Origin of the sequence: Mesorhizobium sp. M8A.F.Ca.ET.181.01.1.1 (assembly GCF_004792025.1) — a bacterium.
In the GTDB taxonomy this organism is placed as follows: Bacteria; Pseudomonadota; Alphaproteobacteria; order Rhizobiales; family Rhizobiaceae; genus Mesorhizobium.
Genome location: NZ_SRTV01000004.1, coordinates 1 through 57,671 on the forward strand (window position 1 = coordinate 1; position 57,671 = coordinate 57,671).

Below are 57,671 nucleotides of genomic sequence, written 5' to 3' on the forward strand. Positions count from 1 at the left end.
CTTCACCTCATTGGCCTGGAACTGGATATAGGCGCTGGTGATGATCGCGCCCTTCGGGAGGTCGATGCTGGTGAAGCGGAGGCCGACCGTCTGGCGGGTGCTGCCGTCATAGCCCAGTTCCAGATCGTCGACATTGCCCGATATCGTACCGGAGCCCTTCTCCTCGACATCGTCGCCGGCGGTCGCCACCCTTGTCTCGAAGATCGGGTCGATCGCGCTAGAGCTGGCGGCGAGAAGGCTGCTGGTTGTGACCGCTGCGCGTGTCGAGACCGTGCCGATGTCGGCGACTGCCTCAGGGGTGGTGGCGATGTAGGTGACATGGCTGTCGGCAGGGCCCATTTCCGCATCGTGCCACAAGTCGAGAAAGCTGCTGTCGGGATGAATGCCAAGTCCGGCTGCCGTCTCGGTGAGGCCGGTCAGTTTCAATCCGCCATCGCCCCCCAAAGTCGGCGTGACCCCATCTGCGGTGCTAAGATCCAGCTTGTTCGCGGCTGGATCCAAGCTGGTAGTGCGACTACCACTGCCGGTTTCGGCAGCCAGCCCGTCGCCGATATCGGAGAGCACCCGAGCCGTTTCGTTGCCGATCGCTCTTCCGCTCGGCTGGGTCCAATTGTCGTCGGTCAGCCAGTCGTCATTGATGCCGGAGTCAGTGCCGGATTCCGTCATCAAGAGCTTCGCGTCATTCCAGGGAAGCCCAGCGAGTTTTACCACGTCGAATCTCCTCTGCACATTTCTCGATTAAATCGGAATCTCGACGTGCCCGACCCGGGGGCTGTTGCGACCCCAGATCGAGCATGGCGATGGGTAACGTTGGACATGAAAGCCGTCGCCCGAAATCCATGGCCGTGCGGTCAAGCGTTGAATTCTACGGGATCAGTCAGTTACCTTCCTCATCCTTGGCCAGGCGGGCGCAACGGCCGCGAGCAAGCGCAGCAGTGATAGCCCGTCCCGCCCAAGGAACAGCGACGGCAGGATCCAGCACAGCAGCAAGCCCCCGGCAGATGCCAGCAATGCCGTATCGATAAGCAGGGGAAGGGGAGATAGACGGAACTCGCGTAGCCATTCCACGAGCCCCCATACGCCGGTTCCGACCACGCCCGCGAGTGCCAGACCGGGTACGTGGGCCATAAGGAAGTCTCCCCAGGTCATGCCGGTCACGCGAAGGCTCAACTGTGCCATCAGGAAGAAGTTGATCCCGAAAGCCGCGCCGACGCCGAACGCCACGCCTTCTATGCCCCAGAGTTGCCCTATGAGGGAGCCGGCGAAGACGCCGACGGTGAAAACCGCCTGGCGCCAGGCGCGCGCGTAGACAGTCCCTGTTGCGCGCGAGACGGAATCGCTCAGCTTGTAGCTCGTGCGGAACAGCATGCTGAACGCCAGGATCTGGAGCGGGGCGACGACCGCTACCCATCCCCGCCCGAGAATGACGGCAACCAACTCCGGCGCGACGATGGCCACGACCACACTGGCCGGCAGGACAAGCAGGGCGCACCCCGCGACTGCGCTGCGATAGGCACGAGCAAGCCGCGCGGGCTGCTCCTGGACCAGCGCCATGGTTGGGAACAGCACCCGATCAAGAACCTGACCGACGATGACCGCGGGCGTCGTCATCAACTGTGACGACAGGCCGTACAGGCCAAGCGCATCAGCGCCGAGCCAGCGGCCCACGACAAGCCTGTCCGCCTGGGTGGCGAGGTAATTGAAGACCCGGGCGATGGTAAAACCGCTTCCGAAATAGAGCAGTTCGACGATGGCGCGCCGCTCCAGCAAAGGCCGCATCGGATGCGGCTGGCCGGCGAGCAGCACGACCATGCGGATGAATTGCTGGATCAGGAGCGCGCCGACAAGCGCCCAGATGCCCAAGCCGAGCCATGCCAGAATCGGACCGGCAACGACGTAACCCAAGGCAAAGGCGCTGGCGTCGACCAACGCCAGCCAGCGGAACCGCAGCGCGCGCTGGGCCGCGGCCAATGCCACCATGGAAGCGCCTTGGAAAAGGAACACGAAGCAGATAGCACGAACGACCGGAGCCAGATCGGCGAGGCGAAGCAGCCCGGCAATTGCCGGTGCCATCGCCCAGACCAACGCGGACACAGCGAGGCCGAGGAGGCATGACAAAGTGAAGCCGACCCGAAGATGTCGCTCGTCCAGCACCGGCCGCTGGACGATCGCGGGGGTAATGCCAAGTCCCTGGAAGATCGCCGAAAACTTGATGACGATCAGCGCTGCGGAGTAGAGGCCGAACTCATTGGGCGAGAGCAGCCGAGCCAGGATGAGAAGGGCGACAAGCTCCGCAACCGCAAGGGCACCCATGGACAGGGACGTCCAGAACATGCCCACGACACTTTGTTTTGCTAGCCCGCGCTGGTTGTTGCTCACGCCTCTCTCCAATCGCCTCGGCCGACCCAAACAGGCGGCCACTGCGTCCTTGCCGGATCCGCCGAGTGACACGATTACGTTGGATGATGCGCAGCCACGCGCCCGCGCCTGCGCGAAGTTATGATCGCATGGGTCATGAAGGGTCCTCCGCTGCGGTGCCGTCCGCCCGCGCCCAGCGCGCCTTACCTATCGAAGGAGCGAGGGGATCTCGTAGCGATAGAACTCCATCTCGTCCCGGACCTCCGGTATGATCGCCGTTAGATCCTTCCTTTCGAGACGGAGCCACTTCTGCTGGCGGCCGGGATCGATCATCTCCTTGGCCGTTCGGACGATATCGTCGGTGCAGTTCAGCCCGCAATGTTCAAAGATGCGGCGCAAAACCAACTCGGGATCCTGTATCAAATCCTCGTAGCGAAAAGACAGCACGCGGCCGTCGCCCAGCTTGGCGAGATCTTCTCGGGCCTTTCGATTGCCGCGCGCCCACTGGCGCGCGATAACCGTCAATTTCTCATTCTCCTTCAAATCTCGCTCTATCCCGTTGTAACGCGGTCCATAGATCGATGTGTATTTCCTTCCCAATACCCTTTTCGTGACCACCTGTTTTATAATATCTTTTGCGTAATAGTGAATTTGCGTTACCGGAGTGATCTTCAAAAGGCGTATTAAACCTTTGAGAGACTTTGCTCTCTGCCACTTAAGCTCCATCGAGCTTATGTACGAAAATGGATTTCTCGTAATATAGAGAAATATAGCCTCCGGAAAAATCTCGTGGACAAACGGCACGCGCAAGACATTGGCAGGGGTATTTTCCATGATCTGTCGGCCTCCGTGCCGCGACTGATATTCGAGGAACCTGCCGCGAATGTAACGTGCGACCCTTTTGGTCGCATCGGTTTCGCCAAATTCATCATGACGCCGCGCAGGATCGGCATATAGCCACAATGTTTTTGGCTCGTACCAGGTAACGATGTCGGGATGCAGCCCAATCAATTTTTGTGCAATTGTGGTCCCCGACCGATAGTTGCCGATCAGAAAAATCGGAGGTTTCAGCTCTGTTGCTGCCATGACAAGTCTCCGTCGCTAAAAGGTTAGCCGGGGTCGCGCCGATCCGCGCGACAAGCGTCGCCGCGCGGCTATTGGTCTCTGAACGCACGCATCATCTGGTCCGTCAAAGGCTTCATCAGGTAGGAGAGCATCTTGCGGTCACCAGTCCGTATGAACGCTTCCACCGGCATGCCGGGAATGAGCGAGGCAGGGCCAAGTTTCGTCAAATCCTTCGGGTCCGGGGTGATGCGGACTACGTAGTAGACTTCATTGGTGTGCTGATCGCGCGTTACGTCGGCCGCAATCATGGACACCACGCCTTCCGTTTCGGGCGTAGTGCGGACGTTGAAGGCGGTGAAGCGAAGAAGTGCGCGTTGGCCGACCAAGATCTGATCGATGTCCTGCGGAGCGGCCTTCACCTCGACCGTGAGAGTGTCGGTGTCGGGAACGATCAGCATTATCGGCTCGCCCGCACTGATCACGCCGCCCACGGTATGGATTGAAGATTGATGGACCGTGCCGCTGGAGGGAGCGCGAATATCGATGCGTGACAGCTGGTCCTCGGCGGTGACTTTTCGTTCCTCGAATTCGGCGATCTTGGCGTCGACATCGCGCAGTTCGCTGCCAGTCTCGCTGGAGAACTCCTTGTCCAGCTGAAGGATCTGGAGCTCAACTTCGGCGATGGCGCCTTTTGCCTGCGCCATGCTTGACACAAGCTGAGACCTTTCACCCTCGATGCGTGTTGCCTCGCGTTCATATTCCGTCAGCTTCGACTTGAGTGTGAGCTTCTTGTCGACAAGGCTGCGGATATCGACGAGTTCATCGTTGATCAACTCGATCTCCTTGCTCTTTGCCGATTCCTGAGCCGAGTAACCTTCGATCTGCTTTCCGAACTGCTCGATGCGTTCGCGCAAGCGCGCCTTGTTGCCAAAAACCTCGGTTCGACGAAGTTCGAAAAGTCGTTGTTCGCTAGCCACGGTGCTGGCAATCTCCGGGTTGTTCATTCGCGTGGCAAGCATCGGAGCAAGTGTCATCCGCCCGCTGCCGTCACGCTCCGCCTCGAGCCGGGACTTTCGCGCGTAGAGCTCATCCAGATTCTTTGTCACGTAAGCCAGGCTGGCACGCGGGATAGTGTCGCTAAGCTGGACCAAGATATCCCCGGCCCGGACACGGTCGCCATCGCGCACGAGAATCTTGCCGACCACGCCACCCGTCGGGTGTTGCACCTTCTTTTCGCTGTTCTCGACGACCACCCAGCCATGCGAAATGATGGCTCCCGAAATGTCCGCTGTCCCGGCCCAGACTCCCATTCCGCCGAGGAGCAGTGCGACGACAGTCATCCCACCGAGCAGATTGCGGCGAATGGATCGCCGGTTTGAAAGCGATCGGTTCAAGACAGGAGCCATGATTGCCTGTTTCCCATGTGCCGCAAGTCGTCAATTCGGCAGTCGAGGCGAGGTTGAAACCGGCTGCAGGTCCGCTGTATTGGCCTGTGACATCGGAAAGAGCTTGGACAGAACGGACTGCTTCGTTCCAAACATGTGCATCCGCCCTTCCTTCATCATCAGCACGAAATCCACAGTGGTGAGAATGTTCGGACGGTGCGCGACGATCGCCACGATGCCGCGGCGCGCCTTGATTGCGAGGATCGCCTCGGCGAGCGCCCTTTCGCCTTCCATGTCGAGATTGGAGTTGGGCTCGTCGAGGACGACCATGAACGGATTTCCATAGAGTGCCCGTGCCAAGGCAACGCGCTGGCGCTGTCCGGCTGACAGCGCGGTCCCGCCCTCTCCGATCTGCGTCTCGTAGCCATTCGGAAAACCGATGATTAGCTGATGGACGCCCGCCGCGCGGGCGGCGGCGACGATGGCCTGCGGGTCCGATCCAGGATCGAAGCGGGCGATGTTGGCGGCAACCGTTCCCGCGAACAGTTCGACGTCCTGCGGAAGGTAACCTATGTGGCGGCCAAGACGCTCCGACGACCACTGATCGAGCGCGGCACCATCAAGCTTGATACGCCCCGCCAGCGGTCGCCATGCGCCTACCAGCCCACGAGCCAGGCTGGATTTGCCGGAGCCACTTGGTCCGATGATGCCAAGCACCGAGCCGGCGTCCAGGCTGAAGTCCACACCTCGCACGATGATCCGTTGCACGCCTGGTGCACCGATCGTGATGTTCTCTATCGTCAAGTTCGAACCGGGCACCGGAAGTGCCATCGGCTGCGCGTCTTGCGGCAATCGGGCGAGCAACTGGCTCAGCCTGCTCCAGCTCTGGCGTGCGGCCACGAAGCTGCGCCAATGGGCGATGGCAAGATCGACAGGCGCAAGCGCACGGCCCGCGAGGATGGAGCCGGCGATGATGATCCCGGACGTCGCCTCGCCCTGGATCACCAGCCAGGCCCCTATACCAAGCATTGCCGACTGGAGCATCAGCCGCAAGGCGCGGGCGAAGCTGCCGAAGCCGCCTACGATATCGCTGACATGCTGCTGTTGCGTGAGATATTCGCGGCTCGCCTCCCGCCAATGGTCGTGTAGGCGGCTGCCCATTCCCATTGCCGCGAGGACCTCCGCGTTGCGGCGACTGGCTTCGGCTAAGCCGTTGCGCTTCACGCCCGTCGAAACCGCGGCGCCCATTGGTTTGCGCGTGAAGACCTCGGTCGCCGCCGTCAGCGCCACCAACACGATTGCACCGCAAATTGCCGCAATTCCGAGGGTCGGATGAAGGCTCCATATGATTGCCAGATAAAAGGGCATCCACGGAAAGTCGAAGAGTGTGCTTGGCCCCGGGCTCGACAGAAACACGCGGATGTTGTCGAGATCGCGTTGCGGCTGCAGCCCATCGCCCTGGTGGCCGATGTACAAGGGCAGCCTTGACACGGCTGTGAATACGCGTCCCCCGACCGTTTCGTCCAGTTCTCCACCGATCCTGGTCATAATGCGGCTGCGCACGAGATCGATGACCGCCTGCCCGACAAACAGAACGCCGGCCAATATCGCCATGGCTACCAGAGTCGGAACGCTGCGGCTTGGCAGTACGCGATCGTAGACCTGCAACATGAACATCGCTCCGGTCAGCATGAGGATGTTGCTCACGCCGCTAAAAACCGCGACTCCCGCGAATGCTGCCTTGCAGGAACGCAACGCACAGGCCAGTTCCGAACCAGGCGCCGGCTGGATGTCTCTTGCCGAGGGGCTGGCGCCGGCGTTCGTGGACGCGCTTGGCAAGCCGCCCCTTCGCCTTGCCTTGCGGGCGGCTGCGAGCAGCAGCAAGCCCACCGCCGCGAACGCCAGCCAAACCGGAAGAGCGTCTGGACCAGCCAGCAAGACCAGTGGATCGGAGAAGTATCCCCGGTCCACCACGAAATCGGTCCACGGTCGCGGCAGCCAGTTCCGGCCGAGATCAACGTGGCGCTGCAGAAATGCAACTCCCGCAAGCGCAAGAGCGAGGAGGAGCAGGATTGCACCTGGAATGCGCGATCGGATGATGGCGCGGCGGCGCGGGGCGTAACGCACCGTCGTCTTGCGGCGCGCCGTTGCACGGAGGAGATTGAGCCGCCTCTGCTCCGCTTTGGCGTGGGAATTCGCCCGGCGGAAGCGATTTCCCACCACTGTCAGTGCTGGCCCAAGGCTCATGTCAAACCTCTGAGGTGCCAAGGTCGGACTATCTCAGGCCGTTCAAGGCACAACGAACCCAAGAGCGTTGCGAAGCAACGATCGCGGCCCTGAAGCAAAGCTTTGCTCGAGGAAGTGGGCATATTCGTGCTATTGGCCGACAATGCTCGGCTGGAGGCCCTCCGCATTTGGGCTCCCCATTGTTCCGGAAGTGTCCGGCGCGTAGAACCCTTTGTTGGCCACGATCGAAACCTCGATGACATCGCCAGCTAGAACTTCCGTATTTTCATTGGCGATGATGTCGTGGGCGACTTTCCGGTCGCGCCTGAAGATCGAGATCTTCACGGAGCCTTGCAAGTCGTCGAAGGTCCGCTGTTCGCCATATGTAAATATAAAGAGAAGCTTGTCGGCGACATACCTAATTTGGCTTTGAATTTTCCCCAGCTCGACCTGCGTGTCTTGGGTCTGCGAGATCAAGTCCATTTCATAACTCTGCTTCTTTTTTCGAAGCTCGCTTTCAGCGGTCAGCATCGCCTGTTGCGCCTGCTCCTGCTGCAGCTCGGTCTGCGAAAGTTCGGCGCGATAGCTGGTATGTGCTCGTTCGGCCGTCAGGACATTCGAATTGGTGACCAGGCCTTTTTCCCGCAATGACCGGGCAGACTGCAGTTCCTCGAGTTGAATGTCCGCGGTCTTTTCTCGTTCCTTTCGAGTGGCAGCGACCATATCCGCTTCCTTCCTGGCCCGCTCCAACGAGACATCAAGGTAGGAAATGTCGTCCCGATATGCGGCGAGGCGGGCGTCCAACTGCGCCTGTTCGGACGCTACGATGTCGTCAATCAAGTGTCCGCCAAACTCGACAGGCGGATCGGGCGGAGCAACGAAAGATTTGTCCTGGCGGCTTTCCGCCTGGAGCCGGGCGAGCCGAACCTTTAGGCGATATTCCTCGATCGCCAGACCTGCCCGCGCGCTGCGCAGATCAGCTATTTGCAAGGCCGGCTCCGTGTTTCCCACGGCGGTAGCCCGAAAGCCACCTGCTATAGCCAGTGCATGACGAACCGTTATTCCGGGTTGAAACGGGTACGATCCGGGATGAGCCACCGTTCCGGAAATAAAGAATGGCCGGTACTGACCGATCTCCACTTTCACGAAAGGATCGAGGATGAGCTTCTGCTCCTGAAATGCACGCTGAATGGCCTTCGAAAGGACAACGGTGGTGAGGCCGCGCGCCTGAACATCGCCCAACATGGGGAGCGATATCGAACCGCGATCATCGACCACGACTTCCAGCGGATAGGATGGCTCGCCAATCACGGATACACGCAGGACGTCACCGGTGTCGAACGTATAGCCGTCCGCACGGGATGCATCTGCGGTGAGCAGAACAAAGGCAATGGCCAGACCGCCAATCATTGCGAGCGTGCGGCTGGCCGGAAAAAGCCGTCGGACCCAATCCTCCATTAGCGAAGGCCCGGAAGGAAAGTGCTGGTCTGCACGCAAACGCATCGTCGTACTCCGTTGTCTTGCCTGCGGTCAGGACCAATCGACATTCGTCGGACGGAGCGTGACAGCAAGGTAGGGTTCGAGCAGTAAGCCTTGAAAATCCGGACTCCGTCGAAGGAGAAAAGGGATCAAAATCCGGGCAGTCCTAAAGGTTGCTTGGCGAGGCCGTCGCGAATTCGCGGGTCGTTTGGCCTTCCTGCTGAAAGGGTTGACTCGAGAGCGGATTGATAGATCAGCTCGACCCTATCGCACATTGTATCCAACCCCCAGGATGCCAGGTCGGTGAGTTTCGCGCTCTCAGCCAATCGAGCGCGGTAGTGTTCATTTTGGAGAAGGTCGGCGATCGCCGCCGCCGCGGCGCCAACGTCTTCTGCCGGCGTCACAATTCCATTCACGCCATGCTTTACAACCTCTTCCACTCCCGGCAGATGCGAGACCACACTGGCTCGACCGCCCGCCAGATACTGCATCATGACGCGAGGCAGTCCTTCTCGCATCGAGGTCAGCACACACACGTCCGCCAGACTGATCAGTCGCTCGGGCTCGCTATGGTAGCCGATCATGCGAACGTTGTTTGCGTACGGGGATCGTGCAATCGCCGACTCAATAGCGGATCGCGCCGGCCCCTCGCCGGCCAAGAGCAGCCGCACGTTCGGAACTCGCTCGACGACCTGCCCAAATGCTTCAATGAACTCTATATGGCGTTTTCGCGGTTCCAGCGCGGCCAGCATCAGGATCACCGGTGGCTTAGGCTCTCCGACAGCCGTCCCCAGGAGCAGATGCGATTGCTGTGGCCATTGCGCGTTCGCGAAGCGCTTCAGATCGAAGCCGGAGTGGACGACGTGGTGCTGATCGGCGCTACCCAAATGATTGGCGATGCAAATGTCACGCATAGCCTGGCTGACATCGATGAAAGCCTGTGTACACTTCGCGGCCAGGCGTTCGGCAGCCAGGTACATCAGCCTCTGCGCATTGCCCACATGCACGAAGGGCAAAATGTGCACGCCATGTATGATGCAGGGGATATTGGCTTCCCTTGCAGCGAGGCGGCCGACGATGCCGGCCTTGCTTTGATGGGTGTGCACGATGTCAGGCCGCCAGTCGCGCATAAGGCGCGTGAGTTGGCCAAATGCAGAAATGTCACGGGATGGCGAAATCGAGTTGATGAGCCGCTCAAGAGTCTCAACCCGAACGGCTTCGGCAACTGACATCCGCAAATTCGGATCGTACTCCTCGCCGTGAACCAAACGCACTTCGTGGCCGTGCCGCGCCTGAGCGAGACAGCAGGCCAATGTGTTCTCTTCGGAACCTCCCCGAAGAAGTCGGGTGAGCACATGGAGGATTTTCATTTGCCAATACCTTAGGGGACATGAAATCCAGGGCGGCGCATTCGAGCGCAAAATCGAATTTCACGCGGCCGCATCGACGTCCGACAGCGACCGCGGCGCCGGCACTTCTGCGCTGTTCGCCGCTGGCCGGTCATGCTTGAACTGTTCGGCGCCGGGCAAGGCATGGAGCCAGGTCTCGCGTCTTGAGGTCCACAATTCATATTCGGGCACGAGATCGGTCGGCACGACGTCGAGGCTGCCGATCATCACCTCAGCCTCATTGTCGTCGACCCGGGCGACGCGGCCGCCGCAGGTCTGGCAGAAGCTGCGCGTGCCGTAGGAGCTGACGAGGCCCGTCTTTTCGAAGGCCTCGCGCGGCCAGATGGCAAAGGCCGAATAGGTCGAGCCGCCGGCCTTGCGGCAATCCTTGCAATGGCAAAGACCAATGCGGAGCGGCGGACCGCGGACCGAGAACTGCACGCCGCCGCACAGGCAACTGCCGGTCCTGCGTATGGTTTCGGACATGGCAACCTCCGTCATTGCGTGCTGTTGTGGGCCGGATGGGACAGGTGCTCGCCCCGAAACGGAGCCATATTCACTCGTTCAAGTCAGAGCCCCGTGCCGATCGTGGGATGAAACAGGCTCTATCGGCGCGCCGCTATCGAGCGCGAGCGTTCGGCGGCTTTCCCACGCCTCGCAGGGAACACCTGTCGTTTCGCGATGGCGGAAGGCCGCGCATCGGGGTCTGTTTGGATACTGGCCGATGAGCTGCCCGCCCTGCCTCTCACAAAGACAGCCAGATATGCCTGAACAGTTCCCGTCCGACCGCCTCGATGCCAGCGCTTGCGTCAACGGTTCGGATGTTCTTATCCTTGGCTCGCAACTCCGCCATCAGCGATAGCCGCGCGTCGAAGGCTTCTTTCCTGATTTCTCCCGGCTTTCGCTGCTCGGAGACGGCAAAATCTGAAACCAGGTGCAAAGTGAGGTGTGGCCGGCATTGTGCCATCTTTTGATAGAGCCTTTGCTCGAGGCGAGCGAGAACTGACAGGCCTGGGACGGAGAAGAGGTGCGGTGGGATGGTCGGCCCGTCCAGATATCCGGTACACAGCGCCTGCGGCCACCTGTCACAAATGACGATCAGGCCGCGCGTAGCCCATCGATGCGCACGTTTCACGACAGCGTATCGCTCAAACGCGATCAAAACTGCCCAGAATGCCAGCGCGGTAGCGGCGAGTCCTCCCTTCGACCAATTTCGGCTGACGGAGCTGTTGCCACCATCGTGCTGGGCCAACGACTTTAGGCGGCGTCTGTAGGGAAAAACCAGAGTCTGCAACGCCTTGCGGAGCCACCACCCATTGCCGTCTCCGATTCCGACATAGGCTTGCGCACACCCGAATTTCCATCGAAATATCCGTGTCAGCCGATCAGCTTGAGTGCTCTTTCCCATGCCATCAGGACCGACGAGCGCCACTACAAAGCCACCAGCCGCAGGCCGTCTCTTTGGTGGGAATGTGCCGGGCATCAGGCGCTGAAGGACCCTCAACGCCAGATATGAGGTCTTGCGGGCCAGGTGAACAACGGCATCGGCGATCCCGTAACCTCCTGCAAAACCGCAGGCTTCACGGATTGAACGCCGGAGCCTGGCAAGATCCCTGCGGTTTGCCATCAAACCGTCGACGCTTTGCAGAAACCTGCAGCTCGCCAGTCTGCTGCCGCCAAGCGTGTATTCCGCGACATCCAGGCCTTGCTGGCCTGACGGCAGTGGCGGGCGCGCAAACTGGTCCCTCCAATCACCACCAACGGTGATCCACTGTCGCCAAGGCAATGCCCAGGTCCGGAAGGCGAAGCGGGCAATGGCTATTCGAATCTCGTCCTCGGGGGAGACGACCGGAATAGACACCCCATCCACACAAATTGACTCCCATCGTGTAATCGCCGCATAGTCGAATACCGGATATCGCTTGCGGAATTCCCAGCCGACACGGATCCCGATATGCATGTCGAGATGGAGATAGCGGCCATTTGGAAAGTCAGGCAGGAACCAGTCCTCCCGGCCGGCACAGACATTGTCGTAGCAAGACAGGCTGACGCCGCGACAACCGTGCAGCTTGCTCACGATCGAACAGAAGACCGGGTAGTCGTGCTTGTCCAAAAGGAGATCCAGATCGTCGCGGCCCGCAAGTCCGCTTTGCAGGGACGCGAGATCCTGAATTATTCCGTACTTCAGGCCGCTCTCATTGAATGCTCGAAACAGTTCGGTGGCGGTCGGAAGGGCCGGGACTGTTTCGAGGGGCAGCAAGGCGGCGCTTGCGTCGGTTTGAGAAACACCGACATCTGCTTTGTTGATCGACGGGCTCGCCCCAACCGGCCTGGCTGGCGCTGGAACGTTCACCCCCGGCGTCAACGCTTCGACCACCATGCTTGCCTTGGCTTTTGGAACCCAGCGCCGATATTGTTGCGGCTGCAGGCCGTCCCTAGGCTCTCCAGGATCCGCCGGACAGTAGCTTCCGGGTTTGGATTTACGTGAAGGTTGCAAGGGGTTCCCCTGGTTGATCGCGTCGAGCGTCATTCGCTCATCGTCGCCGGTCATCGTATCGGCAGCCTATTGGCGCTGATTTCGTTGAGACGCAGCCCCCGATGTTTTCGATGCCGGGCTGCAGCCTCGGACGTCGCCTTGCAAGCTGCCGCATCGAGGGTGAATTGGGTGGCCAACTCATCCTTCCTTCGCCGGATAGTTTCGGCATCGTCCGAGCAAAATATATTATACGAGAAATAACGGATAGAATTCAGGATATAATCGAAAGTTTATCTCGGTCGATCGTGATTTGAATAGAACGGTTCATTATATCAAGAAGAATTTTTACCGCTCCAGCACTTCCGACGTGATCAAGAACGCCAAGCTGCTCCGAAAACGGCCCGTCTATGACTCTAACTCTTTGACCTGGCCTCAATAAGATATCGGGGTGCAAAATTCCGTCCTCGTCGGTTGCGGCTATCAAGGACTCGATCACACCGTATGGTGCCGGGACCGGCATTCCTTTGCTCATGACAAGTTTTCGCACGCCGACGGTCGAGTTGATCGGGTACCAACTCTGCTGAGCAGCCAGCGAGACGAACAGATAGCAGTCGAAATACGCACTTGCGACGTTTCTGACAATGCGAGCGTGGCGAACGGTTCGCCTTCGCTTGGGCAGGTATGTTCGGAAGTTCTGCGATAGCAGGTGCCGCTCCGCCAAGCTCTCGGAATGTTGGTGCGTCTGGATCACGTACCAACGCGTAGGGTCCCCCCCGTAAGTTTTTCCTACCGGGAAGCGATCCTGGTATAATTCAGCGTGCTGCATGGCGAAATATTTCTCTAGTTGAGATAGTAACTGTCAGAAACACTACTTTCGATGGACGTGTAGCGGCCATATTTTGGCAACTTTGGTTCGTCCACCATTGTCAAGGCGATGCCGGCAATCTTCGACCGACCGCCAAGGTGGCGAATCCCTTCTGCAACGGCCTCGCGCGAAGTTTCGCGCCACTTCACGACAAAGAGGACCTTGTCGACATACCGCGCCAGGATCGTGGCGTCGGCCGCGGCTCCAACAGGTGGTGCGTCAATGATCACCGTGTCGAACTTTCCGCGAAGCTCTTCGAAAACCGAGCGCATCCGCGCCGAAGCAAGAAGGGCAGGCGGGTTCCGGGTCCTTGCGCCGGCAGGGAGTAGGGATATCCCCGAGCGTTCGTCCCGATGAATTGCGTTTGCTGCCTTGACCGGCAATGTCAGAAGGTCGACCAGCCCGACCTTGTCTACCATGCCGAAGAAGGCCGTGGTGGCCGAAAGCCGCAAGTCCGCATCGACGACCAGAACCCGTTCGCCGTCGGCCGCTGCGGAGCAGGCCAAGCTCAATACCAAGGTTGTCTTTCCTTCGCCGGGCATCGCCGATGTCACCAGCATAAGGCGCGGCAAGCGGGCCTGTTCGGGCGTCGCATCGATGCCCAGGCGGAGCCGCCGCACGGCTTCGCTAAACCTGGATAGTGGTCTGCGCTCGAGATAGGCCACAGGTTGGGCTTGGGAATGGGCGTCTCTCGACCAGCCCGCCATCCGTGGGATGGATGCAAGAACCGGAACGGACAGCTCTTCCTCTATCTGCTTCTTTGCCATGAAGCCGGAAGCGAAAAGTTCACGAAGAACTGCCCCTGCCCCCCCGACGAAGAAGCCGAGCACAAGTCCCAACGCCGCGAATAGAGGCCTGTTTGGAAAGCTTGGCGAACCCGGAACAACCGCATCGGTTATCACGCGTACGCCGCTGTTCAGCAGGGTAGACTTCTCCTCGGTGAGCTTGGCGCGTGAAAGGAATGTCTCAAACAGCTCCTTGTTCGCGGCGGCAATCCTTTCTAGGTCGCGCAACTGCACGCCAACCTGACCTTCGACTTCGGATCGGTTGGATACCGAATTCAAGGCTCGGCTGAGAGAAGCTTCCCGGGCCTCGGCAGCGTCCACTTCATTCTTCAGATTGCCGATGAGACGCTGGACTTCGGCGGTAATCTGCCCCTCGATGTCGCGGCGCTCGGCTTGCGCCGCCAGGACATCCGGATGCCGATCGCCGTATTTCAATTTGAGGTCGGCTTCCCGCCGTGTCACTCCAGCGATCTGGGCCCGAAGCGCGCTGATAACTACGGACTGCAAGACGTCCGGCATCGACTGGATGTCGCCTCCGCTGGTCAGCAATTTGTCAACTTGTTGATATTGCGCCCGTTTCTCCGACAATTCGGCGCGTGCAGTAATTAATGCGACATTCAATTCAGACAGCTGCTGGTCAGTCAAACTGCCTGCTGGCGTCGCCAATAGATTGTGATCGATCCGAAACTTCTGGACGGCTTGTTCCGAAAGGCTCAATTCCGCTCGCAGAGATGTGGCCCGCTCGCTGAGCCATGTGGACGCTTTCTTGGCCCCTTCGTAGCGGGACCTTACTCGATCAGCGAGGTAGGCCTGGGAGATTGCGTTCGCCAGCGATGCTGCTTTCCCCGGGTCATAGGCGGTCACCGAGATCTCGATAACATCCGCCAATCCAACGCGCGAAACTCCAAGGGCGTTCTGTAGCCATATTAATGCCCCCGGTCCGATCTTTGGGTCTTCCGTCAGCTTTTCACTGTCGACCACCTTCTGAAGGAGCGAGGTGGATCTCAGGACCGCAATCTGACTTTCGATAAATGTTGAATTGTCGGCAAAATCAGAATTCGAATAATCCTGCGGAGTCATATAGTCTATCGGGGCGTCAAGTAACACTTGTGCGACGCCCGTGTAGGATGGTGGAAGGAGATAGGCGGCGGCGACAAATGCGGCGAAGGTGAGCGCAGCAATGCTGCACACCAGCTTCCAGCGGCGGAGAAAGAAATCAAGAATCTCCCGCACGTCGAGCGGCAGTAATTCTCTGGTCATGGTCGGACTGTCAATTGAACTTGCCATTTCCGAATCCTTGCAATCAACAGCACAACTCCCGCCCCTCCAGCGTCGGCTGAATTTGCTTCACTTCAAAGTAGTTCGGGCAGTTGCGTGTAAGCGCTCAGAGCGCGTGAAATGTAAGGGTTCGCGTCCCGCCATCCGGCATGTGCAGTCGCTCTTTTCCCGCCCACCGAGCGATCGCGTCGCCGGTCAGTTGGAAACATAACAGCTTCGCGGATATCCCCGCCATTACCATTATTGAGTAGTAAATCGGCTAAAGGTTGATCTGGTCTACCCGACAAGCCTTCCAGACCTTTAGGATGTCGCCGGGACCATAGATCGCGCTTCCGCAAGGTCTAAGGCGCCGCAGCGTCCAGGGCGCGCAGGAGAGCCTGCACTTCCTGACGACAACAAAGCAGCCGGCCGTGTCTTGCTTGAGGTTGATATGGATATTCTCAGCGAAATCGTTCCGGGGTTTTTAGATTGGGTGATCAACAGACCGGCAGCCATTCTTATGCTGTCCGCAACCTGGCCGTTGATGCTTCCTATGAAGAAAGACAGGTTGCTGGGCTATGGAGCTCCTGCCGTTTTTATTGGGGCTGGTACTTTAATTGTGTTCGGCATCGAAACTCCCGTAGGAGCAGTCATTGTCGTACTTGCCTACAGTTTGCTGGTTTCAGTCGCCCTGTTTTCCACCCGCAGGCGTCTTAGCCAAATCGAGGATCGTCTTGCATCGGTCATATCCGCAATCGATGACCTGGAAGTTGCCGAGGAAAGACGGCAGACTTACAATGCCAGGCGTCCCTCGCGGCTTTACCCGCGCCGAAAACCGGCAGCCAGCACAATGGAGCAAGTCGTTACAGCAGGTGCAACGGAGAGTCCCGGAAGCACGGCGCAGGCGATCCCCAGTCCGCCTTGGCAAGAGTTGCAACCGCCCGATCCGCCAGTGGGATCCGCGCTTCCGGCATCAACGCGACCAGCAGGACCCGACGTGCTTTCTGAAGGGCATCGAACGCGGCTGCTTTCAAGTTGAGCAGCTCTGCTTGACGAGGGTTTTCAACCAAAGAAGGGACGTGAAAGTAGCCGTGATGGTCCGCCGGCGCGCAGCAGCCAAAGGACAAGTTCGACTGCCGGCGTTGAATGCCGGCAGGCCACGGGAACTTGCTGAAGCCCATGCAGTAAAGTGGGCTGAGAACCTTCTGCATGGTGCAAGTACCCCCAAGGTGGTAGGGTAGCATCCCATGGCGGTAGGCCGCGACGCCGTTTGGATGAAAAGATAGGCGGAACGTTTGTGTAATTAATGGGTTGAAGCTGCAGATTGATCGGAGGGACGATCGCGGAGTGGGGTAATCAAGACAAATGGGCTTATCAAAGCAGGCTCTTGAATTGGAGAGGCGACCCGCGCTTGCCGACGCGAGTTGGGAAAGGACAATCTCAGTATTGCCGGGGGCTTTGCGCCGCCTCTATCCGGCGAACACCACGATTGCACGCGAGCATCAGGCCAAATCCTCCATCCTGGTTATGACTGCGGGTTGGGCGGCATTCGGCAAAACGTTGCGGAATGGCTCGCGTCTCATCGTTGATTTCGCGCTTCCTCACGAAATTGCCTTGATCGAGTTCTCCGGCGAAGGGGGCGAGACGGCAACTGCGCTCTCCGATGTAACCGCGATCGAGCTGACCGGTCCTGTCCATACTTGTTTTTCGCGCTACCCGCAGTCCATTTGCGAGGCTATCCTGCTGGCTGAGGTAAGGCGGTACGCAAGGGTTGCGGAACATCTGGCAGGAGTCAGCAGACGGGGACCTGTCGAACGCACGGCGCATCTTCTTCTCGAACTGGGCTGCCGGGCACATCGATCGCCAACGAGTTATCCGGACCGCTTTGAATGCCCGCTGACCCAAGCCGAGATGGCCGACGCGTTGGGGCTTTCGGCTGTGCATGTAAGTCGCGTGTTGAAGGATTTGCGGGAAAGTGGACTGGCTTCATTCCGCAATGGTGTGGTCGAGTTGCATGACCACGCGGAACTTATAAAAACGGCCGGATTTGATCGGTCTTACATTTCGAGCTGACATCAAGCTTAGTTCTGGTCTCAACCGCAACTGGCGCTTCCTCGCGGGTATGTGCTTCGGTGCCCCGGACTCTCTTGCTAGAGCGGGATGGAGTCGTGAGATTCGCAAATCACCTTTGCTCTGATTCAACATTCATACTGGAGGAGGCCAGTCGGGATGGCAGGATATTCGATGGATTTTCGCGGGCGGGTTGTTGCCGCGGTCAAGATGGAAGGGCTGTCGCGGCGCCGCCACGGCGCGCTTTGGCGTCAGCTACAGCGGGGCCATAGCGTGGCTAATAGCGTGTCGAAGAGACTGGCAGTGCGGCGCCTCGCCAGGTCCGCGGCTACAAACCGAAGAAACTCTCGGGAGTGTGGCCCAACAGCTTGATCGAGCGCTTTCACGACCGGGCTTCACCTTGCGCGGCCTTGTGGCCGAGCCGGTCTGAAGGTCGACTACCGATTGGTATGGGAGTTCGTGCATGCCGAGAAGCTCACTCACAAAAAAGACGCTGATCGCCAACGGACAGGATCGCCCCGATGTCGCACGACGGCGGCTGCAGTGGATGAAATATCGGGGCCGGATCGATCCACGCGACGGGTCTTCATTGATGAGACCTGGACCAAGACCAACAGTCGCCGCTCAGGGGCTGGGCGCTGGCGGCCCAGCGCATCGAGGCCAAAGCGAACGTCGCCGCTAACCAAAGCGTAGGCAAAATGGCCGGTGCGGCGGGCAGCCCTCCGGGGACGTGAGGACCGCACCGGCCACTGCGGCGGGCTTAAGTACGCACCCGCACCGGTCAATTTACAGGGGACATTAGGTAATGCGCAATTAATCCTATCGGTGGTGCCAGTGTAGCGCCGATGTCAGGATTGTCCGGTCGTTGGCCGGTAAGGGAAAAATGCGCTCTTAAGCAACGGCTGTTACTTGAAGTTGGTTTTCGTCTTCCGCTTCGCCGATACCTTCTTGATTTAACCGGCCTTGCTGGCGAGACCACTTTGTCTTTGCTATCGCCGGTTCGTGGCGGCTTTTGGCGAGCCGGAGCTTTTCGAGAACCAGATCGTCCTGATGTTACTCGCTATCTAGTTCTTTTGCCTTCTAATTTCATCCAAGTAGTGGAATGGACCGAACGTCATAGGAGGTTGTAGCGTTCTTTTTTTGGACACGATGGCTCGGGGATGTCGTATGACGATATTATTAGAAATCAAAGATTTATTGGAGGTCACGGCGTACCGGCTAACCATCAGGACGCTCGACCACGCCTATAACATCGACCTGACAAATGCTTGCACGCCTGCGGAGCGGGAAAAGGCCGAGTACCGACATTATTGGGAAACGTTATTATATTATGAACAGATTGCGGAGATAAAAACCCGGCGACTGATCCGGAAGGCGGAGCGTCTTAATCTCCCGGTTGGCTACGCGGACGACAACAGTCCAATGTGGAGAAAATCGTCTCAGCTTGACAGCTGGATACTGACGCCACTTGGTTGCTCTGAAGTCCAAAATATGATCCGTCAAGAATGCAAAGACCGCCGAGAGCGCGCCACGACCTGGACAAGCGTGATCATCGGCCCACTCGGCCGGCTAGTATCTGGTTGGCTGGTTGCGCGCGAGCACTAGTCGCGCACGCTTCTTAGCCGACGTCCACCCTCGGTCCGGATAATCGCCTTCGGTTGCGAATTGGAACTCGCCAGGTCTCCCCTTTGCCAAAGGAGAGCAAGGGTGGTTGTGGCTCGGGGTGCCTCGATCGTCGCATCGACAGCTAGGATCTCCTCGTCGCAGACAGGGCTGCATGGGAGCGCCTGGTCGAAGCCTATCCCAAGCCGATTTCCAAAGAGTCGTAACCTCTGTGCAGAGCTACTAGATCGGCGCTATCCGTCGCTATTTTTGATCGCTGTTAGTGGCAACTGGAACACCAGCGGTGACGCGCTCGCGCTTCGTAGTGCCATGTGCGATCGCATGGGCGATCAAATGATGTACACGTCATGATAGGTCAGGGCCGCCCCGGCCTGTAGGTGGGCGATTTCCACCTGAGGGGCCGATCTCGAGCCATCGGGGTCATAGTACAGGATGCCCGTGGTCCGGTCGTAGAGCAGGTAGTCGTTATGGCTGGTGGCGTGTTCGCGCAACTCGAAATACGACGAGTTCACCTGCGTCGGGCTGGACAAGGAACCGGGGCCGAGGCTGGTGAAGACGGCATTGTCGAGATAGAGCGCGTCGTCCGCTGCGTGGAAGTCCGGGAGCCTATCGACATTGCCAGGGCCATAGGCCGTGTCAAACACGAAGGTGTCCTTGCCGGCGCCTCCGTGGAGCACGTCGTTGCCACCTCGGCCCCACAGTATGTCGTTACCAGCCAGGGCATCATAGTTATCGGCCGCGCCAGTGCCGACAAAAGTGTCGTTCCCGGTAGTTCCCTTGGTCGGGTCGGTCGGCGGTGTCGGTGGCTGGTCGATCCCGTCATGGGCCGCATGCCAGACCGCCTTGGCATTGGCCCAGTAATCGCGGGCCGCCTGGCCTTGAAGGACCGTCCAGCCGGCGGGCGGCATTGGATAATCGGACGGCAGCGGCGTGTCAGAGAGGTTGAGGTAGTAATTGCCGTGCGACTCGACCGTCTTGTCCCAGGCGTGCTGCAGCCGCCCCATGCCGTTGTGGTGCACGTCGGTGATCGCCACCACGCAGTCGATGAAGTGCAGGCTTGGCGAGATATCGTTAGCGCCTGTGCCGTTGTCGAGTTTGAACGGCGAGCCGTGGGTCATCTCGCCTTTGCGAAGGTATTCTTTCATGCCCAGAAGCATGCCATCCATGATGACCGTGTTGTTATGCCCATTCACTTCACCGTCACCAAGGCTCACTCCGGAAAACACGTTGTCAAACAGGGAATCCTTGATCGTGCCACTGATGACGTCATCGTCCTCGACCGCGTCGTCTCGGGAGTAGCCGACATAGCTGTCCTCGATGACGAAGTGGCCAGTGCCGCCGACACGAATGCCATCCCAGGGCTGGGTAACCGTCCAATCGTCGATGACAAAGTTGTGGGCTGAATTTATACGGACTGCGGCGGAGTTGACGTAAATGTTCTCCCAGTCGCCGGTTTGGGAGACGGTGCCGTTGATCGTGCCGCCAAAAACCAGGAGGTTGTCGCCGGGGTCGACGATCGAGAAGGGATAGCGGTTGATGGGGCTTCCCTGATTGGCGACGATCCACGAGGCGTCGGTGGCATCGATAGTGGTGTCGGCGGGCAGGCCGGATGCCTTATACTGGGTGTAGCCATAATCGCCGCTTAAGACAATGGTACTTGCCTGGGCCATGGTTGGCCACCTTTCACACCCCCGCCCTTTCCGCCAAGTGCCTGAAGCCGGAAAGGCCTCCATTCATCAGAACGCCCGTCAGCGGTATCGTGCAAATCACAAAATGTAACAGGTCCCGCACGGTGGCTCGTGCCGGAGAGGCGTCTGAAACCCGCCCCGGTCACGTTGCTCGAATGGTTGCGTTACAACGTCGAGTAGGCGACGGCTTGCGCCAGCGAAAGGCTAACACTGGTGACATCCCAGTTGTCACGCGATCGCGGAAGCCAACCGGCCATGCCAGCAGACTGTTAGGCCCGCGGCACCTGCATCAGGATGACGGTCCCGACGAAAGCAGAGTAGAGGGCTAGGTTCAATCAACCAGCGGGTGGTTCTGCTCGTCGTCGCCCGGCTCGGGCTGGCGTGATTGAGGATCGATCGCCCGAGCGCATCTCGATCACGCGATACCGCCTGCAGTCCGGCATGTCAGCGATCAATGACCTAATAAGGACAAAGACAATCAAGTGGGAGTGAACAGTTGAGGACATCAGCTAGCCATTAAAGCTGCGCCCATCCGCTTGGAATTCGACACGATCCACGCGCGCAGTTCCGGGCCGAAGGGCTTTTCCAGAGCTGCACGGTCCCAGGCAAGGAAATAGGCCTGAGACAATTTGAGCCGTTGATTGAAAGGTACGATGAGGCGGCCGGATGCGATATCCTCGGCAGCCATTGATAGCTGCGCCAGCACAACGCCTCTTCCGTTCGTCGCGGCATCGATAGCGGCGCTCGACAAGGAGAAGGCGACTTCACCTGAAGCCTTTTGGTACATCGCTCCGATGCTTGCTGCCCATTCCGTCCAACTGGGCGGTGAGCGGTGGTCGCGAGCCCATTCGATGCTGAGGAGTGGCAGGTCGAGAATGTCGGCGGGTTTGCGCACCGGGTGCCTTGCCAGCAGCGCCGGTGAGCATGCCGGCACCACCCAATCCGTGAACAGTTCGATATAGTGGTTGAAATCGCGATACTTCTCGCCGTACGAAATGCGGAAGTCGACCCCTTCAGTATCCAATCGGGGTTCCGTCTCCGCGCCGACCAGACGTACCGTCGCGCCCGGGTGTGCAATCTGCCAATCCAGCAATTGCGGGCCGATCCATTTGCTGGCCAGCGATGGCAGGCAGGAGATTGTCAGCGTGTTCGCGGACTGGGCGCGATCGATGATGTCTTGAGCCGCACGAATCTGGTCGAATCCGCGGGAAACCGCCGCGTGATACACGCGTCCCAGCGCTGTGAGGGCGACGCTTCTGCCGCGCCGTTCCAGCAGCCTGACCTCGAGGGCCTCTTCCGCTTTGCGTATCTGCTGACTGACCGCGCCAACGGAGACGCCAAGCTCGGTCGCGGCCGCCGTCATACTGCCGCGTCTGCCGAAGGCCTCGAAGGCCTGTATCGCACGCAGCGGCGGCGTCTTGTTCACCTGGGCAAGGATCCTGGGGTCATCTTGATTTAGTTTTTCTAAAATAGAACGCAGATGCAAGCCCTATGTCGTCCAGGATCCGCAAGATATTCGTTTGGGGGTTCACAAGCTGGGAGGACGCCATGTTTCTTCGAAACTGCTGGTACGTTGCCGCGTGGGACCATGAGGTCGCCGACCGGCTGGTGCCGACCCGGATTCTTGGCGAGGATATCGTCCTCTACCGCCGGACCGATGGCGTGGTAGCGGCGCTCGAAGACGCCTGTCCGCATCGCAAGCTGCCGCTGTCCATGGGTCGCATAAAGGGCGACACGGTCGAGTGCGGCTATCACGGCCTGACCTTCGACAGCACGGGGACCTGCACGCGGGTGCCGGGCGCGGAAAAGATACCCCATGTCGCCTGCGTCCGTTCCTATCCGATTGCCGAGCGCTACGGCTTGCTCTGGATCTGGATGGGCGAGGCGGCAAAGGCCGATCCCGACCTGATTTTCGCTGTCGATCACTGGGGCGACCCGGCATGGGGCGTCAACCGCGGCGAATCGATGGCGCTCGATTGCAACTATCTCTACATGACCGACAACCTGCTCGACCCCTCGCATGTGTCCTGGGTCCATCAGTCCTCCTTCGGTGGTGTCCAGGCCATGGAGGATGCGCCGCTCGAAACCACCGTGGGCGAAGACGGCGTAACGGTATGGCGCTGGGTGGTCGATGCCGCACCGGCGCCCTTCTATGCACCCTTCCTCAAATTCTCCGGCAATTGCGACCGCAAGCAGCACTACGAGGTGCGCTACCCGTCCAACGCGATCATCAAGGCGATCTTCGTACCGGCACGCACCGGCGGCGAAGGCAAGCCGCTGCACGAGGACGTGTTCCTCATGGACAGTTACAATTTCATGACGCCTGTCGATGAGAACCAGACGAAATATTACTGGTTCCAGATGCGCAATTTCGCTCCCGACGATCTGGAGGTGTCGCGCCGGTTCGCCACCTCCGTGCGCGGCGCTTTCGACGAGGACCGCACCGTGCTCAACGCGGTGCACAAGGGCATGGCCAACAAGCGCACGCCCAATCTCGATCTCAAGATCGATGTCGGGCCGCTGCGTTTTCGCCGCAACCTGGCCAAGCTGATCGCCAGCGAGAGCCAGCAATTGGCGGCCGCCGAATGAACGCATTCACCGCTCGCGACACCATCGCAAGAAGCGGGTTTCGCGACCTGAGGGTGGTTGCGAAGGTGCGCGAAAGCGCCATCATCACGTCGTTCCACATGGAGCCGGTCAATCCACTGGACTGGCGCGATTTCGAGCCGGGCCAGTTCCTGGTGTTCAAGATACCCGTACCGCACGCGGCAGGCGAAAAGGGATATGTGCTGCGCAACTATAGCGTCTCCTGTTCTCCGGCCAGCAAGGGTCGCTACCGGATCAGCGTGAAGCGGGAAGCAGCATCCGCGCCTGGCCTGCCTGATGGGATAAGCTCATGCTTCCTGCATGACCGGATCGACGTCGGTGACGTCCTTCAGGCCGAAGGGCCGCGCGGCGAGTTCGTGCTCGACAAGGCGAGCAGCCGTCCAGTGGTGCTGCTCAGCGGCGGCGTTGGGCTGACGCCGATGGTGTCGATGCTGCATGCGCTGGCTTCGATGCCGGACCGCCGCATCGTCTTCGTTCACGCTTGCGAGAATGGCGACGTGCATGCCTTGCGCGACGAGGTGAGCGGCCTTGTCGCGACACGGCCCGGCCTGTCCGCCCACTACTGCTATCGGTCTCCTTCCGAACGCGACAAAGCCAAGCAGCACTTCCACAGCGAAGGCATGATTTCGCGGGACGTGCTGCAACGCCTGCTGCCGATCGACGACTATGATTTCTATCTCTGTGGTCCGCCGCCGTTCATGCAGGCGATTTACGCCATGTTGCGAGCGCTTGGCGTGCCGAAGCACCGCATTGCCTACGAATTTTTCGGCCCGTCGACGGTGCTTGAGCCTGATGCATTTCGGACCTCGGCGGTTGTTGCGCAGCCGGCAAGGATCGTGCCGACAGACGAGGCGACGACCGTGGAGTTCCGAAAATCGGGACTCAAGGCCATCTGGGACGGCTCCGCCGCATCGCTGCTCGACTTTGCCGAGGATCACGGTCTGAAACCGGAATTCAGCTGCCGGTCGGGCATCTGTGGCACATGCAAGTCGCGGCTGGTCTCGGGTGACGTCGCCTATTTCGAAGAACCGCTGGACGAGCTTGGGGCAGGCGAAGTGCTGCTGTGCTGCTCCAGGCCGAGCGGATCAATCGTCCTGGATATTTGACAAGATCGCGATGCCGCGTATGGGCGCGGGGAAACGGAAGTCGGAATTTGGAACAGTCGGTCAAACCAGTGTCGAGCCTGCCGCTCAATCCGCATATCGCCGCCTTGCCGCCCTACAATGCCGGCATGAACATAGCGATGGCGCGGGCGCTGAGTGGCCGCCAAGACATCGCCCGGCTGGCCAGCAATGAGAACCCGGACGGCTGTTCTCCCGCCGTCATGGCCGCATTGGCTTCGTCATCGTTCGAACCATGGCGCTATGCCGACCCGGCTTGCACGGCGCTGCGGGCAGTGCTTGGCGAAAGACTGGCGGTCGATCCCGGCCTGATCGTTGCCGGCAACGGCTCCGAGGAGATGATCGCCGCCATCTCGCGCGCCGTCCTGGTGCCGGGCGCCTCCGTCGTCACCACGGTGCCGAGCTTCGGCCTGCATGAGATAGAGCCGCTGGCAGTGGGGGCTGATGTCGTCAAGGTTGCGATGACGCCTGGAATGGAGTTCGACCTTGCCGCGCTGGAAACGGCGATTGCCGCCAGGCCACGGATCGTTTTCATATCCTCGCCATGGAACCCGGTCGGGCCGGGTCTCGACCATTCCGGCTTGCAACGGCTGATCGGCGCCGTGCGGCCAGGCACGCTTCTTGTCCTCGACGAAGCCTATTTCGAATTTGCCGATCCCGGTGCGCCGGACGGCATCGAGGTTCTGCGCGGTCACGGCATCGACCATGTGGTGCTGCGGACGTTTTCGAAGGCGTATGGGCTGGCGGGGCTGCGCGTCGGCTATGCCGTCTGTTCGAGCCTCGAACTGGCACGGGTGATCGCCGCTGCCAAGACGCCATTCAACGTCAACGCAGCGGCACAGACCGCCGCGATCGCGGCACTCGCCGACGAAAGCTGGATGAAGGCGTCGGCGAGCCGGGTCAGGGCCGAGCGCGTGCGCACAGCCACCGCTCTTGTTGGCCTTGGTTTCCGGGTTGCGCCGTCGCAGACAAACTTCCTGTTCTTCGACTGCAAGGGTGATAGTTCGAGCCTCGCCGCCGATCTTCTGAAGCAGGGGATTATCGTCAAGGCGTGGCGAGAAGCCGGCTACGAACGCTATCTGCGTGCCACCATCGGCTTGCCGGCGGACAATGACCGGCTGATTGCGGCACTTCAGGAATTGGTGGGACGATGACCGGCCTCGCGCCCCAAGGGCAAACGAACTGGATCGACCAGGCGGTGCCGTTGTCGTTTGTCGACGCGCTCCGCGATGTCGTCGGCGCTTCGAATGTGCGCACCGGAGAGGATACCGAGGCGATCGACCTTGGCTCGAATGGCGCGAATTGTGGCGCCGGCATCGTCGTTGCGCCTTTATCGACCGGTGAAGTCGCGGCGGTGGCGCGCATCTGTCACCAGAACGGGATTGCGATCGTGCCGCAAGGTGGAAAGACCGGCCTGGTCGGCGGCAGTGTTTCGCGGCCAGGCGAGATCGTCCTTTCGATGACGCGCATGAACCGCATCGAGCGGCTTGATCCTGTCGAGCGGGTGGCCGTCGTCGACGCCGGCGTTACTCTTGAAGCGCTGCAAGAGGCCGCGCGCGAACACCGGCTGGAACCGGGCATCGATCTTGCCGCGCGCGGCTCGGCAACGATCGGCGGCATGGTGTCCACCAATGCGGGCGGCGTGATGGCCTTTCGCAACGGCGTGATGCGCCACCGCGTGCTTGGCCTCGAGGCCGTTCTGGCCGACGGATCGGTCTATTCCGATCTCACCCGGGTGGTGAAGAATTCGGCCGGCTATGATCTGAAACATCTCTTCATCGGCGCCGAGGGCACGCTCGGCATCGTCACCCGCGTGGTCGTCAAGCTCGACCCTTCGCCGCTAGCCAGCGCCACCGCGCTTTTCGGGCTGCCATCGGTCGAGGCTGCTCTGCGGACCATTCGCCTGGCTCTTGAATCGGAGGCCGGGCATCTGCGCGCGGCCGAGGCGATGTGGACCTCGTATTTCAGTCTGGCCGCCGCCGCGCATGGATGGTCCGAACCAGGCGTGCCGCTCGACCAGCCGCTGTTCTTGCTGCTGTCGCTTGGCGGCGCGCGCGAAGAGGCGCTGCGCGAGGATTTCGAGCGGATTTATTCGGAAGTAATGGAGCGCTATCCCGAAGCGACCGGCATCATCGCCGGCTCGCGGCGGCAAGAGGACGACCTGTGGCGGCTGCGCGAGGACACCAGCGTGCTCTATCGCGCCCATCCCGATGCGCCTTCTTTCGACGTGTCGGTGCCATTGTCGGAAATTCCAGCATATCTCGACAGAATCCTGCCTAAGCTCGCTGCGATCGAACCCGGTCTGGCTCCCTATATCTTCGGACATCTGGCCGATGGGAACCTGCATATCATCCTCAACCGCCGGGGTCCGCTGGCGCCCGAAATTGCCGAGCGTGTCGAGCGTGTCCTGTATCAACAGCTCCGGGAGATTGGCGGTTCCTTTTCCGCCGAGCACGGTGTTGGGTCGAAGCGCATCCATTCCCTGCTGGCGACAGCCGACCCGACGAAGCTCGCCGTGATGGAGCAGGTGAAACGAGTGCTGGACGATCAGTCGATCATGAACCCCGACAAGGTGCTTCCCCGCGATGCCTGGTTCGTTCGGTCTTCCAGGCCATCTCATTCCGGCAGCTTTAAGAACGTGAGCAACCTCACCGATGAGTAACCCCATGCCGGAATCACAGGGAATGAACGGATTGACCGCCAGCCGTCCATTGGGATCGACGAAGCGCCATGACGAGCCGGCCCCGGCCTATGCCTCTGATTTCGGCGCCTTGCGCCAGGAATTTCGCCAAGCGGCCGAGCGGGCGGGCGCGGAGCTGTCTGAATATGTTCATCCGCTGAACGGGCCCGATGGCGGGCCGCTGGCGACGGATGTGGCACTGCTTGGCCGTCGCGACGCGCGCAAGCTGATCGTGCTCATTTCCGGCACGCATGGTGTCGAGGGGCCGTTCGGCTCGACCTGCCAGACCGCCTGGCTCGGCCAGAAGAACCTGCGGCGCTTGCCTGACGACATGGCGATCCTTGCCATCCACCTCATCAATCCCTGGGGCACGGCGTGGTCGCGGCGCGTCAACGAAGACAATGTCGACCTCAACCGCAATTTCATCGACTGGTCGGCGGGCGCTCCGGTCAACAATGGCTATGCCGGCCTCCACGACGCCGTGGCATACCGCGAATGGGCAGGGCCGGACCGCACAGCGGCCGACGAGAAACTCGCCGCAGCGCGCAAGAGGCTTGGGCATGCCGGGCTGGCGGCGATCGTCGAGGCCGGCCAGTATGAATTCGCCGACGGGATGTTCTACGGCGGTGGCGGCCCGGTCTGGTCGAACAGGACGCTGAACGAGATCCTGAAGGCTTTTGCCGGCGCGGCGCGCCAGGTCATCGTTTTCGACCTGCATACGGGGGCGGGGCCTTACGGCTATCCGGCTCTGCTTTCGGTGGCGAGTTCCGAGCATGCTGGCCTTGCCTGGGGCAAATCCATCTTCGGGCCGGCGCTCTCGACCGTGCTGACCGGCCCGGGCGCCAAGACCGGCACCGGCATCGCTGCGACTGCGACCGGCTATGTCTCCGACGCCGTCCGCAAGGCAATGCCGGACGCGCGCGTGCTGCCGCTTGTCGTCGAATGCGGCACGCTGGACGGCCCCTCGGTCATGGAAGCGGTGCAAGCCGACAACTGGCTGCATCTGTTCGGGAAGCTCGATTCGCCGCTGGGCAAGCGAATCCGGGAGACGCTGCGCTCGGCCTTCATTCCCGATGATCCGGATTGGCAGCGCACTTGCCTGTCCAGCAGCCTGCGCTATTTCGACCGTGCTTTGGCCGAGCTACAGACTGTCGAGGTAGCCCAGGACGAGGCCAGGCGCGAACAGACGCAGCCAACCGCTCCGGCCGCTGTGGCCGATCCGACGCCTGCTGACGAAGCGAAGATCACGACGCCGGCAGTGCAGATCGACGAGCTTCACAAGAGCTTCGGCTCGCTTCTGGTGTTGAAGGGCGTCAATCTCACCGCCCATGCCGGCGAAGTCATTTCCATGATTGGCTCGTCGGGTTCGGGCAAGAGCACGTTCCTGCGTTGCATCAATCTTCTGGAACAGCCGGATGGCGGCAAGGTCGCCATCGACGGCGAACTCATCAAGATGAAGCCGCTGTCGAACGGCCGTCTCGGGCCGGCCGACATGGCGCAGGTCGAACGCATCCGCGCCCGGGTCGGGATGGTGTTCCAGAACTTCAATCTGTGGCCGCACATGACGGTGGTGGAGAACATCATCGAAGCGCCCCGGCATGTGCTGAAGGAGCCTCGCGAGAAGGCCCTCGAACACGCGCATGCCCTGCTCAAGAAGGTCGGGCTCGCCGACAAGCATGCCCACTATCCCGGCCAGTTGTCCGGCGGCCAGCAGCAGCGGGCGGCGATTGCCCGCACGCTGGCGATGCGGCCCAAGGTCATCCTCTTCGACGAGCCGACATCGGCGCTCGACCCCGAGCTGGTCGGCGAGGTGCTGCGGGTGATCCGCCAACTGGCGGAGGAAGGCAACACCATGATCCTCGTGACGCATGAGATGCAGTTCGCGCGCGAGGTCTCCCACAAGGTTCTGTTTCTCCACCAGGGAAAGGTGGAGGAAGAGGGTGCGCCGGCGGAGCTGTTCGGCAGCCCGCGCTCGGAGCGTCTGCGCCAATTCCTGGCACGGACACTGTGAGGCAAGCCCTCGAAGCGTTCGGCTCGCACCGGACAACGGCAATGAAGATCAACAACAAGGGGAACTGATATGAAACTGAAAGTCTTGACGCTGCTCGCCTGTCTGGCGGGAAGCATGGGCAGCGCATGGGCGGCCGAAGGCGAGCTGTCCATTGGTACGGAAGGCGCCTACCCGCCATGGAGCATGTCCGACGCCAACGGCAACGTCACCGGCTTCGACGCCGATGTCGGCGCATTGCTATGCACCAAACTTGGCGTGACCTGCCATTTCGTGGTGCAGGCCTTCGACGGGTTGATCCCGGCGCTGAAGGCCAAGCGCTTCGACGTCATCATCTCGGGCATGTCGATCACCGCCGATCGCAAGAAGGAGATCAACTTCAGCGTCGGCTATGCCGAACTGGCCAACATGTTCGTCGCGGCCAAGGGTTCTGATCTCGCCGCCATCACCGACGTCGACACGCTGCTGAAATCGCTCGATGGCAAGAAGGTCGGCGTGCAGGCTGGCACCACGCACGCGCATTTCCTCGAGAAGCGTGCGCCGAATGCCGACCTGAAAACCTACGACACGCTCGATCAGATGCAGATCGACCTGGCGAGCGGCCGTATCGACACGGCTTTCGCCGATCAATCCGCCTTGCAGGATTTTCTGGACAAGCCGGATGGCAAGAACTTCCAGCTGATAGGTGTTGAGATAAAGAGCACGTTCGACCCGACGCTTGGCGAAGGCATCGGCGTCGGCATCGCGCAGGACAACACCGAGCTCAAGGCCAAGATCGACAAGGCGCTTTGCGAGTTGATCGCCGACGGCTCGGTCGGCAAGGCCAGCCAGAAATGGTTCAAGACGGACATTTCCCGGCCCTGCAAATAACGCCTTGGAATTCTGGCATGCGCCCGGACAGCCGGGCGCATGCGTCTCATTGGCACGACAGACTAGGGCAACTCGGATGGAATTCGGTCTCTGGCAGGTTTGGGAAGCGGGTTGGGTGACCGTCATCCTGCGTGGCGCGGCGATCACAATCCTTGTGGGTTTCGTCAGCATGGCGGCCGGTCTGGTGATCGGCATTGTCTGCGGGCTGATCAAATGGGCCCGGATATTTCCACTTTCGCTGGTGGTCGATGCTTATACGTCGCTTGTGCGTGGCGTGCCCGAACTGCTTATCATCTACCTGCTGTTTTTCAGTTCGGTTGAATTCGTGACCAAGGTCGTGACTGCCTTCGGCTATGCCGGAGTTGCGGAAAGCGGTTATGCGTTCGTCATCGCGGTCATCGCCATCGGCGCGATCTCCGGGGCCTATTCGACCGAGGTCGTGCGCGGGGCGCTCGGCGCCATTCCCAATGGGCATATCGAGGCAGCTCGAGCGCTCGGGCTGCCGGGCGCACGCATCTTCCGCCGCATCATCGCCCCGCAGATGCTGCGCATCGCCGTTCCCGGCATCAACAATGTCTGGCAGACGACGATCAAGGACACCGCTTTGGTTTCCGTGGTCGGCCTTCAGGAGTTGATGCGCATTTCCTTCATCGGCGCCAACTCCACCCGCCACCCGTTCATCTTCTACCTGATTGCGGCGGTGGTTTATCTCGCCATCACGCTTGTAAGCCAGGCCGGCTTCGACGGGATCGAACGCCTGCTCAGGCTACGGACGAGAAAAGCAGTATGATAGACCTCATCCAGCTTGCGGTTCCCGTTCTGCTTAAGGGCCTGTGGGTCACAGCCGCGCTGACCTTCGTTTCGGTGCTGATCGGCTTCAATCTGGGCCTCGGACTGGCGCTTATGCGGCTGTCGTCGAACTGGCTCCTGTCGGGCTTCGCCAAATATTACAGCAACGTCTTTCGCGGGACCCCGCTGCTGGTGCAGATCTTCCTGTTTTACTACGGGCTCGGCCAGCTTTCGCTGATCAAGGACAACGCGGTTTTGTGGTGGGTGATCAGCGACGGATCGCGTTGCGCCGTCCTGGCACTCGCGCTGAATACGGCCGCTTACACATCCGAGATACTGCGCGGCGGATTGATGTCGGTTCCGGTCGGTCTCGTCGAGGCGGCCCAGGCATGCGGCATGTCGCGCATGCTGCGGTTCCGCCGCATCGAGTTCCCGCTCGCCATCCGCCAGGCGCTGCCAGCATATGGCAATGAGCTTATCCTTGTGGTGAAGGGCACCAGCCTTGCCTCGACGATCACGGTGCTCGAAATCACCGGCTACGCCAAGCGGCTGATGAGCCAGACCTTCGCGATCTTCGAGATTTTCGCCATTGCTGGCGTGCTGTACCTCGTGATCAATCTGCTGCTGATCGCGATCATCCGATCCATCGAGCGTTCTCTGACCAGGCATGAGTCGTCCTCCAGCCAGAAATCGACCGCACTCAAATCGATCTGACGTCTCATGACGCTGTCTAAAGCTCATTCCTCGCGATCTGGCCGCCTTCATTAGCCTTGGCGGGCAAGCATGACGGATCGCCCACCATAGCTGTGGCGCTGACGGCTATGTCAGTCGCTTTTTCTTTCGCAGTGCCCACGATTGGGCCGGGCGTGGGTTATCTCTCTCGGAGGCGTCAGGCAGGCTCCGCGAGCCGTCACCTGTGCACCAGGCCGTGAACTCATGCCGCATCTGACTTCGAATATTAACTGTTCCCCAAAGTTGGGCGTTGACGCCTCCTCTCCAGTAGAGTTAATAATCTCCTAATATAAGCATCTTCTAAATATCATGATCGGAAACCCGACGATTTAGAGGATGTAATTGGGGTAGGGAGACGTAGCGCAGCGACCAACGTCGTCGCCGCCGCCATCATGTGATCATCATCCGCTAGCTCCAGCCGGCAGTTCTTGCCCGGCAGGCGCGCTGATGGCGCACTGCACTTCCAACCCAGTTGTGTGCCGATTTTTGGGATCGACGCCTGGACAGGGCGTGGTCGTGCAGGGCTGTCAACAAACAGGCGTAGGGGCGTCTGTCATAGGGAAAAGGGGTTGAAAAATGGCTACTCAGGTCACCGGTGCCGGCGGCACCACGACGTCGTTCTCCAATACACCGCAGGCAAACAATGACGTTTTCAATCTCACCGAGGATACGGTCGTCCTCGCTTCAGGTTCGCAAACCATCATAGTTCTCGATGTGATGGCGAACGATCAGGGTGGAAACGCGAAGTCCCTCTTTTCGGTGGACGATGGGATTTCCGCATCGACGGCCACGAAGCAATACGCCCCCATCGACCTGACGACTCAGGACGTTCAGGCGACCGGCATTTCAGCCTGGGAAAGCATCGGCGGCGGGGTTTCCATCCGCATCAACAACGGCAAGGTCGAGATGGACCTTAGTGGATATCTGGCGGCGCATGGCTTCGCCAGCCTGCAAGCCATGGGTGCGGGCGACCAGATCAACGAGACCTTCACCTATGCGATCAAACTCGGCAACGGAACGCTGAGCTGGGCCAGCGTCTCCGTCAATATCCAGGGCACCAATGACGGCGCGATAATCACCGCCGTCCCGGGCGCGGACACGACCGTGGTGGAGGCCGGCGGCGTTGCCAATGGCACGCTGAATGATCCCAACGCGCATGGACAGTTGATCATCACCGACCCCGATGTCGGCCAGGACCATTTCCAGGCTCCCCCAAGCCTTCAGGGCACTTATGGCACCTTCACCTTCAATACGACAACCGGCGTATGGGCCTATACGCTCAACCAGACTCTCGCCGACCCGCTGACCCAAGGCCAGCATGTCACCGACACTCTGACGGTGAAGTCGGCCGACGGAAGCGCCAGCTACAATATCGTCGTCAATATTGCCGGCACCAATGATGCGGCCGTTCTGTCGACCGATGTCCGGAACCTCACGGAAGGCAATACGCCGGCCGCGATCAGCACTTCGGGCACGCTGACCATCTCGGATGTCGACAGCCCGGCGACCTTCGTCGCCCAGGCCGCGACCGTTGGAACCTATGGCTCGTTCTCCATCGACAGCGCCGGTGCCTGGACCTACACGGCAAGCTCGGCCCACAACGAGTTCGCCGCCGGCACCACCTACACCGACACCTTCGATGTCGTCAGCGCCGACGGCACCCACACCTCGGTGACCATCAACATCGACGGCACCAACGATGCCGCCATCCTGTCGGCCGATGTGCGCAACCTGACCGAGACCAACTCGGCCACCGACATCTCGAGCTCCGGCACGCTGACCATCTCGGATGTCGACAGCCCGGCGACCTTCGTCGCCCAGGCCGGGACCGCAGGGACCTATGGCACCTTTGCCATCAATGCAGCCGGTGCCTGGACCTACACCGCCTCTTCTGCTCACAATGAATTCGTTGGTGGCCAGCATTACATCGAGAATTTCGACGTGGTCAGCGCCGACGGCACCCATACATCGGTGCATATCGATATACTGGGCACCAATGACGCGGCCGTGCTTTCGTCTGCTTCGGTCAATCTGACCGAAGGCAACACGGCAGCGGCGATCAGCACTTCCGGTACGCTGACCATCTCGGATGTCGACAGCCCGGCGACCTTCGTCGCCCAGGCCGCGACCGTTGGAACCTATGGCTCGTTCTCCATCGACAGCGCCGGCGCCTGGACCTACACGGCAAGCTCGGCCCACAACGAGTTCGCCGCCGGCCAGCATTACACCGAGAACTTCAACGTGGTCAGCGCCGACGGCACTCCGACCTCGGTGCATATCGACATCCTCGGCACCAACGATGCGCCAACGGTTGATCTCAATGGCGCGCTGGCCGGCACATCTACAAGCCTCAGCTACACTGCCGGATCGGCTGCGACCGCAATCGCTCCTACCGGAACAGTCGCCGATGTGGACTCCGCTGATTTCAACGGAGGCTCGCTGACTGTCTCGTTTACAGCAAATGGCACGTCCGCCGATCAACTGGCGATCCAGAACCAGGGCACGGGCGCCGGCCAGATCGGCGTCAGCGGCAGCAATGTCACCTATGGCGGAACGATCATCGGTACTTTCACCGGCGGCACGAGCGGGTCGAGCCTAGTCATAACATTCAACACCAATGCTACCGCCGTGGCCGCGCAGGCCCTTGCCGATCACATCCTCTATGCGAACGCAACCAGTGGAACTATCGCCAAGACCGTCACCTTTACATTAGTGGATGGTGACGGCACGGCCAACGGCGGGACGGATACTGGCTCGGCCACGGCGACGATCAATGTAACAGGTAGCGACGCCACCCCTCCGAGTGTTTCGATAAGTCATGCGCTAAGCTCAAGCCAGCAACAGTCTACCTTCACTGTGCATGCAACGGATGCCAGCGGTATCCAGAGCGTCCAGTTGTATGACAGCATAAATGGAGGTGCACCCGTTCTCATCTATACCATGACCGCCGCAGAACTGGCCGCTGGATCGGTTAGCGGTAACTATGTTCATACCTTTGATGATGGATCGGCTCCATTCCCGGTAAGCAACTCTGTCCATCAGATAAGTGCAGTTGTCACCGACAACAGCACAGCGCACAATTCCGCCACGGCCGTGGATAGCGTCACGTTCAAAACCAACGGTGGGGGCGGCGGCAGCACAAAATTCACGGCTCCCGCCGGAACCGCCGGTGAGCCCATCAACCTTGCTCTCACCGACCCCTCACATGAAGGCGCACTCATCACCGTTACGGTGAAGGACGTTCCCTCAGGCTGGACCATCGACGGCGCGACGCACAACGCCGATGGATCTTGGACGGTGCAGACCAACGACCTGCACGGGCTGACCGTCACCACACCGGCCAGTTTTACCGGGGCAGCCGTGCTCGACGTCCAGATGAGCTGGATCAACGCAGACGGTACCTTGGGCAGCGCGTCGATCGCCGATAATGTCGAGGCCTACGCTCCGGGATCGCCGATCTTTGCCTGGTCCGGCGACGACGTGCTGACCGGCTCGCACGGCAACGACCTCTTCGTCTTCTCGCAGCCGATCGGCGCCGACACGGTGCACAATTTCGACGCCGCGGCCGACCAGATCGACCTCATCGGCTACAGTGGATTGGCAGACTTTGCCGACCTCCAGACGCACATCGCCGACGATGCCAACGGCAATGCGGTGATCGCGCTCGGCGACGGACAGTCGATCACGCTGGACGGCGTGCATTCGGGCGCACTCACGGCAAGCAATTTCGTCTTCGATCAGACGCCGGTGGTCAACAATTCAGGCACCATGACGATCGGCGACGGCGCGTTGCTGCCGCTGAGCGGCATTATCAACAACAGCGGCCTGATCTCGCTCGACTCGACCGGCAGCGATACGCTGCTGCAGGTTATCCAGCACGGCGTGACCTTGCAGGGAGGCGGGCAGATCCTGTTGTCCGACAGCGCCGCCAACATGATTTCCGGCACAGGGCCGGATGTCACTCTCGTCAACGTCGACAACACGATCTCGGGCGCCGGCCAACTGGGCGGCGGCATGCTCAGCCTCGACAATAGGGGGACCATCATCGCCTCCGGCTCGAATGCGCTGGTCATCGATACCGGAGGCAGTGTCGTCACCAACTCCGGAACGCTGGAAGCAACGGGTTCGGGCGGGCTGACGATCACCGGCGGCCTGGCGAATTCGGGCATGCTCTGGGCCAATGGCGGTGACATCGTAATCCATGGCCAAGTCACCGGCGACGGCGATGCCACCATCGGCAACTTGTCGAAGTTGGAGTTCGGCGGCGCCTCGTCGACGGACGTCACCTTCGGACACGACGCTGCCGGCACGCTGCAACTCGACGATTCCTTCGACTACAGCGGACGCATCGGCGGCATCACCAATGATGACCGACTGGACCTCGGCGATATCCTGTTCGGTGCGGGAACGACGGCCGTCTATCAGGCAAACCAGGATGGCAGCGGCGGAACGCTGACCGTTTCGGACGGCACCCATGGCGCCGCATTGCATCTGGTCGGCAGCTATGATGCGAACGCCTTCAAGCTTGCCGACGATGGCCAGGGCCATACCGTCGTTTCGTACAGTCCGGCGGAATTTACGCTGACCGGCATCGGCAGTGGGGCGATTTCGAGCGACTTGGTGGTGTGAGCGAACAGGGCCGCCGGCTGCGGCGTCTCCCTTGACCTGACGAGTATCGAGTGGGGTTCTGGAAGTGGATAGCAAGTCTCGAATTGTGAAGGATGCGCTTCGGGCATGCCGCCGCTATTTCCTGGTTGCGGCGGCATTCAGCCTGGCGATCAACTTGCTTTACCTCGCCTCCCCACTCTACATGCTGCAGATCTACGACCGGGTTGTCACCAGCGGCAGCGAAACCACGCTGGTGATGCTGACCCTGGTGTTGCTGGCGGCGTTCCTTTCGCTGGCCGGTCTCGACCTTGTCCGCGCCTGGATCCTGACGCGTGCCAGCGCCCGGCTCGACCGGTTGCTCTCGGCAAGGATCCTCGCCGCGTCCGTGGAAACCCCATCGCCCGGCTCCTCGCCGAGCCAGCCGATCCGCGACTTCGATACGTTCAGGCAGGTCATCACCGGCAGCGGCATCCACGCCCTGTTCGATCTGCCATGGTCGCCCATCTACATCGGCATCATCTTCCTGCTGCATCCTTGGCTCGGCTTCTTCGCGCTCGGCTGCTCGCTGCTCTTGATCGGCATGGCCGTGCTCAACGAGTATCTCGTGCGCTCGCCGCTGAAGCAGGCCAACGAGCTGGCGACGAACAACTATAACTTCACCGAGATGAGTCTCAGGAACTCGGAAGTCGTTCGCGCCATGGGGATGATCGACGGTCTCATCCGCCGCTGGGGGCGCGACCGCAACTTGGCGCTGCGGCGCCAGGCGGAGGCAAGCGACCGCGCCGCCCTGATGTCGGGCCTTATCCGGTTCCTGCGGCTCACCATGCAATCGCTGATCCTCGGCCTCGGCGCCTATCTGGTCATCGAACGGCAAATTACCGGCGGCACCATGTTCGCGGCGAGTCTCCTGCTGGGCAGGGGGCTGCAGCCTGTCGAGCAGATCGTCGGCCTCTGGCGCAGCCTGATCCTGGCGCGGGCTGCCTTGGCAAGGGTCGAGAAGCTGGTCGACGGCGGCGCGCGCAACGAAAGAGCGTTCAACCTGCCCAAGCCCAGTGGCACGATCTCCGTCGAACAGGTCAGCTTTGCAATTCTCAGCCAGCAGAAGGTGCTTCTGCGCGAGGTGTCGTTTCGGCTGGAGGCTGGCGAGGCGCTCGGGATCGTTGGCCCCTCCGGCGCCGGCAAGTCGACCCTGGCGCGCCACCTTGCCGGCGTCATGCAACCCAGCCGAGGCACGGTCAGGCTGGATGGCGCCGACCTGTCGCAATGGGGGCACGACGCGCTCGGCGATCACATCGGCTACCTGCCGCAGGATATCGAACTCTTCTCCGATACAGTCGCCGCCAACATTGGGCGCTTCAAGACCAATGTCGACCAGGAGGTGATCGAGGCCGCGCGGCTCGCCGGCGTACACGAGATGATCATCCGCCTGCCGCAGGGCTACGAGACGCAGATCGGCGAGGGCGGCGCCGTGCTGTCGGGAGGATACCGGCAACGGATTGCTCTTGCCCGGGCGGTGTTTGGAACGCCGAAACTGATCATTCTCGACGAGCCGAGTTCCAATCTCGACGCCGATGGCGACCGCGCGCTGAGCGACTGCGCGATCGAGCTCAAGCGCCGCGGCAGCACGGTTATCATCGTCTCGCATCGTCCCTCGACCCTGGCGAATGTCGACAAGATACTCCTGTTGCGCGATGGCGCCGTCGAGGCGTTCGGCATGAGAAACGAGATCGTGGCGCTGCTCAACCAGCGCGCGGCGCCAATGGCGGTGGCGACCCAATGAGCCGTGGTCGGAGAGATCGATGAGCGACAGCGCACTCACTTACCATAGCCTGCCCGGCGAGGCCGGCATCCTGGCTCCGGATTCCATCCGGGTGCCGGCCTATATCGGCCTGCTGATCATAATGGCCTTTTTCGGCATTTTCGGCGGCTGGGCGGCCTTTGCCCCTCTGAACGGTGCCGTGCTCGCCGATGCCATCGTCAAGGTGGAAGGCAATCGCAAGAGCGTCCAGCATTTCGACGGCGGCACGGTGAAGGAGATCCGCGTCAAGGATGGCGACGTCGTCAGGAAGGGCGACATCATGCTGAAGCTGGACGACACCAGGATTCGGTCCGAGTTCAATCTCTATGCCCAGCAATATGCGCTGTTGCGCGCAACCGATGCCAGGATCCGTGCCGAACTGGACGGCAGCGAGGCTGTTGCCTTCCCCAAGGACATCCTCAAAGAGCACGAGGACTACCTCAAGGACGCAATGGCAAACCAGATCGCCGACCTGGAAAGCCAACGCGCCTCGATGGCCGGCGCCAAACAGATCCTTCAGCGGCGTATTGCCGAGCTCGAGGAGCAGATACGGGGCAAGCAGTCCCGAGTCGAATCCTACCAGGCCCAGCTCAAATCGACGATCGACGAGAAGGCCAGCCTGTCGAAGCTGCTCAAGGCCGGTTTGACGACCCGCCCACGCATCCTGGAACTGGAAAGGTCGGCCTCGGATTTGCAGGGCTTGATCGACGATAATCTCGGCGCCATCGGCGGCAGCCAACAGAGCAAAGCCGAACTCGAGAGCCAGATCGCACAATTGACCAATGAGCGCCGGACCAAGTTGTCGGCCATGTTGATCGATACGCAATCGAACCTGTCCGACCTCATACCCAAGATGTTCGCCGCCCAGGCTGCCATGGACCGGGCCGAAGTGCGTGCGCCCTATGACGGCCAAGTGATGGATCTAAGCGTTTTCTCGATCGGTGCGATCGTGGCGCCGGGCCAGACCATCCTCGACATCGTGCCGACCGAGAATTCGCTGATCGTCCAGGCACAGGTTCGCGTCGAGGATATATCGAACCTGCGTCCCGACATGGCCGCCGAAGTTCGTTTCACATCATACAAGCAGCGTTCGATACCCATCATTCATGGACGCGTCACCCGCATTTCGGCGGATCGCATCACCGACACCAAGACCGGCTTTCCCTATTATCTCGCGGACGTGGCGGTCGATCCGGTGGAATTAGCCGCGGCCCCACAGATCGCGCTTTATCCGGGCATGCCGGCGTCGGTCATGATCGTTACCGAGCAACGCACGGCACTCGACTACATTTTAGGCCCGCTGGTTGTGTCGTTCCACTCCGCGTTTCGCCAGAAATGACGGTTCAGTCCAACACCGCGCGCGGCGAGAACTCCCGACGCGGCGAGAACCCCCGCCGACCTGTCGTGGAAAATGCTTCTCTCCGCGTTGCGGCGCGTCTGGCCGTCTGGTGAAGAGTCCAGGAGACCGTCGGATATAAGCGTGGACGTGTGTATGCGTGCGCGGTTCAGCCGCTTACCAAGCTCCACATCGAGGGCTGAATGCTGTCCCGGGTGATGTCGACCGTCGCAAGGGTGACAGGCAGCTTAAACCGCTGTGGGCCAGCGCTGCCCGGATTCAAATAGAGCACGCCATCCACTGTCTCCATGCTTGGCACATGCGAGTGACCGGACACGATCAAATCGATGCCCTGGGCAACCGGGTCGATCTGCAGCGTCTTGAGATCATGAAGCACATAGATTGCTCGCCCGGCGAGGCGGACGAGCTCGGTTTCCGCGTATTCCACTGCCCACCCACCGGTGTCCACGTTTCCTCTGATTGCGGTAACCGGTGCGATACCGCGAAGCGCTGCGATGATCTCAGGGCGACCGATGTCTCCTCCATGAATGATGTGGTCGACCCCGGCCAAGCAGCGCAGCGCCTGCGGCCTCAGCAGACCGTGCGTGTCCGAGATGATGCCAATTCTGAATGTCATGGCTCTGCCATCAGACGGTGAGGGTGCTCAAATCCGTTGCGACAAGGCTGTTCGTAAACGTCCGGACGGCTTCCGCGAGAATTTCGTCGTCGGGATAGCGGCCGGAGATGTGCGTAAGAACGAGTTGCTTTACATCACTGGTCGCTGCCAGCGATGCTGCCTCCGCGGCTGTCAGGTGTCCGTAGTCGCGCGCCATCGTTGCATCTCGTTCCAGGAATGTGGCTTCGATGACAAGCAGATCGGCGCCGCTCACCTTGTCGGCCAATCCATCGGTGGTTTCGGTGTCACCTACAATGACCAGCTTCTTGCCAGCCTCGGGTGGTCCGAGAACTGCTTCGGGAGCAATCGTCCTGCCGTCGGGGAGAGAAATTGAGCGGCCTTCGGCCAAGTCCTTCCGGATCGGGCCGTCTGGCACACCGAGAGCTGCCATGCGGTCCGAAACGAGGTGACGACGCGCCGGCGTCTCGAAGACGAAGCCGTAGCTGTCCGTGTCGCGATGGCGAACTTGAAAGCAGTCGACCGTGAACTCATCCACGTCGAACACGCCTCCGGGCACAAGCGGCACCAGTTGCAGCGGGATCGGCGCGCGTCCCTCACCCCAAAGGCCAGCGAGCATGCGGGCGACGACCTCGAGAGTGTCGGCGCTGCCATGAATGGTCACAAGGTCCTCGCTCTGCCGGAGCCGCAGCGTCGAGAACAAGCCCGGAATTCCGAGCACGTGGTCGAAATGCGCGTGCGTGAGGAGCAGGCGATCAAGTCGCCTGAATCCGGCGCCGCTGCGCAGAAGCTGACGCTGGGTGCCTTCCCCGCAATCGACCAGCACCCGTTGACTGCCGGCTTCAACGAGCAGCGCCGGGTGGTTGCGCTCGGCCGAGGGCACGCTGGCCGAGGTGCCGAGGAAGATGAGCCTGAAGGTCATGCGAGCAGTCTACCTCGCGGGCAACGAGACCTCAAAGCCGGCGAAAGAGCGGTCCTGGATAGACTTAGCGTAAGCGGCGCAACAGTTGTTGGCGAACTTGCCGGCCGAGAACGCCGGTGGGAGGGATGCCGGTCGCGCGCTGCTCGAAGAAATTGGCACGCGACCGGTTCTCGGCATCGATCATACGGATCGTAGATCGATTACTGCTCCTTCTTGAACAAATCCTGGAAGATGAGCTGGCCCCAAATGCGGCCGCGTGCGTGCACCAGCGCGCCGCCCTCGTCGAGTTTTCCCAGCTTGACGGGTGCGAACCCGAGTTGTTTGGCCAAGGCCACCACGGGCGCGACCGCGTCCTCGTCGTCGCTTGACAGAAAGACGACCCGGTGCCCGCCCTCGACGATCGGATCGGCAGCCAGCGTGGCCGCAATCAGGTGATTGAAACCTTTCACGAACTTGGCGCCGGAGAACGCCTTCGCGACGAAGGCGGAGGACAGGAGACCGTCCAACTCCTCAGGGGGGACTAACGCGTTCATCGCGTCGATGACCGTCTTGCCTTTCCAGCTCGGCAGGGCCCTCGCAACCTCGCGGTGCTCCCCGAACGGGACCGCCAGGATGATTGTGTCGGCCTCGAGTGCGTCCCGCAGCGACTTGGCGACGACCGTGGGTCCAATTGCCCCAGCCTGCGGCGCCAACGCCTCGGGCGGCCGGCGGCTCGCGACGGCAACCTTGATGTTTTTACGGGCGAAAGCGTGGGCGAGGGCCTGGCCTACCTTACCGAACCCTACAATTGCGTAGCTCATAATATTTCTCCGATCCATGTTGATATTGATTCCCCGGCCTTCAACGGCGCTGGGTTGTCCGTTCTCGCCGATCAGCCGTTTCCCGCGATCCGGCGCGATTTCAGATCGCCGAGAAGCCTCCGTCGACAGACAACTCCAGCCCGTTCACGAAGCTCGAATCGTCTGAAGCAAGAAACAGCGCGGCCGCCGCAATTTCTTCGGGACGCCCCATCTTTCCCCGCGGAATCAGGGATTCGAACATCCGCTTCGCCTCCTCGGTGAGAACCTGGTCCTGCATCGGTGTGGCGATCGGCCCGGGGTGCAGCACGTTCACCCGGATATTCCTGCTCTTCAGCTCGTTGAGCCATCCGCGTGCGAATGCGTGCAACGCCGCCTTGCTCGCCGCATACACGCTGTAATCAGGAAAACCTTTCACCGAAGCCACTGATCCGGTCATGAAGATCGATCCGCCATCGTTGAACAGCGGCAACGCCTTTTGCACCGTGAACAGTGTGCCGCGCGTATTCAGGCCGAAGGTGGCATCGAAATGCTGCTCGGTAATCTCGCCCAGTGGGACGGCTTCGCCCGTGCCGGCGCTTGCATACAGGACGTCGATCTTGCCCTTTTCCCGCTTGACCGTATCGAACAGGCGGTCGAGGTCGTCGAGATTGGCCGCATCGCCGCGCACGCCGGTAACGTTCCGGCCAACCAGCCTGATGGCCTCGTCGAGCGCCTCCTGCCTCCGGCCCGTGATGAAAACATAGGCGCCTTCTTCACGAACCGTTTGGCGGTCGCCAGCGCCATGCCGCTCGATCCACCCGTGATGACGGCAACCTTACCTTCAAGCTTTCCCATGATTTTTCCTTTCGAACTCCAACTTTGGTCGTTCGGGGGAGGCCCCCGAGAACCTGAAGATGGGTCCGCTGCAGCCAGGCATTGAGTGCGGAAACGCGCACATCGGTGGTGCAAAATCGATCCGGCTGAATGACTGATGCCAGCCGCGGCGATCGGTGTCTGCCGTTCGAAAATTGGGCTGCGCTCATCGACATAGGCTATGATGACGGCCGTACTGCTGTACGATGGCGTTAGATACGGGCTTTGGAAGGCGCACCGCGCGGTGCTGGATTGCACCATGATCGACTGGGATGACGTTCGCTATTTTCTCGCCGTCGCGCGCGGAGGCTCGGTGCGGGCTGCCGCCGAGGGCCTCGGGGTGTATCACTCGACCGTGCTGCGACGCATCGCACAGCTCGAGGAACGCCTCGGGGCGCAGATGTTCGAAAAGCTGCCTTCGGGCTACCGCCTGACGGCCGCGGGCGAAGAGGTCCTCGAGCTCGCGAACCAGATGGAAGCGTCCTCGCACCAGCTGGAGACCCGCGTCTTCGGTCGCGACCAGAGTGTGCGCGGGCTTCTTCGGGTGACGTTGGCACCGCCCCTCGCGACACACCTGCTCATGGCGGACTTCGCCGATTTCGCGCGTCTGCATCCCGACATCGAGATGGAAATCTTGTCGGTCGGCGAGCTGGCAAATCTGACCAACCGAGAGGCCGACGTGGCGATCCGCGTCGTCTACGACCGCAAAACCCTGCCGCTCAATCTTCACGGACTGAAGGGACCGGAGCTGTTCGGCGGCGTCTACATCTCCCGCGATCGACTGGCCGCGTGGCGTGCGGGTGCGCCGGATCCCATCCGGTGGATCGTCATAAGCATTCATGGAATACCAGACTGGGCCAGCGAGGGTGAGGTTCGCACAACGGGGGTTCCGTTCAGGACCACGGACGGCGAGGCGCAGATCGTTGCCGTACGGCAAGGGCTCGGGATCACGACGCTGCCGTGCTTCGTCGGAGATGCCGACCCCCTGCTGGTGAGGGTGCCAGGCACCGACCTGCACATGTACGGAACGCTCTGGCTTCTCACACAGGGGGACACACGCAAGACGAAGCGCGTGCGGCTCTTCACGGAGTTCGTATCCGGCAGGCTCGCCGCGTACGCTCCGCTTCTCACGGGGCTGTCCATGTCGCGCGACTGACGCCCGGCAGGTCACCGGCGACGCCTGCCGTGATCCGGTGGAAGCCGAACCGCGATCGCTTGAAGCGGCATCGTTTCCGGGCCACGGACAATTGGTATCCGGCAAAGCTCCTCGTTCAGGCGGCCGAGGCCTCGATCCGAACCGGGATCCGGTATGTCAATCGCTATCGCGCGCAATTAGCTCCAGCGGCCAGACCTCGCGCATGATACGTGGACCCTCCGGGCCGGCGAAGGCAGGAAGAGACGCCAGCAGCATTTCGGCGAGCCGCCGTCCCATCGGCTGCAGCGCCGGGCGGAAAGCAGTCAGCGCCGGCGAGAAATAGCGGCAGAGCGGCGTATCGACGATGACGGTCACCGCCATGTCGTGACCCGGCTTGATCCCCATCTCGGCCAGCGCCTTGCATCCCCCTAGCGCCATTGCGTCATTGTTGAAGATGATGGCGGTCGGCGGGTCCTTGCGGCGCATCACCCGCGGGGTCACTTCGTAGCCACCGGCCTCGTTGATGAAGCCGTCGGCAATCAGGTGGGGATCGACCGCGATGCCATGCCGGCGCAAGGCCTTGCGGTAGCCGTCGAGGAACAGATAGCCGAAATTCAGATCGAGCGATGGGCGGATGGCAGCGATGCGGCGGTGGCCGCGCTCCACCAGCCGGTCGACCGCGTCGGCGCCTGCTTTTTCGAAATCGAGATCGAGCGAGGGGTAGGCCTTGTCGCCGGAGCGGCTACGGCCGAGCGTGGCGAAGGGGAAGCCGGCCTGGGTGAGATAGTCGATGCGCTCGTCCTCGCGCCGCGTCCAGGCCAGCACCACCGCATCGGCACGGCGCGTCTCGACGACACGCCGCAGGCGCTCCTGCTGATAGTCGCCCGGCGCGCCCATCACCACGATCAGGTCCAGTCCGCTTTCGGCGAGCCGGCCCTGCAACCCAGTCAGGAACGGAATGAAGAACGGCTCGCCATATTCCTGGTCGCCCGGATGCGGCTGCAGCATGAAGGCGATCGAGTGGGTAGCGCCTTGCCTGAGACTGCGGCCGGACTGGTTCGGCGAATAGTTGAGAGCCCTGGCCGCCTCGAGAACGCGCTGGCGCGTGTCGGCATTGACGTCGGCGCGGCCGTTCAGTGCTCGCGACACCGTGCCGATCGAAATGTTCAGGTGACGGGCAAGGTCGTGAATGCTGGACGCCAAGTGACTGTTCTCCCCTTGCTTGGCTAGCACCGGTGGCCGCCCGGGCCAAGGCGTAACGACGATTTTCGCCGGCGGCCGATTGACATTCTACGCCTTCGGGTGTGTTCTCGTAAACGTTTACGGAAAAACGTTTACGGTCACGCCGTGAACGCCGGAACCATCGGCCTGGAGGGGCCGAGAGGAGGAGCGCTGGATGATCGACGCCGTTCTTGTCGGCTGCGGAGCGATGAGCAAGGCCTGGCTCGATGCCGCGCGGCAGATCGACGGGCTCGCCATAGTCGGCCTTGTCGACCTCGATGCCGACAGGGCGAGGGCGAGGGCGCGCGAATACGATCTCAGTGGTGCCGTCATCGGCACCAGTCTCGACGCAGTGCTCGACCAGACCCGACCGCAAGCGGTGTTCGATGTGGTGGTTCCCGCCGCCCGGCGCGACGTTGCGCTTTCCGCCTTTGCCCACCATTGCAATCTGCTGACGGAAAAGCCGCTCGCCGATAGCCCGGAGAATGCCCGCGCCATCGTCGAGGCCGCCCGCCAGGCCGGGCGCATCCATGCCGTCGTCCAAAACCGCCGCTACGTCGCCAATGTCCGACGCATCCGGAGGTTTCTGGACTCCGGCGCCATCGGTGCCGCGACCAGCATCCACGCCGACTTTTTCGTCGCACCGCATTTCGGCGGATTTCGCGAAGAGATGGCGCACGTGCTGCTGCTCGACATGGCGATCCACACATTCGACGCCGCCCGCTACATGGTCAATGGCGAGCCGGCCGCGGTCCATTGCCAGGAATGGGAACCGGCCAATTCCTGGTACCGACAGGGCTCATCGGCCAGCGCGGTCTTCGATCTCGGCGGCGGCAAGGTCTTCACCTATGCGGGCAGCTGGTGCGCGGCCGGCTTCCGCACCAGTTGGGAGGGTAGCTGGCGCATCGTCGCCGAGCGCGGCAGCCTGATCTGGGACGGCCATGACGGGTTGAGGGCGGAAGTGGTGGTGCCGGGTCGCGACGGCATGTTCGACAAGATCCAGCCAATCGAGGTGCCGGCGCTCGATCCAGCCGACCGCGTCGACGGCCATCTCGGCATCATCAGGGATTTCATGCGCGCCATCGAGACCGGCACAGAACCGGAAACGCGCGGCGCCGACAACATCAAGAGCCTGGCCATGGTCTTTGGCGCCATCGAAAGCGCCGAAACCGGACGTCGCGTGATGATCGCAAAGGAAGCACAATGATGCCAAACCCGCTTCTCGACATCAGGATCGGCACCATGGTGCGGGCCAACCTCGACGACCCGGCCGCCTACATCAAGGCAATCCTGCCGCTCGGCTTCGAGAGCATCCAACCCTTCTTCTGGCAGACCCTGGGTGGCAAGGACCTACCCCGGCTGGCCGGACAGATCCGCGAGGCGATCGGCGATGCCGATGTCACGGTGTCCTCGATCGGCGTGTTCGGCAATCCGCTGGAGGGCGGCGATGTCGACCGTGGCGTGCTCCAGGCCTGGGAGACGGTCATCGACAATGCGCATTTGTTCGGCGCTTCGATGGTCTGCGGCTTTACCGGCCGGCTCCGCGGCAAGCCGCTGACAGACAGCCTGCCGCGCTTTCGCGAGGTGTGGGGGCCGCTGGCCAGGCGAGCCACCGACAAGGGCGTTCGCATCGCCTTCGAGAACTGTGCGATGGACGGCAACTGGGCCGCCGGAGACTGGAACATCGCCCACAATCCGGATGCTTGGGAGCTGATGTTCAACGAGTTGCCTGACGACAATCTCGGCCTCGAATGGGAGCCTTGCCACCAGCTCGTCTATCTGATCGATCCGATGCCACAGATCCGCAAATGGGCGCCGCGCATCTTCCACGTCCATGGCAAGGACGCGACGGTGCGCTGGGACGTCATTCGCGAGCACGGCGTGTTCGGCCGGCTGCCATTCGTGCAGATGCGCACGCCGGGCTTCGGCGACAGCGACTGGACGCGGGTGATCAGCGAATTGCGGCTGGCCGGATACAAGGGCGCCATCGACATCGAAGGCTGGCACGATCCGGTCTATCGCGGTGACCTCGAGATCACGGGACAAGCACGCGCCCTGGAGTATCTCAAGCTATGCCGGGGAGGTGCGAGCTACCTGCCAAATCCGGCGTGAGGACCGGTCGGCGGGAGGAGCCGGCCGTAAGTGGTACTGCCAAGGCAATCGTTCGAAAAACCCCTCGGCTGACGAGGGAAACAATGGGAGGAACGTGCATGAGCATCGCGACCAGAACGACATTTCTGCGCACGACCGTCGTGGCGGCGGCCACGGCGCTTGCCGCCGCAATCTCCATCTTGCCGGCGCAGGCGCTCGACGCCCAATGGTGCAAGGACGTCCACATCCGCTTCTTCGTCGGCGGCGCCGAGGGCGACGCCTTCGGCACAATCGTCTACAATGGCGCCAAGCAGGCCGCGGCCGATCTCGGGCCGAAGGTCGACTACATCTTCTCCCAGTGGGACGCGGAGAAGATGGTGCAGCAATTGCGCGAAGCGGTCGCGGTCAAGCCCCAGGGCATCGCCATGATGGGCCATCCGGGCGACGCCGCGATCATGCCGCTCGCCGAAGAGGCGCATAAGGACGGCATCAAGATGATGTACCAGAACGTCCCGGTGCCGAAGGTGACGGCGGCGTTCGGTGGCGGCTATGTCGGTGCGCAGCAGGAACAGCAGGGCCGCGCCCTCGGCGCCGAAGCGTTCAAGCTCGGCAAGCTCAAGGCCGGCGACAAGGCAATCATGATCGGCCCGTTCGAGAACGAGAACCGCGGCGCGCGCGAGCGCGGCACGGTGGCGGCGCTGAAGGAGGCGGGGGTCGAGGTCATCCAGCTGTCCTCGCCGCCGAGCGGCGAATGGGCGTCCGACCCCAACCTCGCCATCCCGGTGATCACGGCGGCGCTCCTCAATCACCCCGACATCAAGGCGGTCGGCTATCCCGGCGGACAGATGCTCGGCAATGTCTCCACCTACATGCAGGCGGCGGGGCGCAAGCCCGGCGATATCTTCAATTTCGGCTTCGACACCAGCCCGCAGATCGTCGAGGGCTTCAAGGGCGGCTGGGTGCAGCTGACGGCCGACCAGCAGCCATTCCTGCAGGGCTATCTGCCGATCCTCAGCCTTTGCCAGCAAGTGGTGCTGGGTCTGGCGCCGATGAATGTCGACACCGGCGCCGGTTTCGTGACGCCCGAAAATTACGCAATCGTCGCAGAACTCGCCAAACAGGCGCTGCGCTGACCTCCCAAGCCGCCGACCGGGATCAGGCCCCGGCCGGTGGCACCGCCGGCGAGAAGGCCGGTGCGAGACAATCAAGCGAGGATCCGATGGCCGAACGTCTCATAGAACTGCGCGATATCGCCAAGTCCTACGGCCACGTCTACGCACTTGGCGGGGTCAATCTCAGCGTCGACCGCGGCGAGGTGGTCGGCCTCATCGGCGACAACGGCGCCGGCAAGTCGACGCTGATCAAGATCCTCTCCGGCGTGGTCAAGCCGACCAGCGGCGAGATCCTCATCCGCGGCAAGCCGGTGACCGGTTGGAATGCGGCACGTTCGCGCGAGGCCGGCATCGAAACGGTGTTCCAGGACCGGGCGCTGGCCGTGCAGCAGACGATCGTGCGCAACATCTTCATGGGCCGCGAACTCACCGGTTTTCTCGGCTGGCTGAAGATCGGCAAGGAAATCGAGGAGGCGAGTCGGCTGATGCGCGAGATCGGCTTCACCTCGAAAGTATTCACGCCGCACTCGATCGTCGGCCAGCTGTCGGGCGGCGAACGCCAGGGCGTGGCGATCGCGCGTGCCATCTACAAGCAAGCGGAACTGATCGTCCTCGACGAGCCGACGACGGCGCTGTCTCTGACCGAGACCGCCAAAGTCTTCCATTTCGTGCGCCAGGTGCGGGCGAGCGGCCGCTCGATCCTGTTTATCGGCCACAACATCCATCATGTCTTCGACATCGCCGATCGCTTCGTGGTGCTGGACCGCGGCAAGGTCGCGCTCACCGCCGACCGGAGCGAGGTCAAGTCGGCCGAAGATCTCATCAACTTCATGGAAGACGTCGCGCATCCGGGCGGATTGGCCGGACTGCACGACACCGGCGACGCGGAGCAGAGAGCACGATGAGCAAGACCATGGAGCCCGATCTGCACGAGCCGTCGGCCGGCACGTCCCGCCAAGGCAGTTCCCGGAACGAGTGGAGGCACCCGTCCGACCACTGGCTGCGCGGCTTCGTCCTCGACAATCGGGCGTCGCTTGGCACGCTCGCCGTGTTCATCGTCATGATGGCGGTCTTCATGATCGCCAACCCGACGGTCTTCACAACCTGGTATCTCTACAGCGCCGTGCTCACCACGCTTCCCGTGGCGCTGTTCGTGGTCGTGCCGCTGGTCTTCGTCGTCACGTGCGGCGAGATCGACCTGTCGTTTCCCGCGACGATGGGTTTCGCCTCCTGGGTTTTCGCGCTGGTTGTGCAGGCCGGTTATGATCCGTTCCTCGGCATTGCGGCAGCGCTGGTCACCGGCACGCTGCTTGGTTTCCTCGTCGGGTCGTTGGTGGTCTATGGCGGGCTGTCGTCGCTGATCGCCACGCTCGGCATGAATTTCCTGCTGCGCGGCCTGATCCAGATCATCAATGAGGGCAGATCGACCTCGCTGACCAGCCTTGCCGACAGCTGGGCCTACCGGATCTTCTCCAGCCAGATCTGGGGCATTCCGGTGCAGATTTTTTGGGCGATCGCCTTCGTCGTCTTTTCGGCGATGCTATACAACCGCCACCGCTTCGGCGCGCAGGTGAGGGTGGTCGGTGACAATCCCGACAGTGCCCAGCAGATGGGCATCGACGTCAAGCGCGTGCGGGTGAAAGTGTTCGTCTTCGTCGGCATCGGGGCCGCGATCGCCGGCACGTTCTCCGTAATGATCAACTTCACCTGGTGGCCAACGGCCGGCGACGGTTATCTCTTGCCGGTGCTGGCCTCGGTGTTCGTCGGCGGCACGCCGACCTGGGGCGGCATCGGCACGGTGGCCGGCGGCGCGATCGGCGCCGTCACGGTGTCGTTTATCCAAACCGGCGTCGTGGCGGCTGGCCTGAGCGGCTTCTACGTCCAGTTCTTCAACGGGCTGATCATCATCCTTTCGCTGCTTGGCCACAAATGGAACCAGGCACGGTATCGGTGACACGATCAGCTTGGTGCGAGAGCCGACGGCGCGGCAATAAGCCCGTGCCTGACAAGGCAATGGACGACTGGGAGATACCCGCGACCTCGTCCGTCCATCAAGATTTCGGGTTGGCTTTCCGCCAAGCCTCATACTCATCATTTGCACTTGGGTGGAGCGGATAGTAGCGTTGCAACGACCCGCCCTGCATGAGTTTCTCACGCGAGAACTCCTCCCAGTCGTGATGCTTCTGGGATTCCTCGATCACCTTCGCGGCCATTGCGACGGGCAGCACGACCACCCCGTCATCGTCGGCGACGATGATGTCGCCGGGGATCACCGTGACGCCGCCGCAGGCAATCGGAACGTTGACGGCATTGGGATAGATGCTGGTTTGCACATGGTAGTTGGGCGTCCAGCCGCGCAGCCATAGGGCCAGGTCGAGTTTTTCGACATTGGGCCGGTCGCGCATGCAGCCGTCGATGACGATACCCGCGCCGCCTCTGCCTTTGAAGTATGTCGACATCATATCGCCGAACACGCCCGAGCTCATGTCGCCGCGCGCGTCGACCACGACCACATCCCCCTCTTGTGCGTGGTACAGCACATGCCGGTGGAGCTGTGTCTCCGGATCGGCATATTCTCCCTCGTTGAAAAGATCGGGCCGCTGCGGCAGGAACTGCAGCGTCAGCGCCGGCCCGACGATCGACTTGCCGTGGTTCTGCGCCACCGGACCGACCATATGCGGATTGCGGAAACCCATATGGCCAAGCGTGCCGGCAACCGTCGCGGCGCCGATCTCCTTTAGCGCGTCGATCAGATCCCTGGGCGGCCGCGTGATGTCGGAAGTATGCGTCATTGTGGACTCCGATTGAATGGGAACTACCAGTTCGTGACAGAACCATCGCGGCGCTTGAGGTGGGGCGCTTCCCAGAAACGGAAGCTTTGCGCCTGGACCGCCTCTTCGTTGACCTCGACGCCGAGCCCCGGCAGATCGGTGACGGGATAATCGGGGCCGTCGAGCCGTGGTTGCACCGGAAAGAAGTCGGAATTGTCGAAACCGAGCTTTGCTTCGGGCGCCCTGGTCTCGAGCCACGAGAAGTTGGGCACTGCGGCGGCGAGATGCACGGTCGCGGCCGTGCACACTGGACCCAGCGGATTGTGTGGCATCAGGTCCACATAGTGCGCCTCGCTCCAGCCGGCGACTTTCATCGCCTCGGTGAAGCCGCCGACATTGCAGATATCGAGCCGGTTGAACTGGTGGATGCCGCGCTCGACATAGGGCAGGAACTGCCACTTGCTGGCAAATTCCTCGCCGATGGCGAAGGGGATCTCGGTCATCTTGCGCAGGGATTCGTAGGCTTCCGGCGTCTCGTCGCGTATCGGCTCCTCGAGGAAATCGAGCACGCCGCGGTCGAGCTTGTTACAGAAGCTCGCCGCCTCCGCCACCGACAGGCGATGATGATAATCGATGCCGAGGACGACGTCGTCGCCCAGCGCCTGGCGCGCCTTGTTCAGCATCGTCGCTGTTGCGCCGATCGACTCGCGCGGCTCGAAGACATCCTTGCTGTTTTGCCCGACGGGAAAGAAGCGGATTGCCTGCCAGCCCTGCGCGTGCAGTTCGCGGGCCCGTTCGATGGCCACGTCGCCCTCGGCCTCGTCTCCGGTCGAGGCGAAAGTGGGGATCCGGTCGCGCTGCTTGCCGCCCAGCAGCTCGTAGACCGGTACCCCCAGCGCCTTGCCCTTGATGTCGTGAAGGGCGATGTCGATGGCGGATATCGCCGCCTGCAGAACGCGGCCGCCTTCGAAATACTGGCTGCGATAAAGCTCCTGCCAGATCCGCCCGATCCGCATGGGGTCGCGTCCGACCAGAAACTCGCGATAGTGCTCGACCGCGCCAGCCACGGCCTTCTCGCGGCCGCTCAGGCCGCTCTCGCCCCAGCCGAAGATGCCGTGGTCGGTCTCGACCTTGACCAGCATCTGGTTGCGCGTTCCCACCCACACCGGATACGGCTTGATCGCGGTAATCTTAAGCTTCCTGGTCATCCACACCCACGTCCCACACGCATCCGCCTGCTCAGCTGGCCTCGAGGGCCATTTCGGTTTCGCCGTCGAACAGATGCATCCGCTCCTGGTCGAACTCGAGCCAGATCCGCTCGTCGGGCGTCACGGCAATGTTCGGTGGCACGCTGACGTTGACGATGGCACCGGACAGGAACGCCTGCACGAAGGTCACGTCTCCGGTTGGCTCCACGGTGTAGACCTTGGCCGGGATGCTGCCTGGCACTGCACTCTTGTGCAGCTTGATCGTCGAGTGGCGTGCGCCGAGCACGACTTTTTTGGTCGTTGCCTTCGTGACCTTCTGGACGTTGCGCGGCGAGAGCCCAAGGCTCCAGCCCTCCGCGCTGGTCAACACGGTGCCGCCGTTCGCTGTCGATATCTCCAGCGGAATGAGGCTCATCGCCGGGCTGCCGATGAAGCTGGCGACGAACATGTTTACCGGATGGGCAAAGACCTGCGCCGGCGAATCGTATTGCTGCAGGAAGCCACCGTTCATCACCGCCATCTTGTCGGCCATCGTCACGGCTTCGAGCTGGTCGTGCGTCACATAGATGATCGTCGCCTTGAGGTCCTGGTGGAAGCGCTTGATCTCGGACCGCATCTGTACGCGCAGTTTGGCGTCGAGGTTGGAGAGCGGCTCGTCCATGAGGAACACGGCGGGATCGCGCACAAGAGCGCGGCCGAGGGCCACACGCTGCTGTTGGCCTCCCGAAAGTTCGCGTGGCTTGCGCTCGAGCAGGTGCGTCATGTCGAGCACCCGCGCCGCCTCCTTGACCTTCTTGTCGATCTCGTCCCTTGGCAGTTTGCGCATCTGCAGCGGGAACGCCAGGTTCATATAAACCGACTTTTGCGGGTAGAGCGCATAGTTTTGAAACACCATTGCGATGTCCCGGTCCTTGGGGTCGAGGTCGTTGACCACCCGGTCGCCGATGACGATGTCGCCCGAGGTGATCGGGGTCAGCCCCGCGACGAGATTGAGAGTGGTTGTCTTGCCGCAGCCTGAAGGGCCGACGAGCGCAACGAACTCGCCGTCGTTGACCGTCAGCGAAACGTCGTTGACGGCCTTGAAGTTGCCGTAGGTCTTGACGAGATCTTTGAGGACCACGTGGGCCATCGGCAACTCCCTAATGCTTGACCGCGCCTTCTGTCAGGGCGCGTACGAAGTATCGTTGCAGGACGAGGAACAGCACCACGACGGGCACGCTCATCATGAAGCTCGCCGCCATCAGGCCCGGAAAGTCCGTCGTGTTTTCCGAGAAGAAGCGCTGGATGCCGACCGGCAGCGTCAGCTGCTCGTTCTTGGAGAGGAAGGTGTAGGCGTAGATGTACTCGTTCCAGGCGCCGATGAAGGAGTAGATCGCGGTCGCGATGATCCCCGGCGTCGAAAGCGGCATCACGATCATGATAAAGGCCTGGAACCGTGTTGCGCCATCGATGCGCGCCGCCTGCTCGAGCTGCACCGGAATGTTGTCGTAGAAACCCTTGAGTAGCCAGATTGCCAGTGGCAGGCCGAAGGTGAGGTAGGTGAGAACAAGCGAGCCATGCGTGTTCACCAGCCCGATCGCGCGCATCAGGATGAAGAGCGGCACGAGAAAGATCACCGCCGGGAACATGTTGCGCAGCAGCACTGCGAAGAACAGGAAGTTGCGGCCCGGGAAGGTGAAGCGCGAAAACGCGTAGGCCGCGGGGACAGCCACGATCACCGAGAGGATTGTCGTGACGGTCGACACGAACAGGCTGTTCCAGAAGAAGCGCAGGAAGTCCTGGCCGACGCTGTTCTGCGGATCGAGCAGCTTCTGGTAGCTGGCAAGCGTAGGCTCGTCCGGCCACCATTGCGGCGGGAATTGCGTCGCCGCGAAGCCGGACTTGATCGAGGTGATCAGCATCCAGATCATCGGCAGCGCGGTGTAGAGCAGCATGAACAGAAGAAAGATGCGCCCGGCCCACCGCCATCCGTCCAAGCGCATACGGCGACGGGTCTGGCCTCGAGAGGCTGTCTCGGCGATCGTGCTCATGCGCCACCCTCTTTTCGCTCGTTGCCGCTCAGCGCACGGACGTAGAAATAGCCGAGGGTCATCAGGATGAGGAACAGGAGCACCGAATAGGCCGATGCCACACCCCAGCGCTGCCGGCCGAAGGCGAGCTCGTAAATATGGGTTATCCAGATATGCGATGCGTTCGACGGCCCGCCTGCGGTCATGATCCAGGGGATGATGAAGGAATTGAAGTTGGCCACCGCAAGCAGCAGGATCGTCACCACCGAGACGTTGCGCAAGTGCGGAAAGGTGACGTGCCAGAAGCGCTGCCATGCATTGGCCCCGTCGACCTTGGCGGCGCGCAACAACTGGTCGGGAACTGTCTGCAGGCCGGCCATCATCATGATCATGGCAAACGGGAACTCGCGCCAGATATTGACGACGATCAGGGAGGGCAGCACCGTGCTGACGTTGTCGATGAAATTGGGCGGCCGGTCGGTCAATCCGAGGCCGACCAGTACCGCGCCTATGATGCCGAAATCCGAATGGTAGATCCACTTCCAGATATAGGAGGCGGCGACGGCGCTGATCACCCAGGGAATGATCAGGATGGCACGCAGGACGCCGCGACCGATAAAATCTCGATGCAGCGCCAGCGCCGTCGCAAAACCCAGGACAAAGGAGATGAAAGTCGATCCGAATGTCCAGACCAGGGTGTTCCAGGTGACTTTCCAGAACACCTCACTGGTCAGGATGGTGGTGTAGTTGTCGAAGCCGATGAAGGTCTTGTCGCGGAGTTGTAGGCCGGGCGGCGTCTTATAGAACGACAGCTCGATCGTGTAGTAGATCGGATAGGCGATGACGACGAGCATCACGGCGATTGCCGGAAGCACGTATGCGTAGTCGGCGCGATGAGCCCAGATGTTCCGCAATACGCCGGACCTGCCGGGTTGCAATTTTCGGCGAGCCTCGGCCTTGCCGGTCACGATCGTCACTGTGGCGTGCCCTTGTTCTTCGGAACGAACCGGCTGCGCTCTCGGCGCAGCCGGCCAGATCGGAGGTCAGGTCCGGACTAGAGTCCGCCCATCAGGTCTTTGACCTTCTTGGCCGCGTCGTCCGCTGCCTGATCGACGGTCATAGCTCCGGTCAGGGCATTCTGCAGCATGTCCGGGACGATGATGTTCATGATCTCGGGGGACTCCGGCAGCGCCGGGAACGGGATGCCATACGGCAGCATCGAGGTCGTGACATCGAGGAACTTGATATGGTCCAGGCGTTCCTTCATCCATTTGGTCTTGAAGCCGTTGAGATTGCCCGGGTTGGAGCCGGCATAGGCCATTTTCAGCGACCATTCAGGGCTAGCCCACATACAGATCATCGCCTTCGCGGCCGGCTCGTCCACCTTGCCGCCCTCTACATATTCGGGCTTCAGGATGTGAATGTTCGAGCCGCCGAACACGACGGCGCGCTTGCCGTCGGGGCCGGTCGGGATCAGGCCGTAGCGCATGTTGTCGATGACGGTCTGCGCCTTATCCTTGTCGGTCCCGGTCGCCTTTGCCTGGAGGTCGAGCATGACGTTGTAGTCGGATGGGTGGGAGACCATCATGCCCAATTGGCCGGCGACGAACAGAGGCTGGTTGTCGGCCTGCTGGTTGGTAAGTGCAGAGACCGGAACCGACTTGTCGCGGACGTACATGTCATATGAGGCTTGCAGCGCCGCCTTGCTCTGCGGGCTGTCGAGCTCCACCTGCTTGTAGGTCGGGTTCGCGGTGGCCTCGTCGAAGACGCCGCCGCCATAGGCCCACAGCTGCGGCATGAAGCGATAGGGCGTATTGCCGGCATTCTTGCGAGCCACGAGGCCGTAGCCGGCAATGCCGAGCTTGTCGTGGATCTGCTTGGAATATTTGACGACGTCGTCCCAGGTTGCCGGAGCCTTGTCCGGATCGAGGCCCGCACGCTTGAAGATGTCGGCGTTCCAGATGAACGCCATCGTCTCGTTGTTCGTTGGAACGCCGTAGGTCACCCCATCCCAGGTCACCGCCTTCATGGCGCCCGGCCAGAAATCCTCGGTCGAATAGCCAACATCCTCCGGCTTGAGCGGCTGCAGATAGCCCTTCGAGGCGAATTCGGTACCACCCAGGATCTGCAGACGGACCGCCATCGGCGCGGCATTGCCCAGCAGTGCCGTACGGAATTTGTCGAGAAGGTCGTTATAGGTGAGGGCCTGTTCCTCGAGCTGGATGTTCGGATAGGTCTTGCGGAAAGTCTCGAAGAAATCCTTGTAGTACTGGCGCAGGAGGTCGGGATCGCCCTCGAACACGCCCTGATACCAGAAAGTCAGTCGCCCCTTGTAATCGAGCGGGGTGACCTTGGCGCAATCGCCGGCCGTGTCGAAATCCTGTGTTCCGGCGATCGAGCGCACATATTCAGGCGACCATTTGCTCAGGTCGACCGGCGGCGCACCCAGCGCCGATGTGGACATAAGCGATGCCGCCAAAACACCGACGACAGTGCCGCGCAGGACCGCACTGCCGAGCATGATCCTCGTCATAGGTATCCTCCCTGGTTCTCCGCCCTGCGATCGCGAGGATGGCTTTTCAGTACGGTGTATCCTCTCGATCACTTAGTACGTTTTCAGATCACGGATTGCCTGTCAACGCGTCAGATCGTACATTGTTTATGGAAACCGTGCATGATATCGGACTGACTGTGTATTAATTTGGGGAGCCGGCCTTGGCCGAAACAAACGATTTTAAAGCAAAACCACCTCCGGGGATCGACGCTATCGGGGCCTCCAGCGAGGGCGCTTCCCTTTACGAGCTGATAAGGGAAGACATCATCGAGGGACGGCTCGCCGCCAACGAACGGCTTGTTGTCACCGATCTCGCCCGTCGCCACGGCACCTCGACCAATCCCGTGCGCGAGGCCCTGCAGCTGTTGCGGGGCGAGGGATTCGTCATCTTCTCACCCAACCGCGGGGCGCGTGTAAGGCCCATCGATCAGGACTTCGTCCGCGATATCTACGAGATCGGTGTGCTGATCGAGCCGGCCCTGACGCGATGGTTCGTAAATATGGCTACAGGCGAGGACATCGCCGAGCTCGAACGTATCCAGGCGCTGATTGAAGAGAACAATTTCGCCGACACCTTCAGGCACAGTGAACTGGACACCGCCTTTCACACCGTGATGTACCAGCGGCACTATAACCGCCATGCCGCTGAGCTCTGGTGGAAGCATCGCGAAGTGCTGCGGGCGGTGAGCCGGCGCTTCAATTTCACGCTGGCGCGGCGTGCGGCGATCATTCGCGAGCACCGCGAACTCATCGCGCTCATCAAGGCGGGAGAGGCAGACAAGGCAGCCGAACTCATTTCCCGTCATGTCGAGGGTTCCGGCCGGCATGTTCTCGAACAGATGCGTGCGCGCAACGCCGCTCGGGCCGGATAGGACCAGGGGTCAAGTCTGGAACATCGTGGCTGACCATTGCTGACAAAGGTATTGAAATGAAAATCACGAGCGTTCGGCCGTGGCTGATCAAGTCTGGTGCTTCTTATTGGGGGGAATTCCTGTTCGTCGAGGTGACGACAGACGAGGGGGTGAGTGGCTGGGGAGAGATCACCACCACCACCAAGCTCGCCAACCGCGCGCTGTGCACGATCCTTCGACAGATCGGAGCCGCGGTGACAGGAGAGGACCCGGCGCGCATCGAATACCTCTGGCACA

General features: G+C 61.3%; 44 protein-coding genes and 3 pseudogenes (1 of these 47 running past the window's edge). 23 read left to right on the plus strand and 24 right to left on the minus strand.

Annotation, left to right across the window (positions count from 1 at the left end; all coding sequences use genetic code 11):
- The 11 genes and pseudogenes from EN824_RS15890 to EN824_RS15940 all read right to left on the minus strand — a co-directional run.
- A pseudogene (locus EN824_RS15890) lies at nucleotides 1-711 on the minus strand (hypothetical protein); the annotation flags it as partial.
- A gap of 162 nt (nucleotides 712-873) precedes the next feature.
- Nucleotides 874-2,379 (minus strand): lipopolysaccharide biosynthesis protein, encoded by a 1,506-nt coding sequence (locus EN824_RS15895; protein ID WP_245520990.1) that lies wholly within the window; start codon nucleotides 2,377-2,379, stop codon nucleotides 874-876.
- Between the two features lie 186 nt (nucleotides 2,380-2,565).
- On the minus strand, nucleotides 2,566-3,444 hold the full coding sequence (locus EN824_RS15900) for a sulfotransferase (protein ID WP_135932482.1): 879 nt from the start codon (nucleotides 3,442-3,444) through the stop codon (nucleotides 2,566-2,568).
- Nucleotides 3,445-3,512: 68 nt separating this feature from the next.
- Nucleotides 3,513-4,829 carry an HlyD family type I secretion periplasmic adaptor subunit gene (locus EN824_RS15905; protein ID WP_135918083.1) on the minus strand — a complete coding sequence of 439 codons (1,317 nt, stop codon included), beginning with the start codon at nucleotides 4,827-4,829 and terminating at the stop codon, nucleotides 3,513-3,515.
- Nucleotides 4,830-4,859: 30 nt separating this feature from the next.
- Complete coding sequence (locus EN824_RS15910; RefSeq protein ID WP_245520991.1) at nucleotides 4,860-7,055, minus strand: type I secretion system permease/ATPase; 2,196 nt, start codon at nucleotides 7,053-7,055, stop codon at nucleotides 4,860-4,862.
- 129 nt (nucleotides 7,056-7,184) lie between these two features.
- Nucleotides 7,185-8,537 carry a polysaccharide biosynthesis/export family protein gene (locus EN824_RS15915; protein WP_245520992.1) on the minus strand — a complete coding sequence of 451 codons (1,353 nt, stop codon included), beginning with the start codon at nucleotides 8,535-8,537 and terminating at the stop codon, nucleotides 7,185-7,187.
- Between the two features lie 125 nt (nucleotides 8,538-8,662).
- The gene (locus EN824_RS15920; protein WP_135932483.1) at nucleotides 8,663-9,883 is read right to left on the minus strand and encodes a glycosyltransferase; all 1,221 of its coding nucleotides are present in this window, start codon (nucleotides 9,881-9,883) and stop codon (nucleotides 8,663-8,665) included.
- Between the two features lie 60 nt (nucleotides 9,884-9,943).
- On the minus strand, nucleotides 9,944-10,387 hold the full coding sequence (locus EN824_RS15925) for a GFA family protein (RefSeq protein ID WP_127276025.1): 444 nt from the start codon (nucleotides 10,385-10,387) through the stop codon (nucleotides 9,944-9,946).
- Between the two features lie 259 nt (nucleotides 10,388-10,646).
- A complete protein-coding gene (locus tag EN824_RS15930; RefSeq protein WP_245520993.1) occupies nucleotides 10,647-12,452 on the minus strand; it encodes a hypothetical protein in 1,806 nt (601 codons plus the stop codon).
- A 196-nt stretch (nucleotides 12,453-12,648) separates the two neighbouring features.
- The gene (locus EN824_RS15935) at nucleotides 12,649-13,203 is read right to left on the minus strand and encodes a transcription termination/antitermination NusG family protein (RefSeq protein WP_127276026.1); all 555 of its coding nucleotides are present in this window, start codon (nucleotides 13,201-13,203) and stop codon (nucleotides 12,649-12,651) included.
- Nucleotides 13,204-13,217: 14 nt separating this feature from the next.
- On the minus strand, nucleotides 13,218-15,314 hold the full coding sequence (locus tag EN824_RS15940; RefSeq protein ID WP_127276027.1) for a polysaccharide biosynthesis tyrosine autokinase: 2,097 nt from the start codon (nucleotides 15,312-15,314) through the stop codon (nucleotides 13,218-13,220).
- A gap of 421 nt (nucleotides 15,315-15,735) precedes the next feature.
- Here EN824_RS15940 and EN824_RS15945 point away from each other — a divergent pair, with 421 nt between their 5' ends.
- The 4 genes and pseudogenes from EN824_RS15945 to EN824_RS15955 all read left to right on the plus strand — a co-directional run bounded on the left by EN824_RS15945 (nucleotide 15,736) and on the right by EN824_RS15955 (nucleotide 18,959).
- A complete protein-coding gene (locus tag EN824_RS15945; RefSeq protein ID WP_127276028.1) occupies nucleotides 15,736-16,323 on the plus strand; it encodes a hypothetical protein in 588 nt (195 codons plus the stop codon).
- Between the two features lie 407 nt (nucleotides 16,324-16,730).
- Complete coding sequence (locus tag EN824_RS15950) at nucleotides 16,731-17,357, plus strand: Crp/Fnr family transcriptional regulator (RefSeq protein WP_189522182.1); 627 nt, start codon at nucleotides 16,731-16,733, stop codon at nucleotides 17,355-17,357.
- 156 nt (nucleotides 17,358-17,513) lie between these two features.
- Nucleotides 17,514-17,969, plus strand: a pseudogene (locus EN824_RS35965) (IS630 family transposase); the annotation flags it as partial.
- A gap of 552 nt (nucleotides 17,970-18,521) precedes the next feature.
- The gene (locus tag EN824_RS15955; protein WP_135867762.1) at nucleotides 18,522-18,959 is read left to right on the plus strand and encodes a hypothetical protein; all 438 of its coding nucleotides are present in this window, start codon (nucleotides 18,522-18,524) and stop codon (nucleotides 18,957-18,959) included.
- A gap of 347 nt (nucleotides 18,960-19,306) precedes the next feature.
- On the opposite strand, the gene EN824_RS15960 is transcribed toward EN824_RS15955, so the two are convergent.
- Both EN824_RS15960 and EN824_RS15965 read right to left on the minus strand, forming a co-directional pair.
- On the minus strand, nucleotides 19,307-20,647 hold the full coding sequence (locus EN824_RS15960) for a calcium-binding protein (protein ID WP_127276480.1): 1,341 nt from the start codon (nucleotides 20,645-20,647) through the stop codon (nucleotides 19,307-19,309).
- Between the two features lie 523 nt (nucleotides 20,648-21,170).
- Nucleotides 21,171-22,091 carry a LysR substrate-binding domain-containing protein gene (locus EN824_RS15965; RefSeq protein ID WP_127873507.1) on the minus strand — a complete coding sequence of 307 codons (921 nt, stop codon included), beginning with the start codon at nucleotides 22,089-22,091 and terminating at the stop codon, nucleotides 21,171-21,173.
- A 122-nt stretch (nucleotides 22,092-22,213) separates the two neighbouring features.
- Between EN824_RS15965 and EN824_RS15970 the strand changes: the two genes are divergently transcribed.
- The 11 genes from EN824_RS15970 to EN824_RS16025 all read left to right on the plus strand — a co-directional run bounded on the left by EN824_RS15970 (nucleotide 22,214) and on the right by EN824_RS16025 (nucleotide 39,217).
- The gene (locus tag EN824_RS15970; RefSeq protein ID WP_127276478.1) at nucleotides 22,214-23,254 is read left to right on the plus strand and encodes an aromatic ring-hydroxylating dioxygenase subunit alpha; all 1,041 of its coding nucleotides are present in this window, start codon (nucleotides 22,214-22,216) and stop codon (nucleotides 23,252-23,254) included.
- Nucleotides 23,251-24,378: a 2Fe-2S iron-sulfur cluster-binding protein gene (locus EN824_RS15975; RefSeq protein WP_135932484.1), complete on the plus strand. Its 1,128-nt coding sequence runs from the start codon at nucleotides 23,251-23,253 to the stop codon at nucleotides 24,376-24,378. The genes EN824_RS15970 and EN824_RS15975 overlap by 4 nt, the downstream gene beginning before the upstream one ends.
- 47 nt (nucleotides 24,379-24,425) lie before the next feature.
- On the plus strand, nucleotides 24,426-25,547 hold the full coding sequence (gene hisC, locus EN824_RS15980; RefSeq protein ID WP_127276474.1) for a histidinol-phosphate transaminase: 1,122 nt from the start codon (nucleotides 24,426-24,428) through the stop codon (nucleotides 25,545-25,547).
- A complete protein-coding gene (locus EN824_RS15985) occupies nucleotides 25,544-27,055 on the plus strand; it encodes an FAD-binding oxidoreductase (protein WP_135932485.1) in 1,512 nt (503 codons plus the stop codon). Before hisC ends, EN824_RS15985 begins: the two co-directional genes overlap by 4 nt.
- 22 nt (nucleotides 27,056-27,077) lie before the next feature.
- Nucleotides 27,078-29,084, plus strand: coding sequence for a DUF2817 domain-containing protein (locus tag EN824_RS36550; RefSeq protein ID WP_135932486.1), 2,007 nt, complete (start codon nucleotides 27,078-27,080; stop codon nucleotides 29,082-29,084).
- Between the two features lie 69 nt (nucleotides 29,085-29,153).
- On the plus strand, nucleotides 29,154-29,951 hold the full coding sequence (locus EN824_RS15995; protein ID WP_127276468.1) for a transporter substrate-binding domain-containing protein: 798 nt from the start codon (nucleotides 29,154-29,156) through the stop codon (nucleotides 29,949-29,951).
- A 76-nt stretch (nucleotides 29,952-30,027) separates the two neighbouring features.
- The gene (locus EN824_RS16000; protein ID WP_127276466.1) at nucleotides 30,028-30,741 is read left to right on the plus strand and encodes an ABC transporter permease subunit; all 714 of its coding nucleotides are present in this window, start codon (nucleotides 30,028-30,030) and stop codon (nucleotides 30,739-30,741) included.
- Nucleotides 30,738-31,454, plus strand: a complete 717-nt coding sequence (locus tag EN824_RS16005; RefSeq protein WP_135867769.1) for an ABC transporter permease — start codon at nucleotides 30,738-30,740, stop codon at nucleotides 31,452-31,454. The genes EN824_RS16000 and EN824_RS16005 overlap by 4 nt, the downstream gene beginning before the upstream one ends.
- A 594-nt stretch (nucleotides 31,455-32,048) precedes the next feature.
- Nucleotides 32,049-36,101, plus strand: coding sequence for a VCBS domain-containing protein (locus tag EN824_RS16015; protein ID WP_189522183.1), 4,053 nt, complete (start codon nucleotides 32,049-32,051; stop codon nucleotides 36,099-36,101).
- 64 nt (nucleotides 36,102-36,165) lie between these two features.
- Complete coding sequence (locus EN824_RS16020; protein ID WP_127870428.1) at nucleotides 36,166-37,860, plus strand: type I secretion system permease/ATPase; 1,695 nt, start codon at nucleotides 36,166-36,168, stop codon at nucleotides 37,858-37,860.
- Nucleotides 37,861-37,879: 19 nt separating this feature from the next.
- Nucleotides 37,880-39,217 carry an HlyD family type I secretion periplasmic adaptor subunit gene (locus EN824_RS16025; protein WP_135916034.1) on the plus strand — a complete coding sequence of 446 codons (1,338 nt, stop codon included), beginning with the start codon at nucleotides 37,880-37,882 and terminating at the stop codon, nucleotides 39,215-39,217.
- Between the two features lie 166 nt (nucleotides 39,218-39,383).
- Here EN824_RS16025 and EN824_RS16030 read toward each other — a convergent pair whose 3' ends face one another.
- The 4 genes and pseudogenes from EN824_RS16030 to EN824_RS16045 all read right to left on the minus strand — a co-directional run bounded on the left by EN824_RS16030 (nucleotide 39,384) and on the right by EN824_RS16045 (nucleotide 42,404).
- Complete coding sequence (locus tag EN824_RS16030; protein ID WP_127275505.1) at nucleotides 39,384-39,851, minus strand: metallophosphoesterase family protein; 468 nt, start codon at nucleotides 39,849-39,851, stop codon at nucleotides 39,384-39,386.
- A 10-nt stretch (nucleotides 39,852-39,861) separates the two neighbouring features.
- Nucleotides 39,862-40,770, minus strand: coding sequence for an MBL fold metallo-hydrolase (locus EN824_RS16035; RefSeq protein ID WP_135932488.1), 909 nt, complete (start codon nucleotides 40,768-40,770; stop codon nucleotides 39,862-39,864).
- 200 nt (nucleotides 40,771-40,970) lie between these two features.
- Nucleotides 40,971-41,570: an NAD(P)-binding domain-containing protein gene (locus tag EN824_RS16040; protein WP_135932489.1), complete on the minus strand. Its 600-nt coding sequence runs from the start codon at nucleotides 41,568-41,570 to the stop codon at nucleotides 40,971-40,973.
- Nucleotides 41,571-41,670: 100 nt separating this feature from the next.
- A pseudogene (locus tag EN824_RS16045) lies at nucleotides 41,671-42,404 on the minus strand (SDR family oxidoreductase).
- 277 nt (nucleotides 42,405-42,681) lie between these two features.
- Here EN824_RS16045 and EN824_RS16050 point away from each other — a divergent pair.
- A complete protein-coding gene (locus EN824_RS16050; RefSeq protein WP_135932607.1) occupies nucleotides 42,682-43,578 on the plus strand; it encodes a LysR family transcriptional regulator in 897 nt (298 codons plus the stop codon).
- A gap of 156 nt (nucleotides 43,579-43,734) precedes the next feature.
- Here the strand turns inward: EN824_RS16050 and EN824_RS16055 are convergent, their stop codons facing one another.
- Nucleotides 43,735-44,760, minus strand: coding sequence for a LacI family DNA-binding transcriptional regulator (locus tag EN824_RS16055; RefSeq protein ID WP_135916036.1), 1,026 nt, complete (start codon nucleotides 44,758-44,760; stop codon nucleotides 43,735-43,737).
- Nucleotides 44,761-44,953: 193 nt separating this feature from the next.
- Between EN824_RS16055 and EN824_RS16060 the strand changes: the two genes are divergently transcribed.
- The 5 genes from EN824_RS16060 (at nucleotide 44,954) to EN824_RS16080 (ending at nucleotide 49,935) form a co-directional block, all read left to right on the plus strand.
- Complete coding sequence (locus tag EN824_RS16060; RefSeq protein ID WP_135932490.1) at nucleotides 44,954-45,985, plus strand: Gfo/Idh/MocA family oxidoreductase; 1,032 nt, start codon at nucleotides 44,954-44,956, stop codon at nucleotides 45,983-45,985.
- On the plus strand, nucleotides 45,982-46,890 hold the full coding sequence (locus EN824_RS16065) for a sugar phosphate isomerase/epimerase (protein WP_135932491.1): 909 nt from the start codon (nucleotides 45,982-45,984) through the stop codon (nucleotides 46,888-46,890). Before EN824_RS16060 ends, EN824_RS16065 begins: the two co-directional genes overlap by 4 nt.
- A 98-nt stretch (nucleotides 46,891-46,988) precedes the next feature.
- Nucleotides 46,989-48,002: a substrate-binding domain-containing protein gene (locus EN824_RS16070; RefSeq protein WP_127275496.1), complete on the plus strand. Its 1,014-nt coding sequence runs from the start codon at nucleotides 46,989-46,991 to the stop codon at nucleotides 48,000-48,002.
- A gap of 86 nt (nucleotides 48,003-48,088) precedes the next feature.
- Nucleotides 48,089-48,886 (plus strand): ATP-binding cassette domain-containing protein, encoded by a 798-nt coding sequence (locus EN824_RS16075; protein WP_135932492.1) that lies wholly within the window; start codon nucleotides 48,089-48,091, stop codon nucleotides 48,884-48,886.
- Nucleotides 48,883-49,935 carry an ABC transporter permease gene (locus tag EN824_RS16080; protein WP_135932493.1) on the plus strand — a complete coding sequence of 351 codons (1,053 nt, stop codon included), beginning with the start codon at nucleotides 48,883-48,885 and terminating at the stop codon, nucleotides 49,933-49,935. Before EN824_RS16075 ends, EN824_RS16080 begins: the two co-directional genes overlap by 4 nt.
- Before the next feature lie 97 nt (nucleotides 49,936-50,032).
- Here the strand turns inward: EN824_RS16080 and EN824_RS16085 are convergent, their stop codons facing one another.
- From EN824_RS16085 to EN824_RS16110, 6 genes are all read right to left on the minus strand, one after another.
- Nucleotides 50,033-50,773, minus strand: a complete 741-nt coding sequence (locus EN824_RS16085; protein WP_135881784.1) for a ribonuclease activity regulator RraA — start codon at nucleotides 50,771-50,773, stop codon at nucleotides 50,033-50,035.
- A 23-nt stretch (nucleotides 50,774-50,796) separates the two neighbouring features.
- A complete protein-coding gene (locus tag EN824_RS16090) occupies nucleotides 50,797-51,960 on the minus strand; it encodes a mandelate racemase/muconate lactonizing enzyme family protein (protein WP_135864931.1) in 1,164 nt (387 codons plus the stop codon).
- A 31-nt stretch (nucleotides 51,961-51,991) separates the two neighbouring features.
- Nucleotides 51,992-53,089 carry an ABC transporter ATP-binding protein gene (locus EN824_RS16095; protein WP_127275491.1) on the minus strand — a complete coding sequence of 366 codons (1,098 nt, stop codon included), beginning with the start codon at nucleotides 53,087-53,089 and terminating at the stop codon, nucleotides 51,992-51,994.
- Nucleotides 53,090-53,099: 10 nt separating this feature from the next.
- Entirely contained in the window at nucleotides 53,100-53,990 is an 891-nt protein-coding gene (locus EN824_RS16100) for a carbohydrate ABC transporter permease (RefSeq protein WP_127275490.1), read from the minus strand.
- A complete protein-coding gene (locus tag EN824_RS16105) occupies nucleotides 53,987-54,946 on the minus strand; it encodes a sugar ABC transporter permease (RefSeq protein WP_127275489.1) in 960 nt (319 codons plus the stop codon). The genes EN824_RS16100 and EN824_RS16105 overlap by 4 nt, the downstream gene beginning before the upstream one ends.
- 77 nt (nucleotides 54,947-55,023) lie before the next feature.
- Entirely contained in the window at nucleotides 55,024-56,502 is a 1,479-nt protein-coding gene (locus EN824_RS16110) for a sugar ABC transporter substrate-binding protein (RefSeq protein WP_127275488.1), read from the minus strand.
- 182 nt (nucleotides 56,503-56,684) lie between these two features.
- Between EN824_RS16110 and EN824_RS16115 the strand changes: the two genes are divergently transcribed.
- Together EN824_RS16115 and EN824_RS16120 are read left to right on the plus strand one after the other, a co-directional pair.
- A complete protein-coding gene (locus tag EN824_RS16115; RefSeq protein ID WP_127275487.1) occupies nucleotides 56,685-57,395 on the plus strand; it encodes a GntR family transcriptional regulator in 711 nt (236 codons plus the stop codon).
- 56 nt (nucleotides 57,396-57,451) lie between these two features.
- Nucleotides 57,452-57,671, plus strand: the beginning of a protein-coding gene (locus tag EN824_RS16120) for a mandelate racemase/muconate lactonizing enzyme family protein (RefSeq protein ID WP_127870437.1). Its footprint extends 947 nt past the window's final position; the window shows 220 of its 1,167 coding nt (coding positions 1-220); the start codon lies at nucleotides 57,452-57,454; its stop codon lies beyond the right edge, outside the window.

Coding starts and splice junctions, on each gene's coding strand:
- EN824_RS15985 (WP_135932485.1), top strand. CDS start 25,544: ATGACCGGCCTCGCGCCCCAAGGGCAAACGAACTGGATCGACCAGGCG.
- EN824_RS16005 (WP_135867769.1), top strand. CDS start 30,738: ATGATAGACCTCATCCAGCTTGCGGTTCCCGTTCTGCTTAAGGGCCTG.
- EN824_RS16060 (WP_135932490.1), top strand. CDS start 44,954: ATGATCGACGCCGTTCTTGTCGGCTGCGGAGCGATGAGCAAGGCCTGG.
- EN824_RS15975 (WP_135932484.1), top strand. CDS start 23,251: ATGAACGCATTCACCGCTCGCGACACCATCGCAAGAAGCGGGTTTCGC.
- EN824_RS16015 (WP_189522183.1), top strand. CDS start 32,049: ATGGCTACTCAGGTCACCGGTGCCGGCGGCACCACGACGTCGTTCTCC.
- EN824_RS15940 (WP_127276027.1), bottom strand. CDS start 15,314: ATGGCAAGTTCAATTGACAGTCCGACCATGACCAGAGAATTACTGCCG.
- EN824_RS16000 (WP_127276466.1), top strand. CDS start 30,028: ATGGAATTCGGTCTCTGGCAGGTTTGGGAAGCGGGTTGGGTGACCGTC.
- EN824_RS16080 (WP_135932493.1), top strand. CDS start 48,883: ATGAGCAAGACCATGGAGCCCGATCTGCACGAGCCGTCGGCCGGCACG.
- EN824_RS16035 (WP_135932488.1), bottom strand. CDS start 40,770: ATGACCTTCAGGCTCATCTTCCTCGGCACCTCGGCCAGCGTGCCCTCG.
- EN824_RS15935 (WP_127276026.1), bottom strand. CDS start 13,203: ATGCAGCACGCTGAATTATACCAGGATCGCTTCCCGGTAGGAAAAACT.
- EN824_RS15960 (WP_127276480.1), bottom strand. CDS start 20,647: ATGGCCCAGGCAAGTACCATTGTCTTAAGCGGCGATTATGGCTACACC.
- EN824_RS15970 (WP_127276478.1), top strand. CDS start 22,214: ATGTTTCTTCGAAACTGCTGGTACGTTGCCGCGTGGGACCATGAGGTC.
- EN824_RS16095 (WP_127275491.1), bottom strand. CDS start 53,089: ATGGCCCACGTGGTCCTCAAAGATCTCGTCAAGACCTACGGCAACTTC.
- EN824_RS15920 (WP_135932483.1), bottom strand. CDS start 9,883: ATGAAAATCCTCCATGTGCTCACCCGACTTCTTCGGGGAGGTTCCGAA.
- EN824_RS16110 (WP_127275488.1), bottom strand. CDS start 56,502: ATGACGAGGATCATGCTCGGCAGTGCGGTCCTGCGCGGCACTGTCGTC.
- EN824_RS15925 (WP_127276025.1), bottom strand. CDS start 10,387: ATGTCCGAAACCATACGCAGGACCGGCAGTTGCCTGTGCGGCGGCGTG.
- EN824_RS16100 (WP_127275490.1), bottom strand. CDS start 53,990: ATGAGCACGATCGCCGAGACAGCCTCTCGAGGCCAGACCCGTCGCCGT.
- EN824_RS16030 (WP_127275505.1), bottom strand. CDS start 39,851: ATGACATTCAGAATTGGCATCATCTCGGACACGCACGGTCTGCTGAGG.
- EN824_RS15995 (WP_127276468.1), top strand. CDS start 29,154: ATGAAACTGAAAGTCTTGACGCTGCTCGCCTGTCTGGCGGGAAGCATG.
- EN824_RS15910 (WP_245520991.1), bottom strand. CDS start 7,055: ATGAGCCTTGGGCCAGCACTGACAGTGGTGGGAAATCGCTTCCGCCGG.
- EN824_RS16075 (WP_135932492.1), top strand. CDS start 48,089: ATGGCCGAACGTCTCATAGAACTGCGCGATATCGCCAAGTCCTACGGC.
- EN824_RS15930 (WP_245520993.1), bottom strand. CDS start 12,452: ATGACCGGCGACGATGAGCGAATGACGCTCGACGCGATCAACCAGGGG.
- EN824_RS15915 (WP_245520992.1), bottom strand. CDS start 8,537: ATGCGTTTGCGTGCAGACCAGCACTTTCCTTCCGGGCCTTCGCTAATG.
- EN824_RS36550 (WP_135932486.1), top strand. CDS start 27,078: ATGAACGGATTGACCGCCAGCCGTCCATTGGGATCGACGAAGCGCCAT.
- EN824_RS16050 (WP_135932607.1), top strand. CDS start 42,682: ATGATCGACTGGGATGACGTTCGCTATTTTCTCGCCGTCGCGCGCGGA.
- EN824_RS16065 (WP_135932491.1), top strand. CDS start 45,982: ATGATGCCAAACCCGCTTCTCGACATCAGGATCGGCACCATGGTGCGG.
- EN824_RS15945 (WP_127276028.1), top strand. CDS start 15,736: ATGGATATTCTCAGCGAAATCGTTCCGGGGTTTTTAGATTGGGTGATC.
- EN824_RS16070 (WP_127275496.1), top strand. CDS start 46,989: ATGAGCATCGCGACCAGAACGACATTTCTGCGCACGACCGTCGTGGCG.
- EN824_RS15900 (WP_135932482.1), bottom strand. CDS start 3,444: ATGGCAGCAACAGAGCTGAAACCTCCGATTTTTCTGATCGGCAACTAT.
- EN824_RS16090 (WP_135864931.1), bottom strand. CDS start 51,960: ATGACCAGGAAGCTTAAGATTACCGCGATCAAGCCGTATCCGGTGTGG.
- EN824_RS16040 (WP_135932489.1), bottom strand. CDS start 41,570: ATGAGCTACGCAATTGTAGGGTTCGGTAAGGTAGGCCAGGCCCTCGCC.
- EN824_RS15905 (WP_135918083.1), bottom strand. CDS start 4,829: ATGGCTCCTGTCTTGAACCGATCGCTTTCAAACCGGCGATCCATTCGC.
- EN824_RS15955 (WP_135867762.1), top strand. CDS start 18,522: ATGACGATATTATTAGAAATCAAAGATTTATTGGAGGTCACGGCGTAC.
- EN824_RS16085 (WP_135881784.1), bottom strand. CDS start 50,773: ATGACGCATACTTCCGACATCACGCGGCCGCCCAGGGATCTGATCGAC.
- EN824_RS16025 (WP_135916034.1), top strand. CDS start 37,880: ATGAGCGACAGCGCACTCACTTACCATAGCCTGCCCGGCGAGGCCGGC.